Annotated in this window: 51 protein-coding genes and 1 other RNA gene (1 of these 52 running past the window's edge); 30 read left to right on the forward strand and 22 right to left on the reverse strand. The window is 36.7% G+C overall.

The window, feature by feature from the left end:
• From ACQKNZ_RS01165 to ACQKNZ_RS01205, 9 genes are all read left to right on the forward strand, one after another.
• On the forward strand, positions 1–228 hold the 3' portion of the coding sequence (locus tag ACQKNZ_RS01165; protein WP_144538463.1) for a DsrE/DsrF/DrsH-like family protein. Its footprint begins 249 nt before the window's first position; 228 of the gene's 477 nt are visible here — the last part of the coding sequence; the start codon falls outside the window, past its left edge; its stop codon occupies positions 226–228.
• Between the two features lie 11 nt (positions 229–239).
• Positions 240–581 (forward strand): rhodanese-like domain-containing protein, encoded by a 342-nt coding sequence (locus ACQKNZ_RS01170; protein WP_144538464.1) that lies wholly within the window; start codon positions 240–242, stop codon positions 579–581.
• Positions 582–596: 15 nt separating this feature from the next.
• Positions 597–893: a rhodanese-like domain-containing protein gene (locus tag ACQKNZ_RS01175; protein WP_144538465.1), complete on the forward strand. Its 297-nt coding sequence runs from the start codon at positions 597–599 to the stop codon at positions 891–893.
• A 51-nt stretch (positions 894–944) separates the two neighbouring features.
• Positions 945–1,508, forward strand: a complete 564-nt coding sequence (locus tag ACQKNZ_RS01180) for a sulfurtransferase TusA family protein (protein WP_144538466.1) — start codon at positions 945–947, stop codon at positions 1,506–1,508.
• 11 nt (positions 1,509–1,519) lie between these two features.
• Positions 1,520–1,915: a DsrE/DsrF/DrsH-like family protein gene (locus ACQKNZ_RS01185; RefSeq protein ID WP_144538467.1), complete on the forward strand. Its 396-nt coding sequence runs from the start codon at positions 1,520–1,522 to the stop codon at positions 1,913–1,915.
• A gap of 58 nt (positions 1,916–1,973) precedes the next feature.
• The gene (locus ACQKNZ_RS01190; RefSeq protein WP_427657599.1) at positions 1,974–3,101 is read left to right on the forward strand and encodes an MBL fold metallo-hydrolase; all 1,128 of its coding nucleotides are present in this window, start codon (positions 1,974–1,976) and stop codon (positions 3,099–3,101) included.
• Positions 3,102–3,143: 42 nt separating this feature from the next.
• Positions 3,144–3,371: a sulfurtransferase TusA family protein gene (locus tag ACQKNZ_RS01195; protein ID WP_144538469.1), complete on the forward strand. Its 228-nt coding sequence runs from the start codon at positions 3,144–3,146 to the stop codon at positions 3,369–3,371.
• A gap of 100 nt (positions 3,372–3,471) precedes the next feature.
• A complete protein-coding gene (locus tag ACQKNZ_RS01200) occupies positions 3,472–4,248 on the forward strand; it encodes a sulfite exporter TauE/SafE family protein (protein WP_144538470.1) in 777 nt (258 codons plus the stop codon).
• Positions 4,249–4,758: 510 nt separating this feature from the next.
• The gene (locus ACQKNZ_RS01205; protein WP_340862420.1) at positions 4,759–5,988 is read left to right on the forward strand and encodes a sugar ABC transporter substrate-binding protein; all 1,230 of its coding nucleotides are present in this window, start codon (positions 4,759–4,761) and stop codon (positions 5,986–5,988) included.
• A gap of 22 nt (positions 5,989–6,010) precedes the next feature.
• On the opposite strand, the gene ACQKNZ_RS01210 is transcribed toward ACQKNZ_RS01205, so the two are convergent.
• Positions 6,011–6,673 (reverse strand): YesL family protein, encoded by a 663-nt coding sequence (locus ACQKNZ_RS01210; RefSeq protein ID WP_427657602.1) that lies wholly within the window; start codon positions 6,671–6,673, stop codon positions 6,011–6,013.
• 661 nt (positions 6,674–7,334) lie between these two features.
• On the opposite strand from ACQKNZ_RS01210, the gene ACQKNZ_RS01215 reads away from it, so the two are divergent.
• From ACQKNZ_RS01215 to ACQKNZ_RS01275, 13 genes are all read left to right on the forward strand, one after another.
• Positions 7,335–8,612 carry an ABC transporter substrate-binding protein gene (locus ACQKNZ_RS01215; protein ID WP_427657604.1) on the forward strand — a complete coding sequence of 426 codons (1,278 nt, stop codon included), beginning with the start codon at positions 7,335–7,337 and terminating at the stop codon, positions 8,610–8,612.
• A gap of 118 nt (positions 8,613–8,730) precedes the next feature.
• The gene (locus ACQKNZ_RS01220) at positions 8,731–9,627 is read left to right on the forward strand and encodes a carbohydrate ABC transporter permease (RefSeq protein WP_427658884.1); all 897 of its coding nucleotides are present in this window, start codon (positions 8,731–8,733) and stop codon (positions 9,625–9,627) included.
• Between the two features lie 17 nt (positions 9,628–9,644).
• The gene (locus ACQKNZ_RS01225) at positions 9,645–10,448 is read left to right on the forward strand and encodes a carbohydrate ABC transporter permease (protein ID WP_144538474.1); all 804 of its coding nucleotides are present in this window, start codon (positions 9,645–9,647) and stop codon (positions 10,446–10,448) included.
• A 42-nt stretch (positions 10,449–10,490) separates the two neighbouring features.
• Complete coding sequence (locus ACQKNZ_RS01230; protein ID WP_340862422.1) at positions 10,491–11,492, forward strand: zinc-binding alcohol dehydrogenase; 1,002 nt, start codon at positions 10,491–10,493, stop codon at positions 11,490–11,492.
• 32 nt (positions 11,493–11,524) lie between these two features.
• Positions 11,525–12,577, forward strand: a complete 1,053-nt coding sequence (locus tag ACQKNZ_RS01235; RefSeq protein ID WP_144538476.1) for a Gfo/Idh/MocA family protein — start codon at positions 11,525–11,527, stop codon at positions 12,575–12,577.
• 35 nt (positions 12,578–12,612) lie between these two features.
• Positions 12,613–13,587 carry an acetylxylan esterase gene (locus tag ACQKNZ_RS01240; protein ID WP_144538477.1) on the forward strand — a complete coding sequence of 325 codons (975 nt, stop codon included), beginning with the start codon at positions 12,613–12,615 and terminating at the stop codon, positions 13,585–13,587.
• Between the two features lie 18 nt (positions 13,588–13,605).
• Positions 13,606–14,448 (forward strand): sugar phosphate isomerase/epimerase family protein, encoded by an 843-nt coding sequence (locus ACQKNZ_RS01245; protein ID WP_340862423.1) that lies wholly within the window; start codon positions 13,606–13,608, stop codon positions 14,446–14,448.
• A gap of 14 nt (positions 14,449–14,462) precedes the next feature.
• The gene (locus ACQKNZ_RS01250; protein ID WP_144538479.1) at positions 14,463–15,149 is read left to right on the forward strand and encodes a hypothetical protein; all 687 of its coding nucleotides are present in this window, start codon (positions 14,463–14,465) and stop codon (positions 15,147–15,149) included.
• Positions 15,146–16,120: a Gfo/Idh/MocA family oxidoreductase gene (locus ACQKNZ_RS01255; RefSeq protein WP_340862424.1), complete on the forward strand. Its 975-nt coding sequence runs from the start codon at positions 15,146–15,148 to the stop codon at positions 16,118–16,120. The genes ACQKNZ_RS01250 and ACQKNZ_RS01255 overlap by 4 nt, the downstream gene beginning before the upstream one ends.
• Positions 16,121–16,223: 103 nt before the next feature.
• Positions 16,224–17,885 (forward strand): alpha-glucuronidase family glycosyl hydrolase, encoded by a 1,662-nt coding sequence (locus ACQKNZ_RS01260; RefSeq protein WP_427657608.1) that lies wholly within the window; start codon positions 16,224–16,226, stop codon positions 17,883–17,885.
• Between the two features lie 17 nt (positions 17,886–17,902).
• Positions 17,903–19,495: an FAD-dependent oxidoreductase gene (locus tag ACQKNZ_RS01265; protein ID WP_340862426.1), complete on the forward strand. Its 1,593-nt coding sequence runs from the start codon at positions 17,903–17,905 to the stop codon at positions 19,493–19,495.
• An 18-nt stretch (positions 19,496–19,513) separates the two neighbouring features.
• Entirely contained in the window at positions 19,514–20,473 is a 960-nt protein-coding gene (locus ACQKNZ_RS01270) for a GNAT family N-acetyltransferase (protein WP_427657610.1), read from the forward strand.
• Between the two features lie 145 nt (positions 20,474–20,618).
• Complete coding sequence (locus tag ACQKNZ_RS01275; RefSeq protein WP_427657612.1) at positions 20,619–23,699, forward strand: hypothetical protein; 3,081 nt, start codon at positions 20,619–20,621, stop codon at positions 23,697–23,699.
• A 345-nt stretch (positions 23,700–24,044) separates the two neighbouring features.
• Here ACQKNZ_RS01275 and ACQKNZ_RS01280 read toward each other — a convergent pair whose 3' ends face one another.
• From ACQKNZ_RS01280 to ACQKNZ_RS01335, 12 genes are all read right to left on the reverse strand, one after another.
• Positions 24,045–25,142, reverse strand: coding sequence for an ABC transporter ATP-binding protein (locus ACQKNZ_RS01280; RefSeq protein ID WP_144538485.1), 1,098 nt, complete (start codon positions 25,140–25,142; stop codon positions 24,045–24,047).
• Positions 25,143–25,251: 109 nt separating this feature from the next.
• Positions 25,252–26,148 (reverse strand): PucR family transcriptional regulator, encoded by an 897-nt coding sequence (locus ACQKNZ_RS01285; protein WP_427657614.1) that lies wholly within the window; start codon positions 26,146–26,148, stop codon positions 25,252–25,254.
• Positions 26,149–26,510: 362 nt separating this feature from the next.
• Entirely contained in the window at positions 26,511–27,089 is a 579-nt protein-coding gene (locus ACQKNZ_RS01290) for a TerD family protein (protein WP_144538487.1), read from the reverse strand.
• A 40-nt stretch (positions 27,090–27,129) separates the two neighbouring features.
• Complete coding sequence (locus ACQKNZ_RS01295; protein ID WP_186318158.1) at positions 27,130–28,206, reverse strand: toxic anion resistance protein; 1,077 nt, start codon at positions 28,204–28,206, stop codon at positions 27,130–27,132.
• A gap of 18 nt (positions 28,207–28,224) precedes the next feature.
• Positions 28,225–29,838, reverse strand: coding sequence for a YceG family protein (locus ACQKNZ_RS01300; RefSeq protein WP_144538489.1), 1,614 nt, complete (start codon positions 29,836–29,838; stop codon positions 28,225–28,227).
• Positions 29,839–29,850: 12 nt separating this feature from the next.
• Positions 29,851–30,669, reverse strand: a complete 819-nt coding sequence (locus ACQKNZ_RS01305; protein ID WP_427657617.1) for a hypothetical protein — start codon at positions 30,667–30,669, stop codon at positions 29,851–29,853.
• Positions 30,666–31,775: a cysteine protease StiP family protein gene (locus tag ACQKNZ_RS01310; RefSeq protein WP_427657619.1), complete on the reverse strand. Its 1,110-nt coding sequence runs from the start codon at positions 31,773–31,775 to the stop codon at positions 30,666–30,668. Before ACQKNZ_RS01310 ends, ACQKNZ_RS01305 begins: the two co-directional genes overlap by 4 nt.
• Positions 31,768–33,135: a phosphoribosyltransferase family protein gene (locus tag ACQKNZ_RS01315; RefSeq protein ID WP_427657621.1), complete on the reverse strand. Its 1,368-nt coding sequence runs from the start codon at positions 33,133–33,135 to the stop codon at positions 31,768–31,770. The genes ACQKNZ_RS01310 and ACQKNZ_RS01315 overlap by 8 nt, the downstream gene beginning before the upstream one ends.
• Positions 33,086–34,183: an HpcH/HpaI aldolase/citrate lyase family protein gene (locus ACQKNZ_RS01320; RefSeq protein WP_427657623.1), complete on the reverse strand. Its 1,098-nt coding sequence runs from the start codon at positions 34,181–34,183 to the stop codon at positions 33,086–33,088. The genes ACQKNZ_RS01315 and ACQKNZ_RS01320 overlap by 50 nt, the downstream gene beginning before the upstream one ends.
• Positions 34,184–34,294: 111 nt before the next feature.
• Positions 34,295–34,870 (reverse strand): TerD family protein, encoded by a 576-nt coding sequence (locus ACQKNZ_RS01325; protein ID WP_340862431.1) that lies wholly within the window; start codon positions 34,868–34,870, stop codon positions 34,295–34,297.
• A gap of 16 nt (positions 34,871–34,886) precedes the next feature.
• Entirely contained in the window at positions 34,887–35,498 is a 612-nt protein-coding gene (locus ACQKNZ_RS01330; protein ID WP_144538493.1) for a TerD family protein, read from the reverse strand.
• Positions 35,499–35,709: 211 nt separating this feature from the next.
• Positions 35,710–36,879 (reverse strand): M20 family metallopeptidase, encoded by a 1,170-nt coding sequence (locus ACQKNZ_RS01335; protein ID WP_340862432.1) that lies wholly within the window; start codon positions 36,877–36,879, stop codon positions 35,710–35,712.
• A gap of 244 nt (positions 36,880–37,123) precedes the next feature.
• On the opposite strand from ACQKNZ_RS01335, the gene ACQKNZ_RS01340 reads away from it, so the two are divergent.
• The gene (locus ACQKNZ_RS01340; RefSeq protein ID WP_144538495.1) at positions 37,124–37,672 is read left to right on the forward strand and encodes a YhcN/YlaJ family sporulation lipoprotein; all 549 of its coding nucleotides are present in this window, start codon (positions 37,124–37,126) and stop codon (positions 37,670–37,672) included.
• Between the two features lie 43 nt (positions 37,673–37,715).
• Here the strand turns inward: ACQKNZ_RS01340 and ACQKNZ_RS01345 are convergent, their stop codons facing one another.
• Together ACQKNZ_RS01345 and ACQKNZ_RS01350 are read right to left on the reverse strand one after the other, a co-directional pair.
• On the reverse strand, positions 37,716–39,239 hold the full coding sequence (locus ACQKNZ_RS01345; protein ID WP_154312364.1) for a solute symporter family protein: 1,524 nt from the start codon (positions 39,237–39,239) through the stop codon (positions 37,716–37,718).
• A 2-nt stretch (positions 39,240–39,241) separates the two neighbouring features.
• Positions 39,242–39,574 carry a DUF485 domain-containing protein gene (locus ACQKNZ_RS01350; RefSeq protein WP_154312363.1) on the reverse strand — a complete coding sequence of 111 codons (333 nt, stop codon included), beginning with the start codon at positions 39,572–39,574 and terminating at the stop codon, positions 39,242–39,244.
• Positions 39,575–40,023: 449 nt separating this feature from the next.
• On the opposite strand from ACQKNZ_RS01350, the gene ACQKNZ_RS01355 reads away from it, so the two are divergent.
• Entirely contained in the window at positions 40,024–43,863 is a 3,840-nt protein-coding gene (locus ACQKNZ_RS01355; RefSeq protein ID WP_427657626.1) for an AAA domain-containing protein, read from the forward strand.
• Complete coding sequence (locus tag ACQKNZ_RS01360; RefSeq protein WP_154311752.1) at positions 43,863–44,621, forward strand: hypothetical protein; 759 nt, start codon at positions 43,863–43,865, stop codon at positions 44,619–44,621. Before ACQKNZ_RS01355 ends, ACQKNZ_RS01360 begins: the two co-directional genes overlap by 1 nt.
• Positions 44,622–44,880: 259 nt before the next feature.
• Here the strand turns inward: ACQKNZ_RS01360 and ACQKNZ_RS01365 are convergent, their stop codons facing one another.
• Positions 44,881–45,684 (reverse strand): S1C family serine protease, encoded by an 804-nt coding sequence (locus ACQKNZ_RS01365; protein WP_427657628.1) that lies wholly within the window; start codon positions 45,682–45,684, stop codon positions 44,881–44,883.
• Positions 45,685–45,815: 131 nt separating this feature from the next.
• Between ACQKNZ_RS01365 and ssrS the strand changes: the two genes are divergently transcribed.
• From ssrS to ACQKNZ_RS01385, 4 genes are all read left to right on the forward strand, one after another.
• Positions 45,816–46,011, forward strand: a non-coding RNA gene (ssrS, locus tag ACQKNZ_RS01370) — 6S RNA.
• A gap of 449 nt (positions 46,012–46,460) precedes the next feature.
• The gene (locus ACQKNZ_RS01375) at positions 46,461–47,234 is read left to right on the forward strand and encodes a LysM peptidoglycan-binding domain-containing protein (protein WP_427657630.1); all 774 of its coding nucleotides are present in this window, start codon (positions 46,461–46,463) and stop codon (positions 47,232–47,234) included.
• A gap of 423 nt (positions 47,235–47,657) precedes the next feature.
• Positions 47,658–48,422 (forward strand): YqjF family protein, encoded by a 765-nt coding sequence (locus ACQKNZ_RS01380; RefSeq protein ID WP_427657632.1) that lies wholly within the window; start codon positions 47,658–47,660, stop codon positions 48,420–48,422.
• A gap of 789 nt (positions 48,423–49,211) precedes the next feature.
• Entirely contained in the window at positions 49,212–53,615 is a 4,404-nt protein-coding gene (locus tag ACQKNZ_RS01385) for a S8 family serine peptidase (protein WP_427658886.1), read from the forward strand.
• A gap of 203 nt (positions 53,616–53,818) precedes the next feature.
• Here ACQKNZ_RS01385 and ACQKNZ_RS01390 read toward each other — a convergent pair whose 3' ends face one another.
• On the reverse strand, positions 53,819–54,121 hold the full coding sequence (locus tag ACQKNZ_RS01390; RefSeq protein ID WP_144538501.1) for a YunC family protein: 303 nt from the start codon (positions 54,119–54,121) through the stop codon (positions 53,819–53,821).
• 805 nt (positions 54,122–54,926) lie between these two features.
• On the opposite strand from ACQKNZ_RS01390, the gene ACQKNZ_RS01395 reads away from it, so the two are divergent.
• Positions 54,927–55,124 carry an alpha/beta-type small acid-soluble spore protein gene (locus tag ACQKNZ_RS01395; protein ID WP_144538502.1) on the forward strand — a complete coding sequence of 66 codons (198 nt, stop codon included), beginning with the start codon at positions 54,927–54,929 and terminating at the stop codon, positions 55,122–55,124.
• 117 nt (positions 55,125–55,241) lie between these two features.
• Here the strand turns inward: ACQKNZ_RS01395 and ACQKNZ_RS01400 are convergent, their stop codons facing one another.
• From ACQKNZ_RS01400 to ACQKNZ_RS01420, 5 genes are all read right to left on the reverse strand, one after another.
• The gene (locus ACQKNZ_RS01400) at positions 55,242–55,532 is read right to left on the reverse strand and encodes a DUF2653 family protein (RefSeq protein WP_144538503.1); all 291 of its coding nucleotides are present in this window, start codon (positions 55,530–55,532) and stop codon (positions 55,242–55,244) included.
• The gene (locus ACQKNZ_RS01405) at positions 55,520–55,966 is read right to left on the reverse strand and encodes a hypothetical protein (RefSeq protein ID WP_144538504.1); all 447 of its coding nucleotides are present in this window, start codon (positions 55,964–55,966) and stop codon (positions 55,520–55,522) included. The genes ACQKNZ_RS01400 and ACQKNZ_RS01405 overlap by 13 nt, the downstream gene beginning before the upstream one ends.
• 107 nt (positions 55,967–56,073) lie before the next feature.
• Complete coding sequence (locus ACQKNZ_RS01410; RefSeq protein WP_144538505.1) at positions 56,074–56,202, reverse strand: sporulation histidine kinase inhibitor Sda; 129 nt, start codon at positions 56,200–56,202, stop codon at positions 56,074–56,076.
• A gap of 487 nt (positions 56,203–56,689) precedes the next feature.
• Positions 56,690–56,848, reverse strand: coding sequence for a hypothetical protein (locus ACQKNZ_RS01415; RefSeq protein ID WP_154311746.1), 159 nt, complete (start codon positions 56,846–56,848; stop codon positions 56,690–56,692).
• Positions 56,849–57,305: 457 nt separating this feature from the next.
• Entirely contained in the window at positions 57,306–57,641 is a 336-nt protein-coding gene (locus tag ACQKNZ_RS01420; protein ID WP_340862438.1) for a L,D-transpeptidase, read from the reverse strand.
• Positions 57,642–57,671 lie beyond the last annotated feature (30 nt).

The following is a 57,671-nucleotide window of genomic DNA, read 5'->3' on the forward strand; positions in this document are numbered from 1 at the left end:
GGTATGGGACCTAAAATGATTAAGCATGTCATGAAAAAGCATAATGCACTTTCTTTAACTCAGTTAATAGAGATGGCACAGGAGCAAGATATAAAATTAGTTTCTTGTACTATGACGATGGATTTGCTGGGCTTACAACAAGAAGAATTACTCGATGGTGTTCAGTATGCGGGAGTAGCAGCGTACTTGGCTGACGCTGAAGATGGCACTGTAAATCTATTTATATAGGAGAGAGACAAATGGAATGGATATTTGTTGCATTAGTAGTAGTATTTTTTGCATGGAAGATGTTGCCTGCAAAGGGTATTAAAAATATTACTACTACAGAGCTGAAAAATATATTAAATGACAAAGATAAATTCTTCATAGATGTGAGGACTCCAGCTGAATATAAAGGGAGAAACATTCGACAGTTTAAAAATATCCCATTGGGATCTAAATTGGATGAGCTACCGAAGGATAAAGAGATTGTAGTGATTTGTCAAAGTGGTATGCGTAGTAGTAATGCGTGTAAACAATTAAAAAAAATAGGCTATGATCGTGTCACAAATGTCCGTGGTGGCATGAGTGCATGGAGATAAGAGGAGGAAGTTTAAATGAAAGAGATAACAGCAAAAGAATTAGAACAAAAACTAGTAAAGGGTGAGAAAGTAAATTTAATTGACGTGCGAGAAGTAGATGAAGTGGAGCAAGGAGCAATACCAGGGATTATTCACATCCCACTAGGTCTGTTAGAATTTCGTATGAATGAGCTCTCGAAAAAAGATTCCTACGTTATTGTATGCCGATCTGGAGGTAGAAGTGGACGTGCCACACAGTTTTTAGATAGCCAAGGCTATGATGTTACAAATATGACTGGTGGAATGTTAGCTTGGGAAGGTGAAATAAACTAAAAAAATTTTTTCTAAAATATAATACCCTATTAGGTATGGAGGAGAGTATAAATGAGTTTAAAAGCAGATGTTCAATTAGATGCAAAAGGTTTGGCTTGTCCAATGCCTATAGTAAAGACAAAAAAGGTCATGGCTGGTTTAGAAGATGGTCAAATTTTAGAAGTTTCAGCTACGGACAAGGGCTCTAAGGCAGATCTTGCCGCGTGGTCTAAAACAGTGGGGCATCAATACATTGGAACAATTGAAGATGGGGATGTACTAAAGCATTACATTCGTAAATGTTCAAATGAGGCTATGGAAGAAAATCAGCATCAAGAAATCATTGCCTTGGATGAACTAATAGCAAAAGTGGCAGATGGAGGAACAATTTTAGATGTTCGCGAGACTGCTGAGTTTGCTTTTGGACACATAGATGGAGCTAAGTCTATTCCAATGGGCGAGTTAGAAGAAAGAATGGATGAACTTGATAAAGACTTGCCGGTTTATGTGATATGTAGAACAGGCAAGCGAAGCGATCTTGCAGCACAAACACTAGTGCAAAATGGATTTGCAAAAGTTTGGAATGTCATACCAGGTATGACAGAGTGGAGCGGAAGCGTTAAAAAAACAATTTAGGAGGAAAAATGATGACAAACAAAGTAGCAATCATAGCAAGTAATGGTGGACTTTTTGATGCATATAAAGTGTTCAATATAGCAACAGCTGCAGCAGCAACAGAAAAAGAGGTAGCAATATTTTTTACGTTCGAAGGGTTGAATTTAATCCATAAACAAGGAATGCAGGCATTACCAATGCCTGAAGGCAGAGAGAGCCTAGCGGAAGGGTTTAAAAACGCGAATATACCTAATATTCCTCAACTGGTGGAAATGTCGCAGGAATTAGGGGTTAAATTTATTGCTTGTCAAATGACTATGGATGTAATGGGATTAACAAAGGAGGATTTTGTTAATGGTATCGAAGTGGGAGGAGCAGTGACGTTTCTAGAATTTGCAAAAGACGCGTCTCCGACATTGACTTTCTAACCGTACAAAATGCTTAAAAATTTTTAACGAAAATAATACCTATGGGGGTAATTTGGACATGACAGTAACTAAATGGACAGCAGATATAATTGCAAAAAAAGTAATTAATAATGAAAATCTATTCATTTTAGATGTACGTAACACGGATGCATTTGCTGATTGGAAAATAGAAGGACATAAATTTAAATACTTAAATATACCTTATTTTGAATTACTGGATGGTGTAGAAGAAATTCTACCTCAAATACCTGCTGACAAAGATATTTTAGTCGTATGTGCGAAGGAAGGGTCGTCCATTATGGTAGCAGAAATGCTTTCAGATGCAGGACGTGACGCTGCTTATCTACAAGGTGGGATGAAGGCATGGAGTGAATACCTCGAGCCAATTAAAGTGGGTGACCTACAGGATGGAGGCGAACTATACCAATTTGTTCGTTTAGGAAAAGGCTGCTTATCTTATATGGTTATCTCTAATGGGGAAGCGGCAATTATAGATGCTACTCGCATGGCTGATGTATTTATCAATTTCGCAGCAAGTAAAAAAGCAAAGATTACACATATTTTTGATACGCATTTACATGCAGACCATATTTCTGGTGGCCGTCAAATTGCTGCGCAGACAGGTGCTACTTATTACTTGCCACCAAAGGACGCAGTAGAAGTCGTATTTGACTACACACCGTTAGTAGATGATGAAAAAGTGGAAATTGGTCATACAACTATTGCTATCCAAGCAATTTATTCACCAGGGCATACAATAGGATCTACTTCTTTTATTGTAGATAACAAGTTTTTATTAACAGGTGATATCTTATTTATTGATTCCATAGGACGCCCAGATTTAGCTGGTCTGGCAGAAGACTGGGTTGGAGATTTAAGAGAAACATTGTATACACGCTATCGCGAGCTTTCTGATGATTTAATCGTTCTACCAGCTCACTTCATGATAATTGATGAATTAAATGTAGATGGAACTGTTGCGAAAAGATTAGGAGATTTGTTTTTAGAAAACCATGGTTTAAATATTGAGGATGAAAATAAATTCCGTAGCATTGTTACTGATAATCTTCCTCCACAACCTAATGCCTATCAAGAAATCCGTCAAGTCAATATGGGGAAAATAACGCCGACCTCAGAAGAACAAACAGAAATGGAAATAGGTCCAAACCGTTGTGCTGTACGCTAATTAGTCTAAAGAAAAACTATTTACTAAAAGGAGAAATGAAAAATGAATTCAACAAAAGTATTAGATGCAAAAGGTTTAGCTTGTCCAATGCCGATCGTTCGTACTAAAAAGGCAATGGATACAATTGAGTCCGGTGAAATATTAGAAGTACATGTAACCGATAAAGGAGCTTTGGCAGATATTCCTGCCTGGGCTTCATCTGGAGGTCACACTATTTTAGAGCAATTAGAGGAAGCTGGAGTTCTAAAGTTTTGGATTCAAAAAGCATAAGTGGATAGGGGGACCCTAGAGTGGTCCCCTTTTTTCATAAATAAGGAAACAAAAGCTGTTTTCAAAGTTTGTCTGTCTTTTCTTAAAAGGAGGAATAAATATGGATATACCTTGGATCATTACAATTTTTCTTATAGGATTTGTCGGTTCATATGTGTCTGGTATGCTAGGCATTGGGGGATCAATCATTAAATACCCGATGCTATTATATATACCAGTCATGTTCGGATTTACAGCATTTACATCACATGAGGTATCAGGGATTAGCGCAGTACAGGTGCTCTTTGCCTCTATAGCGGGTGTATGGGCTTACCGTAAAGGTGGATATTTAAATAAGTCACTTATTATTTATATGGGTGGAGCTATTTTAATAGGTAGTTTTGTAGGTAGCTTCGGTTCAAAGGGATTAACCGAGGAGACAGTTAACATTGTGTATGGCATTTTAGCGTTAATAGCGGCAGTCATGATGTTTGTACCAAAAAAACAGGTGGATGATAAGCCTTTAAATGAAGTCACCTTTAACAAGTTTTTAGCAGCTATTTTAGCTTTTATAGTAGGAATTGGATCGGGAATTGTAGGGGCAGCAGGTGGATTTCTGTTAGTGCCAATTATGCTAGTAGTATTAAAAATACCAACACGAATGACAATTGCTACAAGCTTAGCAATTACTTTTATATCTTCTATTGGTGCGACAATAGGTAAAGTATCAACGGGACAGGTTGAATATTATCCTGCAGTTATTATGATTGTAGCTAGTTTAATAGCAGCACCACTTGGAGCCAAAGCAGGCAAGAGTATGAATACGAAAGTTTTACAGTTCATACTTGCATTACTCATTTTAGGAACTGCCATTAAAATTTGGTTGGATATTTTATAGGATTATAAAGAAGTATCATTATTAATGATGTTGCAAACTATAGACAAATTCAAAGAAATTTGAAACTGTCTATAGTCTTTTTTCGTTTCAGGCGCTACGCTTTCTACGTGGATGGTTACACCCTTCTCCCTCCATGCAGAGACAGATGATAAACGATTTGTTTAAGAGCGATTGTTAGACTCGGAAAAGGCCATTGATACCCTCGATGTGAAACTCTTGGGTTATTTTTCCACGCTCTTAATTCATTCACAATAATGTCGTTTTATTTAATATGGGGAATTACAGACCATTTCTAGACATTGTTTCTTTCTAGTCAATCATATACTATTAGGTCACTATTTGATTTAGAATCTGTAATTTTTGTTAATATATACCTTAGTGTAATTTGTATTATTGCTTACTATCCTTGAGAACAGTCGGATGAAAATGAAAGGAGGAATTTGAGAAGGTTGGTTTTTATGAAAATAAAAAAATGTAATCTGAATACAAATAGTTAGGAGGGAAAGTGAAATGAAAAAGTTATTTTCTTTGTTTCTATTCTGTACTTTATTACTAGTTGCTTGTAATGATGATTCTGAAACGTCTGGTTCTAATGACAAAGGGGAAATAACCGTTTGGGCTCATCCATACACTGACAATCAAGAAAAAGAAGGAGAAATGTGGAAAGAGTTAATTGCTTCATATGAGGAGACTTCCGGTGTGAAAGTTAATTTTGAACAAATCCCTTGGGCTAATCGCGATCAAAAAATTTTGACTGCTCTTGCTGCCAATAATGGACCCGATGTGTTTTACGCCATTCCCGATCAGATGCCTCAATATGCTGAAGCAGGGATGCTCGTAGATCTAAGCCCTTATTTGGAAGACAATGATATGGACGATTTTGTAGAAAGCTCTTTAATCCCTACTAAATGGAAGGGGAAAATGTACGGTGTACCAATTCTTCAATCTGTCGAGACCTTTATGTACAATGTGGATGTAGTGAAAGCGATTGGAGAAGACCCTTCAAAGCTTCCTACCACTTGGGAAGAGTTTGAAAAATGGGCTGCTAAAGCTAAAGAAAAAGGTTATTATGCCTCTAGCTTTCAAGGCGGAGGTTCAATGAATGGGACACTTTACCCTTATCTATGGCAAGCAGGCGGTGAAATTCTTACAGAAGATAACAAAGTGTTGATTAATAACGAAAACGGAGTAGAGGCATTTGAATTTATCAATAAAATATATAACAACGGTTACATTCCAAAGGACTCTATTACTGCTTTAGATCATGATGCATTATGGGATAGCGGTAAGCTGCTGTCTATTCAAGGGGCAGGGAAATCAGTTAGTAGAATGCTAGAAAAAGAGACGTTTGACTTTGTGATAGCACCGCCATTAAAAAATAAAAAACAGGCTACTTATGGTACTACTGGGATGTTTGTTGTGCCAGTTAATTCAGATAATAAAGATGCTGCTGCAGAGTTTATAAAGGTAATCACCAATGCAGAAAATCAAAGGAAGTTTAATAGAGAAACCCAATTCATTCCTACTAGAGAATCGGCAAAGGATATTTACGATGATCAAAAATATTTAGCACAATTGGCATCTTACACTCAATTTACACAGTCAGGGGTCATTCATCCGGAAGGGCGAAACATTATGCCTTTAATACAAGCGGAACTACAAACAATGTTAGAAGGCAAGAAAACTCCTAAAGAAGCTGCAGATGCAGCAGCCAAGGCAATTGAAGAAAAATTAAAATAAAGAAAAAGAGAGCTTAATCTTATTAATAGATTGAGCTCTCTTTAGTTAGAGAAGGGACTTCCTCAAACTTAGTACTATCATTCAAAGAGATAGAATCTGCGTTTCTGTTCTTTTCTTGTCTTTTCTCGATTCTTCTGAAGGCTCTAAAGCTCAACAAGGTTATGACGTAGGCAAGTAGGCTTCCAGAGAAAAGCGGGATTGCCCCAGGCAAAAATGTAAGAAAAAAATACATAGTAACTGTGCTTGCTAAAATGCCTAAAAGCTCTAATGGAGAGGTAATAGCTATGAGTAAGGATTGCTTTATGTACTCAAAGTACTTTAAGTCAAAATGAACATAAACAGGAAAGAAAAACGATAAAATAAGAATACTAGAGAGAAGAATAAAAAATAGAATTGGTATTAAAAAAGTAAATTGGCCATCATTTAACAGAATAAATTGAAAGTCAAAAACTAGAAAATAACCCACGAGAACAAAAATTAAGGCGTAGCCATTTGCCTTCCAAAAATCCTTTTTAAAAAATCTCCAATACGTAGGGAAAATTTTAATCGATTCATAGTTCTCTTTGTTTAGCAGTTTTCTAATAGTACTAAACAAAGCGATAGTAGAAGGAAATAAACCAAAAGCCCCTAACCCTACAATGCTAAAAAAAATCCATAAAAAATTTAAATAGATCAGTGAAAGCATCCTATAGGCGATGTTATTAAAGCTATCCCAATTCAGAATATATCACGCCTTTCAATTCTCAAATTTAAAAGTTTAATATTAAATTGAGTTAATTTCGTAAATAGTTCTTTACCAATTAAACACGAAGATTCCTAATATATTGATTGTAGCGACAGGTGCGGCGACTCCTGCGGGATGAGTGAAACAGATAAGCCATCGCAAACGATGCGTAACCGACGGTGAAGGCTTATATCATAGTTCGATTGTTCGTGTTTTTTAAAAAAACAGGAATTATGAAATTGATTTAATTTTACTAAATAAAACATTTTATCAATTAAAGACTATTTATAGACATTGTCTCTTTATTACTAATCATATAAGATTAATTAAAAGTTAATTAATAATTTAGTAATTTCAGTATATTAAAAGGCGATTAAAAAGTAAATATTTAAAAAAATTTATAATTTTGCTATGACAGCGCTTACTATTTTACGGAATAAGAAGTAGAACTTTTTATTGAGTATTTTTCTAGTTAAGTGATTAGCTCCATTTGCTAGAGACAAAGGCGCTGGCTACGTTCCTTATTAAAAAGATTGGCTTATTTGAAGGGAGGTAGTCTTTTAAAAACAGCTAGTTGTCAGCTCTAAGAGAAAACCGTTATAAATGGGAAGGGGTAAATGAAATGAAAAAGCTGTGCTTCTTTTTATTGTTATTAATATTTAGTGCTCTAATGGTAGCTTGTAGTGAGGAAGATGCTTCGGATGCGGGTGAAAAGATAGAAACTTCTGGAAAAGCAGGAAATAAAGAAGATGGTTTCTCAGGGGAAATAACAGTTTGGGCACACCCTTTTACAGGTGACCAGGAAGTAGAAGGTAAGATGTGGAAGGAAATAATTAGTTCTTATGAAGAAACTACTGGAGTGAAAGTGAACTTTGAACAAATACCTTGGGCGAATCGTGATCAAAAAGTGCTGACTGCTTTAGCAGCTAATAATGGGCCAGATGTATTCTATGCTATTCCTGACCAAATGCCGCAATATGCCGAAGCGGGGATGTTATTGGATCTTAATCCATATTTAAAAGATAATGACATGGAAGATTTTGTGGAGAGTGCATTAGTTTCAACTACTTGGAAGGATAAGGTATATGGATTACCAATTCTTCAGGAAGCATATACATTCCTATATAACGTGGACATCATTAAAGAAATTGGAGAAGACCCATCAAAGCTTCCAGCAACTTGGGCAGAATTTGAAAAATGGGCTGAAAAAGCAAAAGAAAAAGGATATTATGCATCTAGCTTCCAAGGCGGTGGTTCTATGAATGGAACGTTGTATCCATATCTATGGCAAGCAGGTGGAGAAGTGCTTACAGCTGACAATGAAGTAATGATTAACAGCGATGCTGGAGTAGAAGCCTTCGAATTTATCAACAAAATGTATAAAAATGAGTGGATTCCAAAGGATTCTATTACTGCATTAGAGCACGACGCTTTATGGGATAGCAGTAAAATGCTTTCTGTTCAAGGATCTGGGGCATCAATTAGCCGTATGTTAAGTAAAGATACATTTGAATTTGTTATTGCACCTCCATTAAAGAACAAAAAACAAGTTACTTATGGAACTACTGGTATGTTCGTAGTACCTATTAACTCAGAAAATCCAGATGCAGCAGCTGAATTTGTAAAAATTATGACGAGTGCAGAAAACCAACGTAAATTTAATCAGTTTACTCAGTACATTCCAACACGTGAATCTGCAAAGGATATCTTTGGAGAACAGAAGTATCTTGCGCAGCTAGCAACTTATACTGAGTTTGCAATGCCGGGGGTTATACATCCAGAGGGACGTAACATCATGCCGTTAATCCAAGCGGAGCTTCAAACAATGATGGAAGGCAAGAAAACTCCAAAAGAGGCAGCGGATGCGGCAGCTGAAGCGATTAAAGGAAAAGTAAAATAAATCTAATAGAGAGTTTGATCTAAAACAGATCAAGCTCTCTATTGATTAATTTACATAAGAAAGGGTGTTTACACTGGTAAATACATTAGGTAAGCCTTTAGTGTCCAAGAAAAGCGGGATGACTCTTCGGGCAAGATTAAAAAGACAATGGGATCTTAATGCGATCGTCTATATTTTTCTTATCCCCATATTAATACATTTTGCTATTTTCCAAGTGTATCCATTTCTTTTGAGCTTCTATTTGACTTTTATGGATTGGAAGGTAATTGGAGATCCAGAATTTGTAGGTCTTAAACATTGGGAATATTTTTTAAGCGATAAGCTCGCATGGAAAGCCATATGGAACACAGTAAAATTCTCCGTATATTATATAGTACCAACAATGGCTGTAGGACTGATACTTGCTTTAATTATTAATTCAGGAGTAAAGATGGCCGGATTTTTTAAAGGGATATTTTTCTTGCCGGTTGTTACCTCTTTTGTAATTATTGCCGGTATATGGGGTTGGTTATTTAGAGGAACAGAAGAAGGGATGATTAACTATCTAATAGGCTTAATAGGCATTGAGCCTCAATTATTTTTATCTGATTCTAGCCAGGCTTTACCAGTGTTAGCAGCACTAAGCGTTTTTAAAGTAGCAGGCAGCACAATGATTTATTATTTTGCAGGACTTCAATCAATAGATAAGGGTTTATATGAAGCTGCCAAAATGGATGGGGCATCCACTACTAAAATCTTTTGGAAGGTAACTTTTCCTTTATTGAAGCCTATACACTTTTATGTTGCCATTACGACAACCATTGGCTCTTTCCAAATCTTTGACTCTGCCTACCTATTAACAGGTGGCGGTCCAAATTATGCAACGACGACGATTGTTTATTACTTATACAATCAAGGCTTTACTAGCTTAAATTTAAGCTACGCAGCAGTACTTTCCTATGTGTTATTCTTCATCATCCTAATGATCTCTCTTTTACAAAGAAGGTTCTTAGGGAAAGAATCTAATCTCTATTAGAAGGGAGATGAAAAACTATGAAAAAGGTTATTTCCTACATTGCTTTGTTATTGTTAGGGTTTTGTTTTCTCATGCCCTTTATCATTATGATTTTAGGCTCCTTTAAAAATGTAGAGTATGCCCAGCTAGATCCACTTTTTTGGATACCGGATGAACCAACTCTAAAAAACTATTTATATATTATGAGGGACGGTCTATTTGTCAGATGGATTTTCAACTCCATAGTTATCACAGTTATCCCGGTAGCTAGTCAGATGATTTTCTGTGCAATTTTAGGATATATTTTTGCGAAGAAAAAATTCTTCGGGAGAGAATTTATATTTTGGGTATTTATGGGGGTTATTATGATTCCTCAGCAATTGCTAATCATTCCAAAATATATTATGTTCTCCGATTTTGGATGGATCAACACCTATTGGGCACTCATTGTTCCTGAGCTTTGGGGAATCATGGGAGTATTCCTAGTAAGACAGTTTTTACAGGGAATACCAAATGATTTAGAAGAGGCTGCCTATATAGACGGAGCAAATGATTTACAAATATTCTTTAAAGTTATTTTGCCACTTTCTATTCCAGTAGTGGCTACTGTAGGAACATTTGCCTTTATATCAAACTGGAACGATTTATTTCAACCACTAATTTATTTAACGCAGGAAAAAATGTTCCCAGTAACACTAGGATTGGCGTCCATGCTAGGGAAGGAAGGTAACTTTGGAATAGAAATGGCTGGTTCAGCAGTTTCCTTTATACCAACCTTTCTTATTTTCCTGTTTTTTCAACGATATTTCACAGAAGGAATACAAATGTCAGGTTTGAAATAATGAAGCCTAACTGAATAGGTTTTGAAGTAAGGAGTGAGTGAAGTGAAGTCAGTTATTGCTAAAGATCAAAAGGTTTTTATAGAGGACAGACCCAAAATGGATATTATGCCTTCCTTTCTTTTGATTAAGACGTTGTACAGTGCGATTTCTCCAGGAACGGAGCTAAGCTTAATAACAGCAAGCAATGAAAGAGAGATTTCCTTAGGCTATAGCGCAGTTGGTATTGTGGAGGAATGCGGTGATGGTATAACCGGCTTTCAAAAAGGAGATATAGTCGCTTGCTATGGAGCACCTTACGTAGGACATTCCGAGTATCTATGTGTGCCAATGACCTTATGTGCGAAAGTGCCACAGGGGATGGATCCAAAAGAAGCATCTCTAGCTGGAATTGGAGCAATCGCTATTCATGCACTTCGAGTAGCTAAATTAGCCTTTGGAGAAATAGTAGTGATTGTTGGTCTTGGATTGTTAGGGCAAATGATTGCAAAGATTGCTCATGCTGCAGCTTACGATGTTATTGCTTTCGATACACAAGCAGAGCGAGGAGCTATGTTAACAGAAGAGTCAGGAATTACTTCCTTTTCTAAGCTAGACGAGATGGAAGAAGAGATTAAAAAGCACACTGCCAACAGAGGAACAGATGCTGTACTGCTTTGTACAGGCGGCAAGAGAACTACACTTACAGGACAAAGCTTAGAGTGGATACGCGGTCAAGGAAAAATAGTTATTGTAGGTGATGTCGAGCCGAATTTCCCTAGGGAATTAATGTTTGGAAAAGAGGCTCAAATTCTTATATCCAGGGCAGGGGGGCCAGGGAGATATGATCCTGTCTATGAGAAGCAAGCGGTGGACTATCCTTATGGATATGTAAGGTGGACAGAGGGAAGAAATGTAGCGGAATATTTAAGACTAGTAAAAGAAAAGCGTATTAAGATTGATTCATTTATAACAGAAGAAGTGAACATAGATCAGGCGCCAGCTGCATATAAAGATTTGATTAATAAGAAATCGAAAACGTTGACGAAGCTTATTAGTTTTCGATAAGTAGATTTTTATAAACTGAGAGGAGAGTTTTAATGTTAAAGGTTGGTGTAATTGGTGGAGGGTCAATTTCGCAATTTCATATTACCCCTTATATCCTACATAAACAGGTAGAACTAATAGCATTATGTGATCAAAATGAACAAAGGCTTACGGAGTGTGGACACCAATATGGGGTCACTCATTTGTATTCTAACTATAAAGAGTTATTAGCCAACAAAGATGTGGATGCTGTAAGTATTTGTACATGGAATAATACTCATGCTGAAATAGCTATTGCAGCAATGGAAGCTGGAAAACATGTGTTAGTTGAGAAACCATTATGTATGACGGTAGAAGAGGCTTTAGCAGTGGAAGCAGCAGCAGAAAAATCTGGAAAGGTTTTACTAGTCGGCTTTGTTAGAAGACATGGTGATAACACGAATCTCTTAAAAGAATTTATAGATCAAGATTATTTAGGAGAAATTTATTATGCAAAGGCTTCTTGTTTAAGAAGGTTAGGCAATCCAGGTGGCTGGTTTAGTGATAAGTCTAAATCTGGGGGAGGAGCTCTCATGGATTTGGGTGTTCATATGATTGATATATGCTGGTATATGATGGGGAAACCACGTCCGATTTCAGTTAGCGGCAATACCTACTCGAAATTAGGTAACCGCAGTAATATTAAGAATCTTTCCTTTTACAAGGCTGCTGATTATGATTCCTCTTTAAATAATGTAGAAGATTTAGCAAATGCATTGATTCGTTTTGAAAACGGTGCTTCCTTAGCTGTAGATGTGAGTTTTACGCTTCAGGCAAAGGAGGATCAACTGAGCGTGAAATTGTATGGAAACAAAGGTGGAGCTGAAATAGAACCAGAGCTGGTTATTGTAACAGAGCAGAACGATACGATTTTGAATATACTTCCTCAGGTTGACAATAAAAGCTTTGACTTCGCTGGATCCTTTACAAATGAAATTAATCATTTTGTAGAATGTTGCTTGGAAGGCAAATCTCCTGTTGCTCCTGTTGAAGACGGGGTAGAAGTAATGAAAATGTTAAATGCTATCTATGAGTCGGCTCAAACTGGTAAAGAAGTTTATTTGTGAGCATTTGGTTCAATTAGAGAAAGGGCTTGATAAATATGGGTAGACAAATCGCAGATTTCCCATTAAACCAACTTAAAGTATATCAACCAAAGCTTATTCACAAGCCGTCAGATTTTGGTGAATTTTGGGTCGAACAACAGCAACAAATAAATAGCTTACAGCCGAAGGTCTCAATCGATTGGAAGGAGTATGTGATTCCTACAATGGAGGTCGCGGATTTGTTGTTTGTAAGCTGGGATGGTACACCGTTAAAAGGGTGGGCCATAAAACCAAAGGGAGTAGATCAGTGTCCTGTAATGCTGAGTATTCATGGTTACACAGGTAGCCGCGGATTACCTTTGGATTACGTAAAGTGGGTTTCTATGGGCATTGCAGTTTATGCATTTGATGTCCGCGCACAAGGTAGTTCTCCGGACTATGCTAAATATAACAATGGGGGTAGGACACTGGGCTGGATGTTGAATGGTATTCATGAGCCTGAAAATTATTATTATACGAACGTGTATAAGGATCTTTTATTTCAGCTCAATTGGATAAGGTCGTCTGAAACTCCAATTGAGCCAACGAGGATTGGACTTCTTGGAAGTTCCCAAGGAGGAGGATTAGCTCTAGGTCTTGCAGGATTGGATCAAGGGGTAGAGCTAGTTGTTGCAGATTATCCATTCCTAGCAAACTTTGAGCGAGCAATAGAGATTTCTCAAGCAGGTCCTTATCTGGAGTTTGTGAATTATTTTAAGTATACAGATCCGCAATATGAAACCTATGAATCAGTAATGCAAACACTAGGCTATATAGATTGTGTCCACTTTTGTGATTCTATTATTTGCCCGACCTTAATATCTATTGGACTGGAGGATCCTGTTACCCCTCCCTCTACTGTCTTTGCAGCCTATAATCATTTACGAACATCAAATAAGGAAATTGAAATCTATCCTCAATACGCACATGAGGTAAATCCCTTTCATGAAGAAAAGAAACTAGAGTTTGTAAGAAAGAATTGGTTGGAGTGATAGATAGGGGGTCAGATGATGAAAATCAGTATAAGTATGTATAGTTTAGCTTCTACTCTTCGGCGAGAGAGTTGGAGAGTAACAGAATTTATTGAGTATGCAAAAACGATTTCCTTGGACGGGGTAGAGCTGTTAGATATTTACTGGCAAAACCCAGCAAATAAAGATGAAGAAATTAAGGAAATTGTCGAGAATTTACAACGAAACAATCTAGAAGTTTCAGCTTATGATATTACAAATAATTTCGTTCATCAAAAAAAGATTGAGCGAAAAGCTGAGGTCGAGAAGGTAATTGAGGGCATTCGTGTGGCCAAAGAATTGAATGCTAATACTGTTCGTGTTTTCTGTGGGGATATTAGAGAGGGTCTTATCTATGAAGAATGTTTTGATTGGATAATTGAAGGTTTAAAAGAAAGTGCAAAGATAGCAGAACAAGAAAAGATAGTCTTAGCTGTTGAGAACCATGGATTACTAGCAGGAAAAAGTCTACAGATTCATGAAATTCTTAGAGCAGTCAACAGTCCGTATGTGAAGTCAACCTTTGATACAGGTAACTTCTTATTAGTCCATGAAGAGCCTACGAAAGCATTTGATCGACTTAAGCAAGAAATTGCTCATGTTCATTTTAAGGATTTTAGAGAGAAGCACACTCATGAAAGCGTAAAAGGATTCCGTTCTACAGAAGGAAAAGAGTTAATTGGAGTTATCCCAGGAGATGGGAAAGTCGATCTTGCCTATATAGTAGAGGGGTTAAAAAAATATGGTTACCAGGATTGGCTCTCAATCGAGTATGAAGGTTTTGAGGATGCAAAAATGGCTAACGAGGAAGCTGTACGCCGTCTGAGAAAGCTGTTGAAATGAAGGAGTGAAACATTATGAGTGTTATTTTGAGTAGCTTTAACAATATAGAATTAGCGCAAGCAGATAAACTTCATTCTGTTGAACAACTAGTGATGATTAATAGTACAAAAAGTTCTTTTGTGATGGATGCGACAGAGTCAAATTTAACAGCCCTAGAAAAAAGAGGACATGAGTTTTATATTCCGTCAGACTTACTTAAGCATGTGAATGAGGATAGTAATGCTAAAGTATATTTTGACTTAGAGTGTCATCCATTTTATCAAAAGATAAAAGAAGTTATAGAAAAAGGTATTACATCAAACGGTGTGTTTCGTTTTCGAAGAATATCCAAAGGGAATAACCCTCAGCTTATAGCAGATGACCTTTACGTCCTGTCCTTATTATTTGGTGAACCTAAAGAGAAACACATAAAAAAGAGTAAGCTTGAGACTGTAATAAGTCATATTATTCTGATGATACGTTTTGAAAGTGGAGTCATGGCCCATGTGGAATTTACGTTTGCTAATGTTAATCGTATTGAATTGGAATGGAGTGGCATCAAACAGATAGTTGAATTTGATAGTGATGAGTTAAGGGGGCAATTACTCCCGCTACAATACTCTGCTAACGATTTAGTCTCCTCTGCTAAAAAGATAGATGCTGTGCTTATTGACAAAGTACGATATTATAAGAATTTCGTAGCTGGGGGTGCACTTATATGAAGGTAGGTATGATGAGTTTTGCTCATATGCATGCAAACAGTTATGCTGATGCACTAACAAAAATTAAAGATGTGCAGATTGTTGCTGTTTTTGATGATTTGGTGGAGAGAGGGCAAAAGGCAGCTGCTTTGTTTAATACAGAATATTATATGGATCAGGAATTATTTCTTTCCATAGAGATGGATGCAGTTATCATTTGTAGTGAAAATTTTCGCCATAAAGAGATGGTGATAAGTGCCGCAAAAGCAAAAAAGCATATTTTATGTGAAAAGCCTATCGCCATTAACATAGAAGATGCAAAGGAAATGATACAAGTTTGCCAAGAACAAGCCGTCATTCTGCAAGTAGCGTACCCAGTTAGATTTAGTTCTCCGATTCTGCATTTAAAAGGGATGATTGAAAAGGGAGAGTTAGGAGATATTATTTCTTTTCGTACGACTAACAGAGGACAAAACCCTGGTGGCTGGTTTATAGAGGAAGAAAAGGCTGGAGGGGGAGCAGTGCTTGATCATACTGTACATATGGTGGATATTATGCGTTGGTATTTAAAAGAGGAAATTACGGAAGTGTCTTCTATAGTTGACTCTTATTTTCATCATATTGAAATAGATGATGCTGGTTTACTGACGTTAGAGTTTGCAAACGGAGTAATAGCCTCTCATGATCCAAGTTGGTCAAGATTCTCGGAGTATCCTGCTTGGGGTGATGCAACAATAGAAGTTATTGGTACCAAACAAATTGTTAAGGTAGATGCCTTTAAAGAGCATTTCCGTATGTTTATTAGTGGAGAAAAGTCTCTTGAGCATGTTTTTTATGGAAATGACATGGACTTTGGATTAATACAGGACTTCGTTCAATGTGTTAAAGAGGGAAGAGAGCCATCGGTTACTGGCTATGATGGTTTAAAATCACTAGAGGTTGCCTTGGCCGCATATGAATCCAGCAAATTAAAACAACCAATAAAATTATAGAGTTTCAAAGGCGCATGTTTTCATCAACTAAGAGAAAATCATGTGCCTTTTACTGTAACTAAGAAGAAATATATTAACTATAAAGGGTAGTGAAGAGATGTGTTTGATTACTTATTTTGACGAACAAGAAACAATTCTATTTGCAGTAGGAGAGTTAAGGAGATTGTTAAGGAAGGCAGGTATAGAAAGTACCCTTCAATATAATGAAAAATTGAAAGAGAGCGCCCAAGATGAAAAACGAATTCTGTTAGTCACTAGAAAACAATATGAAGCTTTACTAAATGTGGACAAAGTAGCTATAAATTTAAAACTAGATGGCTTTGCCATAGTAAAACAAGGCTCAAATACATGGATTATTGGGGAGGAACCACGCTCTGTCTTGTATGGAATTTACAAGTACTGTGAAATATACATGGGATACAGATGGATTCATTTGAATCAAGAAGAATTAGTCCATGCATCGTTGAAAGAGGAAGTGGTACTTTCTATATTTGAACCGTCCTTTCAAAGAAGGGGAAATATTATTGAAACGATTGATGATCCAATGTTTATTAACTCATTAATTGATTGGGGAGTAAAAAATGGTCATAATGAATATTTTTTTACTTTCTTTTTATGGGAAAAAGTAAAAGCTTATGTCGCACCTACGTTACAAAAAAGAGGTGTGAAGGTGACGTTAGGTGGTCATTCCCTGCAATTTTTATTAAACGAGATAGAAATTAAGAGTGATAAACAAGAAAATCTTCAATTTATTACAAAAGACAAGGCAATACAGGAGCAGGTCATTCAAAAAATAGTAGACATTTGTAAAGAGAATGAAGTCATCTCAAGAATATCCTTGTGGCCAGAGGATGTTGGTATTGGTGAGAAAAACGGTAGAGACTTCATGTCCAGTTATATTTTGTTTACTGAAAATTTAAATAAATTATTAAAGAGTAGTGGCCAGTCAGTAGAGGTAGAGCATATAGTCTATAATGCTGGACTTTCGTGGAATATGCTAGAACGTGGTAATGACACTAATGTCTCGTCTGATGTTGATATTCTATTTGCGTACTGGGGTAGAAACTACGCCGATAGTATAAAATCTCAAGAGATTAATCAGCAAAGAGCTACCCATGCATTAAAGGATTGGAACGCACAAGTCATACAGAACGGTAGAAATCTAACCGTTTTAGAATATTATAGTGACCATTTCATGCTAAGCGAGTTATTCCCACCCCTAGCAAGAAGAATTGATGAAGACCTAAAGGATTATCAGCAGCAAAACATAACAGGAATGTTAAATCTGATTGTACCACCACATTTGAAAGAACATTCCTCGGAAATGGACAAAAGATATCCATGGAAGTGGGTCCAACATTTCAATAATTATATATATACGAAGCTTGCTTGGGGCGAGGAATTAGAACGAGCGTTAGACTTATATTTCCAAAGCTATCAGGATTCGAAGAAGTTCAAGCGGACGTTTCTATTGTTAGAAGAAATCATTGCACCTTACACTCAATGGAACATTCCGTTATTCCCGGCTAGAGTAGTAGACCCCGAGAAGGTTACAAATATCGTAGAGGTTCAGGAGATTTTAAACTATTTACAAAAGATAGGTCAGTTTTTTGACGAGTGGGATTTTACTGAGGTAGAGACGCTACTACCTATTTATTCAAAGGATAATAACCAATCATATAATTCTGAGGAAATGTCCAAATTCTACTTCTATTATGTAAAAACTATTGCAGAGAAAACTCTACAGGAATGGCTCGATAAATAAAAGATGGAGGTAAGATAATGGATTTTAAATCACTATACTATTACAAGCCAACATTGCCGAAATTAGACTTTAAAATAATAGAAAAGGATTTAATTGTATACGGTGGAACTCCAGCAGGTTTAACTGCCGCTGTCCAGGCACGACGAAATGGTCTGACTGTTGCAGTGGTAGAATTCAGTCGAAATATCGGTGGGATGACTGCTAGTGGGTTAGGTGCTACTGATCTTGGCGCAGAAAGTGCCATTGGTGGGATCGCTAAAGAGTTTTATGATGAGATAGCTAGATACTATAACAAAGAAAAGCAATGGAGATTCGAACCTAAGGCTGCTCAATCTATATTTGACTCATGGATGGATAAGTACGATATTCCCGTGTTTCTTAATGAGCATTTACAAAAAGTCATTAAAGAGGATGAAAAAATAATTGACATAGTAATGGAGAGTAATAATCGTTTTAAAGGAAAAATCTTTATGGATTGTAGCTATGAAGGCGATTTACTAGCTCAATCTGGTGTGTCCTTTTTTGTAGGGAGAGAATCTAATGCCACCTATAAAGAAATCTACAATGGCGTACAGTTTGGAGCACCACACCATAAATTTGAGAAGTGGATTGATCCATATGTGATAGAGGGTCAGAAGGAAAGTGGAATATTACCAGGTATAAGCGAGGACAGTAAAGAGTCTCTAGGATACCAGGGACAGGGGGATCATCGGATTCAAGCTTACAACTTTCGAATTTGTTTAACGAATAACCCTAAAAATCGCATTCCTTTTCCAAAACCCCCTAAATATGAGCCTCAACGTTATGAGCTATTATTACGTTATATTAAGTCTGGCGTATGGGACGCTATGAAACTTCATACTCCACTTCCAAATGATAAGTCAGATTTGAATAACCATGGGGCAATCTCGACTGACAATATAGGAAACAATTATGAATGGCCGGAGGGTAGCTACGAAAAACGGGAGGAAATTTTTCAAAATCACGTAAACTATGATCTTGGAATGCTCTATTTTCTATCTAATGATGAAAGAGTTCCACATTCAATTCGTGAGGAGGTAGCATCTTGGGGGCTTCCAAAGGATGAATTTAAAGAAACGGGACATTGGCCACATCAGCTATATATTAGAGAAGCAAGGAGAATGATCTCAGATTATGTTATGACAGACCATAACTGTCTTGGACAATCCCTTGTTAAAGACCCTGTTGGATTAGCATCCTTCCATATGGATTCACATAACTGTAGACGTGTAGTGATTGATGGTAGGTGTGTCAATGAGGGGGATGTGCAGGTCCCAATTTCTCCTTTTGAGATTTCCTATCGATCAATACGCCCTAAGTCAGAAGAGTGTGTTAATCTGCTCGTTCCAGTTTGCCTATCAAGCTCACATATCGCATATGGCTCAATCCGCATGGAGCCCGTTTTCATGATCCTTGGACAATCCGCAAGTGTTGCAGCAAATTTAGCTATCAAAAATAATACATCCGTCCAAGATATAGATTATCAGGAACTAAAACAAGAGCTGAAGAAAGTAAACCAGGTTGTTGAGTGGAGTAGCGACATGGAAGATGACCCTATTAAACGTATGCAAGAGACATTCGGACAGTAGTAGAAAGGGTGACGTGAAATGAAAGTAATACCTTGGGAAGCTAGTAGGCTAGAGGAAATGGTAGAGCTCTGGAACAAAGAGTTAGGAGAAGAATATCCAATGCGTCAGAAGCTTTTTAACCAAAACAGTTTGGAAGACAAGAATGTTCTAGAAGATGGTTGCGCCATGGCGGTAGATGAACAAAACAACTTAATAGGATTTATTATAGCTAAAAAGTGGCAAGAGCAAGTAGATATAAAAATGGATTCAAAAAGGGGATGGATTCAAGTCCTCTTGGTTGATAAAAATTATCGAAATAAAGGAGTAGGAACAAAGTTACTTGGTAAGGCGGAAGAAACACTAAGAGATAATGGCATAGAAGAAATTCAACTGGGCGGAGATCCTTTTCATTATTTCTCTGGAGTCCCTCTTCAATATGAAGAGACGCAACAATGGGCGGAAAAGAAGGGCTATTTGAAAAGAATCGACACATATGACCTGATTAATCACCTTAGTAAGAACTATTCCATGCCAGAAGACAATACAGTTTCCTATTCAATTCTACAAGCGGAGGAAAAGGAAGAGTTTCTAACCTTTTTAAACAAGTCTTTTCCTGGTAGATGGGAATATGAGGCGATAAAATATTTTGAATCGAAGGGGAGTGGCAGAGAGTTTGTAGTTCTCAAAAAGAATGGAGGTATCATTGGTTTTTGTCGAATCAATGATGATGCATCACCAACTATTGCTCAGAATGTTTACTGGAGCCCCTCCTTTACAACTAAGGTCGGAGGAATTGGACCACTTGGAGTAGATTCTAGTGAACAAAAGCAAGGATATGGATTAGGAATTGTACAGGCTGCGATAGTGATTTTACAGGAAAGAAAAATCGAAACTATTATTATTGATTGGACGATACTAGTAGATTTCTATAAAAAACTAGACTTCGATATTTGGAAGACTTACGGAATTTATTTGAAGGATTTAACTAGCGAGAAATGAAATATGCTCGAAGTTTCATTTGTTATCCATTCCATGTTCCCGAATCTAACTACTGATCATAAGCAGGATTAATTTATTCGTGATAGTATGCGCAAGAATCCTAGAATACTAGTGTTAAAAACTATAAATATGGGAGGAAGAATAAATGAAAAAGCTCTTGAAAATTATGATAACTACAGTGATTTGCACCAGTGTAGCACTAGGGAACTTTGCACCTCTATCCATATCTCATGCGGAGGAAGTGCCCATTGAGGTACGAAACGCCGGATTTGAAGAGGCAAATAATGACCCGTCTACTATACCGGGCTGGTCAATGGAAAATAACAGTAGTACTCCAGCAACTATTATCAACACCATTTCTCACACAGGGCTTCACAGCCTACATTTTAAAGACGAATCAGACAAAGCAGGTAGTAGGATATTTAGTGACAGAGTATCAGTCATTCCAGGTAAATCCTATACTGCAAAGGTCATGACGAATGTGGTAAAGCAAACCCATAATATTGTGTATGAGGTGCACTATTACGACAAAGATAATAGAAAGCTCACAAACAATGTCAAAACAGAGTTATTCGGAAACTTACCTAAAAACAAATGGGCAGAACTAAAAGTCTTCACGGAGGTTCCTATGAATGCGGCATATGCAAGATTAGCTTTCTACTCAGGAGGAATTAGCTTAACAGAAGCTTACTTTGACGACGTATCTTGGGAGCAAGCAGCGGAAGATATTCCTTTAGAAAGAGAATATGCTTCTCCAGTAGATTTAGGTGAAATGGTTAACGTGCAGCTAGGACAAGCAGCAGTCATTCAAAAAAACAGTCTTGGAGAAAATGAGGTATATTATCATTCTAACGGCCTTCCGGGCACCTTTTCTGTTTTAAATGCGGAGACAGGAGAGCTTAAATTTTCTAAAGTAATAGAAGGAACAGAAGCCTTATGGGCAATCACTGTCGGTTCCGATCAAAATGTGTATTTTGCAGGGACCGGGGATGGTAAGCTTTATCGATATTTACCCGAAGAGAAGAAAGTAGAAGAATTAGGGGTCAATCCATCTGATGACTGGGTATGGGATTTAGAAGGGACAACGGACGGGAAGATTTATGGATCTACCTATCCCCATGCAGGTGTATTTGAATACGACATAGAAAGCGGTGTTTTCCATAACTTTGGTAGTGCGAAGGAAGGACAGCAATATGCCAGAGGTATTGGAGTAGATGACGAATCCATTTATGTTGGAGTAGGTACTAAAAAGCATTTGATAAAAATTGATAGATTAACAGGGGAAAAAGAAGAAATTATAATTGATGGTCACTCAGGTCTGGATGGAATGATAGAAAACATTTTTATCGTAAATGATAAGCTTTTTGTTTCTGCTGGATCGGTAACTATGTTAGTTCTAGATATAGAGACGCACGAAGTGATTAATCAGTTTAGTTACAGCAATATGATTTCAGAACCTTCTCCACACGATAATAATTTAATTTACTTTAAGTTTGAAAAGAAATTGTATCAGTACGATTCTAGTAAAAATGAAACAAAAGAAATTGAAGGTATTCCTTTATTGCCTGACACAGTCCGAGTAAAAGATATGGCATGGATAACTTTAAGCAATGGAGAGACGGTTCTTGCAATGATTACGCAGTATGGCGAATATATGTTATATGAGCCGGTTAATAATGAGATAACGTTTATTGACATGAATATTGCCTCTCAATCCGTAGAGATTCAGGCGCTAGAAGCTGGACAAGACGGCAAACTATATATGGGTGGCTACCAACGTGGACTAAGTATATACAACCCATTTACGAATGAAAGAGAAGTCAAGATACCTTCCTTTGCCCAACCAGAAGGTATCGGCTTTCTAAACAACAAAGTATATTATGGAACTTATGTAGGGGCTATGATGTATAGCTATGATCCAAGTAAGGACATAGATTTAAATAGTAATCCTAAACTTGAATATGATATAACGGACCATCAAGATAGACCATTTACGATGACATCCGGAGATAATAAGCTATTTGTCGGTACGGTACCAGATTACGGTGTATTAGGTGGAGTTTTAGCCATATTTGATGAAAATACTGGTAAATGGTCACAATATAGAAATGTAGTAGAAGATCAAAGTATTATTGGATTAGCCTATAAGGACGGGAAACTATATGGTAGCACGTCCATTTGGGGTGGGCTAGGCTTGGACCCAAAAGCAAAAGAGGCTAAGATATTTGTTTGGGATGTAGCTACTTCACAAAAAATAGCAGAATTTACACCTACTATTCCTGGAATAGACGAAACTCCGAGAATGATTGGAGAAATCTCTATTGGGTCAGATGGTAACCTATGGGGCATAGTAGATGGGACGATATTTGCGATAGATCCAGAAACGCTGGAAGTTGTTAAGAGCAAAACCATTCATCCAAGCTTATATAATAGCAGTAAATGGCTACCTTACCGAATAGAATGGGCACCAGATGGAATGCTCTATACTACACTTTCCCGAAAGTTAGTTGCTATTGATCCAGAAACTCTGTCACATAAAGTTATCGTAGATCGCTTTATAAATAATATGGCGGTAGGGATGAACGGAAGCATTTATTACGCACTAGGCAACAAGCTGCAAATGATTGCAGTACCCGAAACAGATGCAACGCTAAAATCTATTCTAATTGGTGGAAAAGCTATTTCTGATTTCTCACCAGGAAAGAGCCGATATAGCTTACCGGAACTAGAAAGATCAAGCTTACAAGCTATAGGAAATCAAACAGAAGCTAAGGTAAATATTATTGATGAGGGAAAAGTTTCTACTATTACAGTCATTGCTACAGATGGTAAGTCAAAGAAAGTATATAGTATCCATTGGGAGCAGCAAGCAGAGAATCCGGAATATGCAATGGACGTGAGTGTAAAATTCCAGGATGAGAAAGGAAAGGAAATACACAAGCTAACAAAGGAAAAAAAGATTACTGCTGCCGTAGAGGTTGTTAACACTAGAAATAAAAATCAAGATATATTAGTGCTAATGGAATTAATAGATGAAAACGGAAAAGTAGTTGATCAAGACCAAAGCTCAAGAACAATCCCAAAAGGTAAAACGATGAAAATGTCCACAAAGCTTAAGTTGCCTAAAAACATTAAAGGCTATCAAGTAAAAGTAACTGCGTGGGAAGGGAAGAAGATAAAGGAGAATATGGTGCCGTTATCGGAAGAGTTTATCATTAAGGAATAAAGCCTCAAGGACATACACTAGGGGTAGAAAATAAAAAGTATAAGAAAATGCTGGGGCATGTGTTTGAAAGAGGAGGCGGCGACTCTTGGGGGAGCAGCGCGAGCATAAAAGCCTAAGCAGGAGCAAAGCGACGAGGAGATAGATGCCGTGCTCCCGGAAAGCGTCCGATGTAACAGAAAACAACTATAGGTAATTTGAATAGAAGCCCCGAAAACTTTTCCAGGTCGTAAAGTTTTCGAGGCTCTTTATTTTGAGTAGAGTTTTTTATAGATAATTGTTGTATAAGGTTAAGGGTCTACCTATTATAAAAGCCCACACCCCTTTAATGGGCTGTGGGCAAAGATTTTATCGAATACGACTTTCCGTTTCCTTGTCAAAGAAGTGTGCCTTTGACATATCAAATGTAAGTTGGATGTGTTGCCCAGTTTCTAAAAGTGAATCTGCATTGATACGAGCAACGTACTGCTGTTCTCCTAGAGTAGAATAAACCATGAACTCTGCTCCAGTTAACTCGCATACATCTACATGTGCATTTACAACAGATTCTGGTGTGCGAGTAAGATCCTCTGGATCAGCAGAAATATGTTCAGGGCGGATACCGAATATAACGTCCTTCCCATTGTAGCCTTGCCCATTTAACAGGGAAGCCTTTTCTGGAGATAACTTAATCTTATGCTCACCAGCAATAAAATAACCATCTTTTACGTGCCCTTGGAAGAAGTTCATAGCAGGTGACCCGATGAAGCCTCCAACAAATACATTTTCAGGATTTTCATAAACGTCTTTTGGCGTTCCCACCTGTTGAATGAGACCGTCCTTCATAACTACTAAACGAGAAGCCATCGTCATTGCTTCCGTTTGGTCATGCGTAACGTAGACAGTAGTTGTTTTAAGACGGTGATGAAGCTTAATAATTTCAGCACGCATTTGGACACGTAATTTAGCATCTAGATTAGATAAAGGCTCATCCATTAGGAAGAGCTTTGCGTCACGAACAATTGCACGACCAAGTGCAACACGCTGGCGCTGTCCGCCTGATAATGCTTTTGGTTTTCTGTTTAAAAGAGGCTCAAGTCCCAAAATATCTGCTGCATTTTTCACTCGCTTGTCGATATCTGCTTTTGGAAATTTTCTTAGCTTTAATCCGAAGGCCATATTATCATAAACAGACATATGTGGATAAAGAGCGTAGTTTTGGAAAACCATTGCGATGTCACGGTCTTTAGGTGCAACATTATTCATTAGCTTACCCTCAATACGAAGCTCACCTTTAGAGATTTCTTCAAGTCCAGCAATCATACGAAGAGTTGTAGATTTACCACAGCCTGATGGACCAACAAGAACGATAAATTCCTTGTCCTGAACATGTAAATTAAAGTCTGAAACTGCAGTTGAAGTGTCATCGTAAATTTTAAAGATATTTTCAAGAACCATTTTTTCCATTAGTAATCCCCCTAAAATTGTTTTTACCTTTCTTTAAGATTACCAATAGGAAATAATGGTTGATATGGATGATATGCACAAGATTTAATAAAATATATTGTGCATGTTGTTATTCATAGTTTACGAGCAAGCTTGCGCAATATACAATAAGTGCCCCGTCAAAGTCACGGACTGATATACCTGTGATTTCTTGAAATTTAGATAGTCTATAATGAAGGGTGTTTCGGTGAATATGTAATTTTTTTGAAGTAATAGAGGCGTTAAAGCCATTTTCAAAAAAAGCCTGTACGGTTTGCAGTAACTCCGTATCGAATTCAATAGGGATGAGCACCTCTTGTTGAATGATTTGTCTTAAGCTCTCGGACATTTCTTTTATTAAGATAGTCGGGAATATATTTTCAAGCGTATAAATTCTTCCGGGATAGTAATTTACGATACCGTTAGAGAACCATTCTCTTTCCAAAGTGTAACGTGAAGGGGTTTGTTCGTTTACAGTATTAAACTTTCCTACAAAGAGGTCTGCTTTTATGAAGAAATCACTTTCTAGAGCAAAGATAAAGGATGCAAGATCCTCTGTAGATTGAACATAAGTAGACTTTTGCTCAATAAGCAAGGCATTATCGTTGGAGATGAAAACCAGCTGCACAGCATCTTCAAAAAACAATTGGACTGCCTTAGTTAAATCTTCATTTAGAAAGTCACTATTCTTTATGACAAGTTGGATAATACGAAGTTCAGTACCAGCTTCAATAGGGAGTTCACCAGATCCATGAAGGAAACGAATCCATTTTTCGGAAAGTGAATAATTAGTAGGAAATGTTAAATCGACTACTGTGTAGAAAGAAGAGAGTAGTGCATAATCCCGAGAAGATACTTCATCCTTATTGATTTGTATCCACTGATTATTAGGGGCATCATGAAAAGTAAGGAAATTGTTATCTTTATTATTAGGGTATTCCGAAAATAATTGATAGGAAGGGAAAATTACTGATAATTCTTTACGCATGTTTTAAACTCCTTTCTTTTGAATACCTCTATTGTCCACAACATAGAAGAGGAATAAAGTATTAACTGGTTTAAACTAAAGTTTTCAATTTTAGAATTTTCATCTTAATCTCATTTTATCAAACTAAGGAATAATAAGAAAATTACAAATGCCTATATATATCCCTACAAATAAGAAAAGAAAATCACATAATATTATTCGATCCATATTAGGTAATCCAAAAATAAAAAGGGCTTTAAACAAAAATCTCCCAAGTTTCAAATGAACTCGAGAGATTTCTTATATTATTCAGATGACTGGAGCGCTTATTTTGTGTTGATTCTAGACCAATCTTTCAAGGTGCGATGTATTTATTACATAGGTTAGTTGAGACCAAACTCTGTAATTAAAGAGGCTAATCCGCCGTGAAAACCGCTCCCAATTGCATTAAACTTCCATTCATTACCGTGTCTGTATATCTCCCCAACCACGAGAGCAGTTTCAATTGAAAAGTCTTCTCCCAAATCATATCGAACTATTTCTTCGTGCGTCTCGTCGTTTACAATTCGAATAAAGGCATTTGAAACCTGGCCAAAGTTCTGACTTCTCGTGTCTGCGTCATGGATGGTAACAGTGAAGACTACCCTATGCACAGCGCTTGGCACTTGTCGTAGGTTAACTAACAATTGTTCGTCGTCGCCATCACCATCACCTGTTCGATTATCCCCAGTATGAACAACTGAGCCGTCCTCGCTTTGAAGATTATTATAGAAGATGAAACTTTTATCACTTAGTGCTTTCCCATTTTGATCAACTAAGAAAGCAGAGGCATCTAAGTCAAAGTCATGACCACCACTATAGCGATTAGTATCCCAACCCAATCCAACCATGATTTTTGTTAATCCAGGATTCGTTTTTGTAAGATCAATCTTTTGTCCTTTAGATAGGTTAATAACTGACATTCAAATTCCTCCTTAAAATTAGATAGTATTAGACAATTAGTTATTTTCTCTGACCATCTTCATATTTCTTTTGTAGTTCCTCTAGTCGAAGACGACCTTGTTCCCTCATTTTGCGATTTTCTTCCTCAATTGCTTTTGTTTCGTTCATCCCACGCATAATCGTATCCCACGTTTGCTCAATAGTTTCAATTTTAATGCTAGATTGACCAGACAGCTTAGCAATTTCTACACTCTGCTTAGAAATATCATTCGCATTTCTTAGCAGCATTTCGTTTGTGCGACGATCTAATTCACTCATGGATTGGGCGACCAGATTTTGTCTCTTTGCGGAAATAGCATTTATCAACCCGGTTTTAAATATAGGAATCGTTGTGACAAAGGCAGAGTTAATCTTTCCTATAAGCTTAGTGTTGCCACGTTGTAGCATTCTAATTTGAGGAGCAGACTGATATGCAACCTGTTTGGCCATTTCTAAGTCATAAATTCTTTGATCCAGCAATTCAATAGCGTTTTGCAGGGAGTTCAATTCCATTAAAACAAGCTGATCTCCTTTTTCCGCCTTTTCCTGCAGGGTAGGGAGTTGCTGACGTAATTGGTTAACCTTTAATTCCCCTGCAACAATATATTTCTCTAGCTCCATAAAATAGTTAAAGTTTTTATCATAGAGGTCTTCTAACGTTTGGGTAGACGTTTTCATCTCTTTTTCATATTTCGTAATTTCAATGTAGACTTTGTCTATTTCTTTTCCCATTGTTTGATATTTGTTGAAGAGCTTTTCGATTAGCTTTTCACCCTTTTTGAATACTTTGGTTAAGAGTGATGGCTTTTCTACAAAGTCTTTTTTATCGAACTTATCCATAATTTTACCTAGCTGTTTTAAAAGCTCGCTGGATTCTTCCATACTACTAGATTTTATTGTGTTTAAAATACGGCCCGTAAAAGCAGATATTTCATTGGCAGGTTCGCGACCAAACTCTAATAACTCCACCTGATTTTTAGGGTCAATTTTCGCCACCAATTGTAAAACCTGAGGGTCTCTCTTCAATTGTGTTTTAAGTTCATTGCTTTCCTCTAAAAGTTGTTCTTTCTGTTCCAATTCTAATTTTTGTAGTTCCAAATTACTTCAGCCCCTATATCATCTAAATTTTTTGAAAATTTTACTTACAACATTTTGTTCCTTATAAGGTTCATTGAAGGATCTATCATCCATCCAGTGCAAATCAAACATTCCTTCCTGGACCCACTTTTCGATATCCAAATGTCCTTGAGGATTTACTAAGATAATATCTAAACCAAGATAATGCATCATACATAAAGCGTTTGCATCTGCTCTACTCAACTCCGGTCCTTTTTCTTCGTTATATAAGAAGATAGTAGGGACAAATTGAGGATAATCGAATGTCTGAAACAAACGAATTACAAAATTAGGTAAATACATGGATTGAGAAAATGCATATAGCTGCAGTTCCTCAAATGATTCATTACCTTGGGGGATAAGAATTGGATCACGAACATGCTTAGCTATGGCTTCACCGATGGCTGTTTGTGTACCAGTTGGCAATTTACCATAAGACCACCAGTTAGAAGTTTTCATAATCTCTGGATTTAATGTTCCATCTGAACTTAAAGCATTGCGGTAATGGAACAAGGGATTTGTTTTCTGTTCCTTAGTGAATGGAAATTGACGAATTACATGGGTATCTTCTCGAGAGGTTAAGGAATGAACGTTGTTCCAAAAACGCTTTCGATTGCGGTCAATTCCCATGTATTTTGCAAAGACGACAGGAATAGTTACTAGCTGATTACTTACCTGAAAGTGAGGTCTAATCATGGCGCGCTCTTTGGCTATTAAAAATGCCTCATCCTCGGTAGTTTTTAGCCTCACGGAATTTATTGAATGTGATTTAAACTGAAAGGGCTTATATAGGCCGGAGTCATCGTGATGTAAGAGTTCATTTATCTCTTGAGTAGCCTTAAAGGCAACTGTACCAGCAATTTTAGGCATTTCACTTGGAAATTCACTTGGCTTACTTGCGATTTTTGGGAATTTAAAGGAATGCTCCTCATCTATTCCAAACATTTGCTTAGGCCAGGATTCATCACAGGGATTGAATATTACTATATGAAATCCATAAGCTGCTAAATATTTCAGAAACCATCTCTCGCTAGGGGTGGCATCACCGTACCAAAGGAAACCGGGTAGACCGGTTTTAAAATCTAGTTTTTCTAGAACAGGTTCGACATGATTGAATATCCATTTAATCATGTCAATCGTTATCCGTCGGTATTCATGATGCTGAGTCCCTTCGACGTAGTTGGATTGGAGCTGTTTTAATAAATCTATTAAGACAATTCTTATACGTCTGTTTAAATCATTATCATTGAGCCTTGGTAGCAAGAAATGACCTTCCAAAAATGCAACCATTCGATTAGGGGAAAGTCCTTTTTCTTGTCGATGGATTTCAAAAAGCTGATTAATAGCACGTAGTTTATCAGATGAAATTTCTTTATTAAGAGAATTAGTAAGATTAATCAGCTTACCATCAGAATCATTGATCTGTGTATGCAGAATAGTAAAATATTCATCTTCATCTAAAGAGACACCAATAAATTGGCATAATAACTGGGGATACATCAGGCTATCTTGATCGATTGTAACTATACTTGGATCCTCTAAAGAGTTCTTTAGCCATTTCCCAATGTTAGATGAATCCCACGACTGCATCCTTATTGGATTTAACTTCACCATGGGTTTTACCTCCTATTCATACATATTATAACAAATTTCATACACTTTTTTAATTATTTCTTCACCTGCCAACACACCAGTGTGATCGGTTATTTGAACGTGAGAGGGAAGGGTCCTATTATTTAAAATAACCTCCCCATGCTGTGGGATAAAGCCATAATCAGCACCCAAAACCATATCTAAATCTAACAAGGAATCGCCTGCTGCAATTACAATTTCTGCCTCTAAACGATCTGTCACAAACTCCAGTGCAAGCGATTTATTAATACAATTAGGCATTACGTATAATTTTCTCCCTTGTTTAGACAAGGTGAATCCTTGTTTGAAAAATAGTTGGGAAAGGTCTTCAAAATCCTCAACAGTAAACCTGTCTTCATCGATAATCATATATACAAACCAGTTCTCTGCCTGTAAGGAGTTCAAGATGGAACCTCTTTGGATATAAGGTTCTATTTGTGAAAGAACGTGAGGAATTGATGTACAGTCTGCCTCAAGCTCCTCCTTTACTTTATCCGACCACTCAGGGATCGGCCTTCCGTTCTCTAATATTACGGCTCCATTGGAGACAATAGAATATGTCGGTTTTTCCTGTGGATTATATAATCCAAATAAACGTTCATATTGTTTATTGGTTCGAGTAGTAACCGGTAAAAATTCAATCGAGGAGGAAAGTTCCTTGAAAATTTCCAGCCCCTCCTTGGTCATAAATGCAGCGGGATTATTCTCGCGCCATTCGACTATAGCTAAATCATGTTCACTTACTTCGTGTCCTCTAGATTTTTTACTATATATAAGTGTACGGTCTAAATCGCTTGCAAATAGAATAGTCATATTAGTTCCTCCGATTCTATAAGACCGATAGCACGATAATAAAGGTCAGGAATTATTTCGATAGGTATATTTTTTTCTTGGCATAAGCTTAAAATATGCTTAACAGCTTCATCACTTTCATCTCTTAATAGAATTTTGTATGGCTTTCTTCTTAATAACGTTCTGGTAGTTTCTCCAACGCTAGGCTTCACTTTGGTTAGGTCAGAGTTTTTGTAATATTTATGTGCTATTTCCTGAGCTACCTGCATGCCTAACCATGTTCTTTCATTCTTAATAGGGAATTCTTTTGACCGCGCTAAGATAGCTTTCTCTTGAGCCAAAAAGTGTGCAGAGATTTGATTTACGAAAGCATTTGATACATCTTCCTCCTCAAGATCAGCATAATACTTGGCCCCATGGTAATCTTCTGGCGACTGAAAAGAGTTATTTAAAATAGTTCTACTGATTAAACCAGATACTGTGGAATTTAAAAAAGCATTCGGTATAAGAATATCCTCTCTTGTACTATATAGAGTTGCACATCCCCCTGGATCGGAAAGGACTGCAAGGTCATCATTTAGATGTAGACCCTGCTGATTCAATTTTTGAATAGACTTGGTCAATTCTTTTTGAATAGCACCTTTTCCAGTCCAACCATCTACAAATTGTAAGTGATAATTAGGATATAACTCACGAATTGTTTTAATAGCATTTTCGTCAATCCCTTTTCCTCTTAAAATGGACACACTAAAATGTGGCCAGTCTAAGTCTAAAAATGACCGGGCATATCTTCTCATTAAAATCCCTACTGGGCTTCCGGCACGCGCCAAAGAAACAATGACGACGTGATCCGTTTTGGCATATTTATGGACGCGTCTGGTGACAATGCCTACTAATTGAGCTACATAGCTGGAAAGTTGAAGCATAGCCTGATTGTATAAACGAAGATACTCTTCGGATGGGCGATGTTCTATAGGTAAAGACTCAGAATAATGATGTCCTAAAGAAAATGCCTTTTCTCGAGTGTCTACATTGGATTCAATCTGAATTTTGGACATATCCTTTAAGAGGAAGGTTATATCTTCAGGCGAGTAGCTTGTTTTTACTAAATCGGCAGTTTTAAGCATCATTTATTCCACCTCTTTTAGTTGGAGCTGTAAGGGATAACCATGTAACGGGACCCTTGCTTTGTAAGTAGTTCAGTAAGGGAGACCAGGTATCCTTGTTTTTAACAGACTCGGCCACCACTAAGATTTGTTCAAATTCATGCTCTGTAAGGTTATATAAGTATTGTTCAATATTGTTAGAGTCAGGCAATATAAATTTACACTTGTTTTTAATAGGATAGTTTTCTTTATTTTTTGCAAAAATCGGGCTACGAGTCGTTGTTTGTATCTTAGTGTGTTTACCTAATGAGAGAGCAATACGACATGGAATATAAATATTTTCTCCTAAACCTATAACAAGCGTTGGCTTATTCCTATCAAGTTTCAGCGTATCAAGCAATTTATGTATCCAATCATCCATCGCTGCATGATTTTCACTCGTAAGACCAAATCTACCAGTAAAATTGCTATAAATAGCATGCTCGCTAAAATAAGGAGTGGTATACTGAGAGGAAAAGTCATCTTCTAAAGGTAAATCGAAGTCTTCTCTACTTTGTAGGTAAGGTATGATATCCTCATGGATTATCTCTGTATTATGCAATGTGAATTGACCGGAGAGAATTGAAATTATTTCCGCATGAATCCCGTGCTTATTCATTAGGCTGTGAAAATTGTTTTTATTCTCAAGACTTCTCCAATCCAGAATAGATAAAATTTTAAATTGTTTTTTTGGGAACTTTTTATTTAAGGATATTATTAAGTTGGAAAGTGTGAGGCCAGAGGTTATCTCGTCATCAATCAGCACAATCGTCTCTGCTTCTTTTAACGAATTCTCAGAAGCGTATACTCGGTGAGAGGTAGCATGTGAGTGCTCTTCTTCAAAAACAAAAGAAGGGGTGAGATTGACGATATCTTCTCGCGTAGTATGAATATACTGCGCCTCCTCAAAATGATTAAAAACAGCATGACCTAATCCGGTAGCAGTTTCTGCGAAACCTATAAAGACCGTATTTGTCGGTAATCTAACTTTATATTTTAAAGAGCTTAGGCTAAGTTCACGGTCAGGCTTCCCTGAATCAATCATATGAATAATATCCATTAACTGAGGATGAGAAGATAAACCTTCGTTCTCCATTAACATAGAAGCAAGAACTGTTCCCGTACCTAGTGAAAGGGAAGGGTCTACTGCCAAGTGCTTCCCGAGAAGGCGACTAATAAATAGAAATTGCCTCTTTTTATTTATTCTTACTCCCATTTCAAAAAGTTGCTCAGGTGAAAGGTTATACGGATTATTTTGAATCTCAATGGTTAGCTTTAAATTTCCATGTAAATTATAAGTTCTTGATGTAGCCGATAAAGTCGTGTGTGGTAACATTTTCATTTAGCACCCCATATATCTCTGCTTGCGCTAGTATTTTTATAGCCCAACTATAATGAGGCTTTACCTCATTCATTTTATTTTTAGTAGGGCTTCTTAAAACTCCATTAGTTACATATCGATTTCCTGCAATCATGCTAGCATCGTCAAAAGTTTCTTTAGAAACAGGATACACAGCGTTAACGATGTTTATTTGGTTTGGATGAATGCATGTTTTACCATAGAAACCATTCAAAAGGTCCAATTGCACCTCTTCAAATAAAATCTTCTCGCTTTTAGTATCAAAGTATTCAAATACTGGACCAGAAATTATAAAGTTATTATCATATCTGTTGAAAGTATTTAGAATTTCTGTCAAACAATCTACGATCAACTGTAGTTGGTAAACAGTTCGATTGTAAGGGCGTCTAAGGCTAAAGAGGCTAGAAAAATCTGTTGCTCCAACTCTAATCGTTAAGATTAGACGTTCATAATGCAGGAATATTGCATATAGCTTTTGGAGCTCCTCTTGTCGAGATTCTTTATAAATAATTTCTTTTGTTTCGATAATAGGTAGACCGTATAGCGAAAAGGATTTTTCTTTATTTAAAGATTCCAGGCATGAAAAGAAATCTGAAGCATTATTAGAATTACATTTAGGAAAGACAATACCAGTAATGAGTCCAAGACTGTTTCCTAACTCTCGAGAAAGCCTAAGTAACTGTTCTGTATTCCGAATTCTTAAAAATAGTAGGGGTAGGTTATTCTGTAAGCTTGAATGTTCCTCGATTGCTTCTGCCAACGTGCGTAACTGTTCCACTACATTATTTTCTGCTTCTATTAAATCGTTGTCTGAAATAGAATCCTCTAAACAAATAATTCCGCTAGTGAGATTTTCAAAAGAGTTCTCAACGAACTTTAAGGAGAAATTACTCATAAGGCCAGGGATATATAAAGTAGCTCCTAGTGCAATCCCCAATTTTAGCTTATCCGTCGTTTTCGAAAATTCGTTAGGGGGTATATGAAAAAAATTATTAATCTCATTTTCACTCAAACCCTTAAAATGTCTCATGGTAATCACTCCTTAAATGAAGAAGGGGCTATAGGTCACCCAAATTCTATGAAATTTACTATTTGTAAAAAAAAAGCAAGGAAAAAGACCCTCGCTTTAGAAAAGATTTAACTAGTTTAAGCCAAAGTCAGAAACTAAAGCTCCTAACCCTCCTTGATAGCCGCTTCCAATTGCATTAAATTTCCATTCGTTATTGTGGCGATATAATTCACCTACAACGACAGCTGTTTCAATAGAGAAATCTTCTCCCAGGTCGTAACGGATAAGTTCTTCCTGAGTGTCCGCATTGACAATTCGTACATATGAATTATTTACTTGACCAAAATTTTGTCCTCTAGTGTCTGCATCATGAATAGTAATGCTAAATGCAATTTTTTCAATTGAGCTTGAGACCTTTGTCAGTTCAATGTTAACTTGCTCGTCATCGCCGTCGCCTTCACCAGTTCGATTATCTCCAGTATGAACTACTGCCCCATTACTACCTGAAGTATTATTATAAAAAATAAAATCAGCTTCAGAGTTACATTTTCCACTACCGTTTAATAGGAAGACGGATGAGTCTAAGTCGAAATCGTTGCGACCGTCATATTTGTTAGTATCCCATCCTAGTCCAACAATAATATTTGTTAAGCCTGGATTAGTTTTGGTTAAGTCTACCTTTTGTCCTTTTGATAAATTAATAGCCATATTTATTTAACACTCCTTAAAAATATTTGTTTGCAATAGATGTAATATCAGAGTCGGTTGTTCCTTCTCCAATTGCAGAGAATTTCCACTCTTCTCCAGCGCGATACAGTTCACCTAGGAAAAGTGAAGTTTTTCCAGAATAATTGTCTGATAGATTATAGTGCACCAGTTCTTGTTTTGTATCGTTGTCTACTAAACGAATAAATGCATTTTTAATCAAGCCAAAGTCTTGTTTACGTTGTTTTGCTTGATAAATATTAACGACAAACAATAGCTTATGAACGGAACTTGGAACCGTTTTAAGGTTTACGTTGATAATTTCATCGTCTCCATCCCCAGCTCCGGTACGGTTGTCACCGGTATGTACGACGCTTCCATTATTAGAACTTTTGTTTCCGAAATATATTAATTGTTGTTTAGACGAGAGCTTATTATTTTCATTTAAAAGCAGAACAGAAGCATCGCAGTCTATTGCAGCACCACTAGAACCTCCACCAAAAAGACCTCCTAAAAACCCACCACTCTTTTGACTGACAGGATCCCAGCCGAGTCCTACCATTACACTCTTTAAGGAAGATCTTCCTTTAGTAAGGTCGATCTTTTGTCCCTTTACTAGATTAATAGCCATTAATAAACAAACCTCCCTAATTTCTGAATTTAATTAATTTTACGTAATTAACGTTGGAAAAGTTTCATTAAATGGTAATTTTTTTAACATTACCCATTCTTTTATATTTTAACGTTTTGTATCGAAAATTGGAAATTTTAAAATTATTGAGCCGATCTGCTAAAAATTTATTTAAAAAAACTTTGCTTTAGGCAAAGTTTTTTACTTACATTTATTGTTCCTGGTAGCTAATAGCTGCTAGCCCCAAAGTTTTAGCTGCTGTTAGCATGGCCTTCTCGTTAAAGTCAAACTTTGGACTATGATGAGGATATACATCTCCATTAGGCATCGCTCCAGTAAAGAAAAATGTTCCTGGGATCTGTTCAAGGTAGTATCCATAATCTTCGCCAATCATTAAAAGATCAGATTCTACTACTTCTTTAACATCAGGAATCTGTCTAGCTATTAAGGAAAGATATTCTGTTTCTTCTTTATGGTTAATAACTGGAGGGTAACCTCTTTCGTATGTGAGCGTATAAGTGCAGTCAGCTGTCATACAAGTGCCTTCCAACACACGTCGTAACTCATTTTCCATTAAGTCTCTTACAATAGGTGTAAATGTTCTTATGGTCCCACTCAATTTTACGGAATCGGCTATAATGTTAAATGCATTGTCGGCCACAAATGAACCGACAGAAAGGACAGCAGACTCCGTGGGATTAACTCTTCTAGAGACTATTTGCTGTAAATTTACTACTAGCTGAGAAGCAACTAGGATGGCGTCTTTCGTATCATGCGGATTAGCACCGTGACCACCGCGACCTTGAATTTTAATGATAAAACGATCAGCTGCAGCCATGACAGGACCAGAACGGTAGGCGACCGTACCAAGAGGTGTTTGAGACCACAAATGTGTACCAAAAATCACATCTACATTTTTTAAACAACCAGCCTCAATCATTGGCTTCGCTCCACCTGGAGCATATTCCTCCGCATGTTGATGTATAAATACATATTCTCCGCTAAGTTCTTCCTTTATCTCATTGAGTGTACGGGCAAGTATAAGTAAAGCAGCAGTGTGTCCATCATGACCACAGGCATGCATTACACCTGGAACGGTAGATTTGTATGGAACATCCTTTTCATCTTGAATAGGTAGAGCATCAAAGTCGGCCCGTAGAGCAATAGTCTTTCCAGGCTTTGAGCCTTTAACTCTTGCCACGACACCATTTCCACCGATATTGGCATCGAAAGGTATACCAAGCTGTAAATAAAATTCTTGAATATATTTAGCAGTTTGTACTTCTTGAAAGGATACCTCAGGATGCATATGTAAATACCTTCTAATCGTTACCATGTCGTCGTAGCTAGCTTCTAAGCTTTCCAATAGAACAGTATTCATAACAACACCTCTTTTATATTTTTTTTTGCATAGTAAATAGATAAGTAATAACGCTGCTAAAAGAAAATTTTAACTATATTATCAGTTTAGAAAAGGTTAGAATTCTTCATCTCTAAAAATTATAACAGATTATAACTTGTATATTTTAAATTATTTAAATAATCTATTTTTTGTTTGGGTGTATATTGTGTAGATTAATTCACATCCTACAACTGTAATAATTTATTGAAAAGGAGAAAATAAAATGATTAAAAAAATGAAAATATTAATTGCTATTCTTATAATCGGTTTTCTAACAGCCTGTGGAAATGATGATAAGAAGGATGACACAACAACCGATACAACGACAACAGATACAAACAAAGATGAGAATATGGATCCAAATGCAACTGTTGACACTGGTAATGACGGAGATATTGGAGATGAAAAAGGAAAAGATGTTTCCACTAATGGTGACCAAAAAGTTGATGTAGCAGATGATGTGGCAGCAAAAGTTGCGGAACTGGATGAAGTGGATGCAGCTCACGTATTAGTGACGGACACAAATGCGTATGTTGCAGTAAGGCTAAAGGACGGAGTGAAAGAGAGCGAGGATATAAAAACTCGTATTTCTGATAAAGCCAAAGAAGGTAAAGGTAATTTAACCTTTGAAAACGTATACGTTTCTTTAGATCCTGATTTTGTTGGTAAAATGGAAGAGTACGGAACAAAGATCAGAGAAGGTGAACCAGTAGAAGGGTTCTTTGATGAATTCCGTGATACAGTTGATCGTATATTTCCTGACGCACGTTAAGACAATAAAGAAAGGCGAAGAGTTTTATCTCTTCGCCTTTTCATTATTTTAAACCAATATTTGCTTTGACATCCACCTCAGCATATTTTTTCTGATCTGCCCTGGCACCAATCAAGGCACCTACAAATCCACCTAAAAAGCCGGCTGGTACTGAAATAATTGCGGGGTTAGTCAATGAGAAAAGAGCAGTGCCATTGAAAAGATGTGTGCCGTCTGTTCCCCATAGGTTTGGACTCAATGAAACTAATACTAAAGCAGTTACCAGACCTGTAATAATCGCAGTCATAGCACCAGTAGTGTTAAATTTTTTCCAATAGATGGTGTAGATGATAACAGGTAAATTAGCACTCGCCGCAATACAGAAAGCAAGAGAAACTAGAAATGCTACGTTCATCGTCTGCGCACCTAAAGCTAGTATGATAGAAAGTACAGAAACTCCAACAGATGCAAGACGAGCGGCTTTCATTTGCTCTTTTTCTGTTGCTTTACCTTTTTTGATAATTTGTCCATAAATATCATGAGCAAATGCAGATGCCCCTGATAAAACAAGGCCTGCTACAACAGCAAGAATGGTTGCGAAGGCTACTGCAGACACGAAGGACATGAGAAAGTCTCCGCCAAGTGCTTTTGCTAGTAATGGCGCTGCCATGTTTCCTGCCGAGTTTGCTGCCATAATGTCACTAGCACCTACAAAATACGCAGCCCCGAAGCCTAAGAAAATAGTAAGCACATAGAAGATACCTACAATCCAAGTGGCATATACAACAGAAGAGCGAGCTGTCTTTGCATCTTTTACAGTGAAGAAGCGCATAAGGATATGCGGCAAGCCTGCAGTACCTAAAACTAAAGCAATCATCATAGAAATGGTATCCAAGCCATTCGTATATTTGACACCAGGATTTAAGTAATTTTCACCTTGTGCTGTAACCGTTTTCATTTCGGTGAACATTCCAAATATATTAAAGTTGAACTCCAATAATACTAAAAATGAAATGACAACCGTCCCAATCATTAACAGAACTGCTTTGATAATTTGTACCCAACTCGTAGCTGCCATTCCACCCCAAAGAACATAGATTGTCATCATAGTACCTACGATTAATACAGCAACCCAATAGTCAATGCCTAGTAATAATTGTATAAGTGCCCCTGCACCAACAAGCTGTGCAATCATATAAAACAAAACAATCGTAATTGTACTTATCGCTGCGGCCCCTCGAACTTTCTTTTGGTTGAAGCGTGCTGTAATCATATCTGCAAGCGTGTAGCGTCCAAGGTTTCGAAGTGGCTCGGCAACAATATAAAGAACTACTAAGTATGCTACTAAGTAACCTATACTGTAGAAGAAACCGTCAAATCCAAAGAGAGCAATAGCACCAGCGATCCCAAGAAACGATGCTGCGGAGAGGTAATCTCCAGCAATGGCTATACCGTTTTGCCAGCCAGTCAATCCTCCACCTGCCGTGTAAAATTCACTTGCAGAGTTTGTTCTTTTGGAGGCAATATATGTTACAAATAAGGTTAAAGCTACAATTCCTACAAAAAATATTAGACCAACTCCACTCATATTCATACATAGTCACCAGCCTTTTCTTTCTCAATTATTGCTTCAGCATCTTTATCAAATCCATTAGCTTTGCTCACGTAAATCATACATAAAGCCCAAGTCATTATGAACTGAGCGAAGGCAAACACCCAAACCCATGTAATATCTCCAATGGCTGGCTTATTCAATATCGTTGTATAAGAAGTCAGAATGGGTAAAGAAATATAAAATAGCAGAAAGAAAGCGGCGATTGGAATAATAAAGTTTCTTTTTTTCTTCTTTAAAGCTTTAAAATCCGGGCTTTGTGCGATAGCTTCATAGTTGTAAAGTGGTGGCTCAGTTCCACTTTTCTTCATTTTTTTAGAGTTTTTTTGAGGACTAGCAGGGTCTAATACACTTCCAGCTTTTTTTGGCATTTTCCTTCCTCCTATAACTTTATTAGTTTTCCGAATATTAAGTTAGAAAACTGTATATTTAATGATAGGGAAAATTAATCCAAATATCAATAAAAAATTCACAAAATTTACATTTTTCTAAAAATATATTTATATAATATTTAAAGCTTTAAATTTATTTGTTGGTCTAAAATTAGTTTCTTAATTCCACCTTTTCTAGGAAAGAATTGAACCTTAGGTTATTGAGCATGGCGGTGTATTTGTTAGTGATTTATTTAAAATAATTTTTTACTAAAATGTTTATTTCTAAATATCACCAAATCAAATTGTTAAATGATAATTTAAGATTTCCTTAAAAAATGCTAACATATATAAGTTGGACTAAAAAAATTAACCAAGGAGGTCTGTTCATGAGTAATGCTTCAACCCTAGAAAAAACAATGCGCTGCAACCTGATGATAACGAATAATGCTCGCAAAGGAATCCAGGAATGGTCAACTGATGAACATGACTTTTTTAATATACAAAGAGAGTTTCGTGTTTATATTGAGAAACGTCCAGTTAACAATCAAGGAAATATATCTATTGCATTATATTTTGACAACATAGAGAATGTCGCACTGACAGAAAAACTTGGTGGCAAAGTAGCTGTAATGGACTGTGTGCTACAGAATAATGGGTTTTTGGCAACTGGATTCCATTTAAGAGGTGCTCGAGTTCCTATCCAAACGAATAGAAGACTACCGGTAAGCCTTACATTTGTCACCGAAAAAAATAATGGTGCAGGACTTCCTATACAACTACATACAAGAATAAGGGAGCTGCCTGTAGCAGAAGAACGCTCCGAATATGTTAAAAAGCGGATCTCGAGCTGGGAAGGCTATTTAAAAATACAGGAACGAAACGCCGATATTGCCGATATTACTGCTAGTTTTTCTAGAATTCAGTTTAATGAAGACTTTAGTAGAGTTTCTTTAATGGGCAGTGAAGTGAATGGGGACGAATGGAACAAAATAAAAGGTCTAAGTATTAGCTTTAAAGGTTATCAAAATGATATAGGTGATGTTCTAAAGGCAGACCGTGGCAAGAATATAATTGAGATAGAGCTAAGGCCGAAATATAGAGAAATGGCAAGAAAAAATAGTTTACACCCTAAGTTCAAGGAAGTGGTCTTTAGTAACTTTGCGACTTTAAGTCAAATACGTAGACTGCGAAAGGGTTTTGAAGACCTGCAAAATGGTTTGGCAGCAAATGCTAATCTTGAAAAAATTCTGTTTGAGGACCGCCCTACTATTAGGATTACAAATAAACAAAAGGAACTTGAATTTCATAACCGCCTAAATGAGTTTCAACAGGAAGCAGTTGTTGGGGCAATGTCAGCAGAGGATCTTTACGTGATACAAGGTCCTCCAGGGACGGGTAAAACAACAGTTATCTCCGAAATATGTCAGCAAAATGCTAAAGCAGGGCTTCGCACACTTGTAGCATCACAGTCCAACTTAGCAGTAGACAATGCTCTGAGTAGACTGCTTTCCAATAAAGAGATACGTATCTTGCGTTTTGGCCGAACGGAAAGTATAGAAGAGGAAGGGAAAAGATTTATAGAAGAAAATGTTGGCCAGTATTGGAAAGAGCAAACGCTAGCCACACTGAAGGCTGAACTAGAGAAACAAGCTTCTAAAGAGGGAACTCTAAAGCAACAGCTAGCCGACATTTATTCAGAAGAGAAAAGTATTAAAGAAGAGCAGCTACGCTTAGAGGAGGCTATCGAAAGAAAAGTCATAGCACAGGCTGAGCACGATGAACGTAATAATGAAATAAGAAAGCTAAAAAAAGCATTGGTATTGTTAAAAAAGGAACGAGAGGAAATAGAGGCTTCCTTGCTACCTCTTCGTACTCGCTCGGAACAGCTGGCTGAAGAAATAGAAAAAATGGATAAATTCGTAGAAGAAAATCCAACTGCCCAAGAGGTAACTGAGCAAATAGGTCAGCTGACAAAAGAAATAGAAAATACACATGAAAAAATACTGTTTAAAGAGACAATGGATTCCTTACAAAGAACAAAAAAAGAAATAGAAGAAACGAGAGAACAATATCACCTGCTCCATAAGAAATTGGGTGCTTTAGAAACTTTTAGGAAAGAAATTGAGACAATTCGTAAGGTTGATGAATTGAAAGAGAGGATGGAGCGTTGTGAAATTACACCTTCATCTCTTGTAAAACGACAGATGGAAGAACTAGATGTGTTGATTGAGAATATTAAATCTTCTGCGGATTGGCAAGATTTATATGCTCGTTTGCAATCAGCAATCGAGTTTATCGAAAAACTGTTAAGAAAGTATAAGTTCCCTGTTGAAAATGTAAAAAATAATATGGGAAGAAGTGGAATCGTATTTGATTCAACCTATACAGTGAAAGAGATTCATCAATTTATGAACCGACTGAAGCATATTATGACATCAGATGAGGATGAGCTTACTACTGAAAAATTAGCTATTTTACTTGAGGGCTTGTACGTTCGAGAAAAATACGTATTGAAGCAGCAAGCAAATGTACAATTTTCGAAAAACAATTCTATTTCTAAGTATCAAGCTATTAAAACACAAGTAGGTAGCGAATTGGACAATGCATTAATCACTCTACAAAAACAGACAAATACATTAATCGATATGGGATCAACTCAAAAGAATCGTCTTGCAATGTTAGAACAAAAAATTCAACAAACTTATGAAGATATAGAGATGTATGAAAATATTCCAATGTTAGCCATATTGAGTTCTAGCTTATCAGACATGGAGAAGAAGCGAGAAACACTTACCAGTACATTCGAAAAGATTTCATCCTATATGGAACAACTTGTTCATAAAAAGAGTGACTGGGAGAACATAAACACTCAAGTTATAGAGAAGGAAACAATTCTCCAAGAAAAAGAATTAGAAAGCAAGAAAGTGAATGCACAGGGCTTGGAGCAAGAAAGACATTTAAAGGCTTTGGATGAAATTATTCTACAAAATCCAGAAACGGCTTTAAAAAAATCTAAAGAAAAGATAGTAGAACTAGTCCAAGAGGCAGGAAAGCTTAAACAGCAATTGGATAGTCTGCCGGTTACACAAGCTCTTCAAGATGAATGGTACTCCTTGCTACAGGATGCGAATGACCATGATTTAGAGGAAATCCGTAAATTATATGTCCGTCATGCAAATGTAATTGGTACAACTTGTGTAGCTTCGGCTCGTAAGGAATTCATGGAAAACTACCCAACCTTCGATGTAGTGATTATTGACGAGGTTTCGAAAGCGACCCCACCGGAATTGCTACTGCCTATGCTCAAGGGCAAGAAGATTATTCTAGTTGGCGACCATCATCAGTTACCTCCACTTGTTGGGGAGGATACATTGGATGAGACCCTTCAGGCTATTTTGGAAGAGAGCGACAGCTTGGAAGAAAAAGAGGAACTGAAAAAGCTGTTGAAGGAGTCTCTATTCGAACGATTGTTCAAAAACCTGCCTAAAAGCAATAAAACCATGCTTGCCATTCAATATCGAATGCATGAGAGTATTATGGAAACCATTACTCCATTCTATGAAGAAGAAAATTACCGATTACAATGCGGTCTATCTGATTCAGATGCAATGCGCGATCATTTGCTGGATTCAAATATAGTTAAAAGAAAAGACCATCTTCTTTGGGTGGACATGCCTAATGAGAAGCGATACTTTGAAGAACGTATGAAAAACGGTAAGAGTCGCTTCAATCAGGCGGAGCTCGATTCCATTAGAAAAATTCTTATTGATTTGAATAAAGCAACAGAAACCGCTAAGACAGAGGGAAAAATGGAGCAACATGAAAAGAAAAGCATAGGAGTCATTAGTTTTTATGGGGAACAGGTAAAAAGAATTGATCGTCTCATCCAACAGGAATTGAACTTAAAGCATTTAAATTTTAGAACAGGAACAGTCGATAAATTTCAAGGAATGGAAATGGACGTCATCATATTGAGTATGGTACGAAACAACCAAGATAAGAGTGGAGATATCGGGTTTGCCAACGATTACCGACGACTAAATGTAGCTTTATCAAGGGCTAGAGAGCTGTTAATCCTAGTCGGTAGTGTAGAAATGTTCACGAAACGGGCTAAACAAAAAAGCTCTAGAGAAATGTACGGCCGTCTGAAAAGAATTGTAAAAGAGAAGGAAGGCTTCCGTAATCCTGAAATGATCGATCAAGGGAGCCAAATAGGAGTTAAATGATGCAATCATTACAAAATCGTTTGAAGCAGGAAATTCAACAGAATTCAAAACTAAAAATAATGGAATCTTTTCTATGGTGTGTTCCAATTCATACAATTGAGGTTGAGTACAAACGTATTAAGCGTACGAAGATGGATGTCCTGATGAAAATAATGCTGATTTCCTTTCAAAAGACAGACATCACATCTTCTATGCAGCTTAGTGAGCTATTACTTGTAGAGAATTTATTCATCGATGATTTAATAGATGTTATGAAGAAATCAGGTTTGATAGAGAAGGAAGAGGATTCTATTTCTTTAACGAGCAAGGGAATCCAGCAGCTGGAAGAGGGGATCTTTGAAGAAGAGCAGGAACCTGGCACACAAAATATCCTGTATAGTCCTAGCCACGAAGCCTTTTTAAAAGGAGAGATTAAGCCTGCTTCTGAGGGCGAGGAGTTGCTTGAAGTATATAGATATGCGAAAGAAGAAAAAAAGAAACTACTATTAGAAGATAGGTTGTTATTAGAAGCGGTTGAAGAATCTAAAGTTGAAGTGACAGAAGGAGACGCTCCGCTGATTATCATTTCCGAGATTATTACATCTTCTGAATTGTATATTGATGACATCCCATGCTTAGAATACATCGTTTATAACGAAAGTGATGACCTATTCTTTGCAAGAGTATGGAACACGCTTACGGATCGGTGGGATGAAGTTCTAGAAGAACAGTTAAATGAAAAAGAACGATTGAACTGGAGAAAAAAATATTTGAACTAAAGAGTGAAGCTCACCTTATGTGGTGGGCTTCTCTTTTTGAATCAATTTCATAATTTCTATTTATGTAAAAACGAACAATAGAAAAATAATTAATGGTATCTATATATTTACAATGAATAAAGTATAATCGATTTCCACTTTAGGTGGACACCTTCCTCCGCGTGGGGAGCGATAAGCCATCATCGTCACATTCGCGTCGTTTGCCTATGGTTAGGGATGGGATTTGCGAGATTAACTCACATAAAAATATTTTTTTACTTTATTTAGTTACCTTGTAATACTCATCAATAGGTATAAAAAGTCCGACTTTTCCATGCTCCTCGTGATTTAATGTAGCAAAAACTACACCAATTACTAGGCCATTTTCATTGAATACAGGACTTCCGCTATTACCTCTATAAACTGGTGCCTTCATCATCATGACCGGCACTTCCCAGTCAACTAATTGATAAGGTTCAATAAGCATTCCTTCATTTGCAATACTTGTAAATCGAAGAGGGTTTCCAATGAATGTAATATGATCGTCTTTCTTAGCCGACATACTATCTGCCAAGTCTAAATATGGAAGACCAACTTCGTCAGGGATTTGTAAAACTGCTAAATCGATTTCAGGGAAAGTTTGGATAACTTCTGCTTTAAAACGGCCTGCCTCAGGGAAGCCAACTGTCACATTTTTATTTCCTTCTACTACATGATTATTTGTAATAATTTTTCCCTCACTTGAAACAGAAAAACCAGTACCTTTACTGTCATCTGTTAAAACAACTACAACAGCCTTTTTATCTGCTGAAACTTCATCTTGAGCTGAAAGGCGCGCAGATGTTTTTAAAAATTCAATTGCAGGAATGGAGTATATTTGAAAAATAAGACCAAAAGTATTCACGAATAATACAGCAGCCATTACGTAAAAGATCCATTTTGGAAAAGGACGCTTTCGAGTTGGATTATTTTTTTCTCTCGCAGCCTTTTGAAGAGCTTCGGCTTGAGCCTCTAAAACCAAGAGCTGCAATTCTTCATCATCTATGTCCTCTTCCCATTCTTCTCTTTTGCGATCATAAGGCATCTTTATTCACTTCCTCGCAACCAAGTATGTATTACCATTATACATAAATGTTAACTAAGCACATTTACTTAATTGGCAAGACTAGAAATTATTTCACTTGAAATTAAGGGAAAATGGGTTTATTATATGACTATAAGCTGCATTGTTCGTATGAATATTAAGTTTTAACCTTTATGCTGTAACAGGGAGTTTTATATAGAGCCGGAATGACAAGCTTCGTTCTCTTTTTAGACAATGAAGACATGCATAGAAGGTTTCTGCGAACACCCACTTTGAGGAGTGGTGGTTTAAAACTTTCATATAAGATACGGCAAAGGCGGCTTTTACCATTAAAGTATAGTTTCAATAAAACTTTCTAGCCAAGCATCTTCCCTTTTAAGGGAAGGTGCTTTTTTGTATAGAAAAGTTTTTTAGGATTTTCTCATAAATCATATGGCATAACCCCATTTGCTTGTCGGGGCAGACATAGGTGCTTGCGCTTTTCTTATTGTCAGCGCCTTGTCCCTCGAGGTCAAATGGGAAAAAGCTGTGGTGGCTGAGGAACTGCCTCCTCGCTGTTCCCCATTTGCTTGTCGGGGCAGACATCAGGCGCTTGCGCATTTCTTCATAAAATCATTTTTAGAAATTTTTAGAAAGATTTCATGTAAGAAACCATTTGTAATACTCCTTTGGGTTCTGTCATGTATTTATTATCTCTTTAACACTATTCTGAAATAGCTTTGACATCTTTAAGTGTTATGCTAGGAGTCGTTAGTGAAAAGGAGGAAATTCATTTTATGAAAAAACACATTGTAGCACTAACAGCTATAGCAGCACTATCAGTAGGGACAGCAGGACAAGCTTTTGCATCAAGTGTCCATACGGTAGAAAAAGGCGATACACTTTGGTCCATTTCACAAGATAATAATGTTAGTGTGGAAAATTTACAAGCATGGAACGATCTCGATACAACACTTATATACCCAGCTCAACAATTAAAATTAGGGGAATCCACTGATACTTATACAGTTGTTTCAGGGGACACTATTTCTGGAATTGCCAGCAAGCATGGTATGAGTGTGACTGAACTAATGACTAGTAACCAGCTAATAGACGATTTAATATATCCTGGAGACAAATTAGTTGTTAGTGCAGGCAAAGTACAATCACAGGTAAGTGCAGCTCAAAGTCCTGCAAGCAGCAACTCAAACACTACTAATTCAAGTAAACCAGCGGCTTCAACGTCTACTAGTTCAAGTAAACCAGTGGCGTCAACCTCTGAAAAAGAGATTACTGTAACTTCTACTGCATATACTGCTTCCTGTAAAGGGTGTTCCGGAATTACTTCCACTGGAATCGATTTAAATGCCAATCCAAATCAAAAGGTTATTTCAGTTGATCCTTCTGTTATTCCTTTAGGTTCAAAAGTTTGGGTCGAAGGTTATGGAGAGGCTATTGCTGGGGACACTGGTGGAGCTATTAAAGGAAATACAATTGATATATATATGCCTTCCTATGAAGATGCTATTAATTGGGGACGCAAGACAGTTACAGTAAAAATATTAAAATAAAACTTTTCTGATTAATAAAAAGGCCTATAGTCGTTATGGATAAAAAAATGGATGTTATAGGCAGTCACTAATGAAAAAATCGTTATATCATTCATAATTTTTACATTGAAAATCTCAATATTTTTTTATCTTTAATATTTTGGTTTCTATGTAAATAACTAGCGGTTTAAAAATTCACCTAGAGGTGTATAATACCGATATGAGAAACAGTTAATCACTGAAGAAGATCTCCCTTCGTTTTTCTCATCTGGTTTCCATAAGTGAAATCGGGCCCCACTGTTGAAGAAGTGGGGCTATTTTTTTGCGTAAATTTATTTTAAAAAAATAGCATTTTATTCTTAATAATACATAGAAAAATGGAAATTTGTATAACCATTTATATATTGGGTATATATTAATTAAAAAGAAAAGAGGATAGAAGACATGGGAAATTTCTTGAGCGATAAATCAGCTCAATGGGATGAAAGTCATCGTCTTTGGCCTATGCCCGATATACCTTGGATAATAACACAAACTTGGAATAATCTTTTGTTTGCTCATTATCCAGTAGATTTAAAAGTCCTCCAAAGCTTAATACCTGATGAATTAACATTAGATACTTATAATGGAACAGGTTGGGTGGGTATTGTAGCTTTTCGTATTACCGGGAGTAGAGTGAGAGGTGTTCCACCTTTACCAGGACTGGCGAACTTTCCTGAAATTAATGTGAGAACTTATGTAACTATTGATGAAAAACCTGGTGTTTACTTCTTAAGTATGGATGCTAGCAATATTCTTGTGGTAGGAGGGGCAAGGACGTTATACCATCTACCTTATGTAACTTCAGAGATGAAAGTGGATTACAATCATCCTTTTATTAAGTATAAAAGTAACAGATTAGACAAAAGTGGAGCGGCATTAAATTGTAGCTACAGACCAATTTCAGATCCTTATAATGCTCCAGCGAGTTCATTTGAAAAATGGATGGCTGAACGCTATTGCTTATATACAGTCAATAAGAGGGGAGAATTACGTCGCTGTGATATTCTGCATCAGCCCTGGTTACTTCAGAAAGCAGAAGCAAATATTAGCTTAAACACAATGCTTTCATCTCAAGGTATTCCAGTCGAGTCCGATAAACCTATTTTACATTTCTCTAAAAAGAAGAAGGTACGTATGTGGCCGTTAGTAAATCCGTTTGAAAGGTAGAATAATATTAGAAGTGCGTTAGATTCAAGGGAGATTCCTTGTATTTAACGCTTTTTGATTTTTCTAAGAGAAATATTATTTGTCAGATTTTCTGAAAGATAGAACCTCTTCTTAAAATTATGGAATGGAGAATCCTGTTGAAATGGTAGCTATAATAAAACATTTTAAGAATTACAGGTATTTAGAACTTCTTAATAAATAGTGCTTAATAATCGTTGTACTTTTTTATGAAACTGTAAAGCTATGTTCTAAAAGGGTTTCCTTTGAACAGTTAAGTAGTTCTTTTTTCCTTTAAGTGAAATTACCGCTTAAAATATTTTAAATATTTAGAATAGTATAGTAGTATTTAATTATTTTTTAGTTAATAGAGATTTTATGTAAATTTTCAATAAAAGGGTAATTCTTACATATCAAAGGATTAGTACAGCCTGCATTGAAAATTCAAAGAAATAAAAAAGTTCTTTATACCTAAGTAAATTAAGTTGAAATTAGTCTTAATCAATCAAATTAGAAAAAATGTACTAATTCGTGTCAAATTTCGACAATATATTTATATTTACTGCTTTATAGTTTTAATTACATCAAGAGCTTTCGTAGACACCATGGAATTCTGCCTAAATTAATTAGGAAGGGGGGAAAGGGTGTTTTTGTGTTTTTAGAAAAGTATAGACACTTGTTCGGGCAGGGAAAGACATGAAGTAAAAATCAGAGGAGGAATGGAAGTTGAGTAGTAGAAAAAATAGTCGAACTAAACGTACTAAAGCCGTTAGTATCGCAGCATCTATACTTATGACATTTTCACTGATCGCTCCAAACGTGGCTAGTGCAGAGGCTAATAGCAAACTGCACCAATCTATGAGAGAGTCGAGTCCAAGTAATATATCTGTTCAGGACAAACTGAGTAGTAGATTGCTAGAAAGCTTTAAACAGGATGAAAAAGTAACCTTTTTGATTAAATTTAAAGAAAAGGCTGATACGGCAGGAGTGGCAGCGGAAGCTAGGGAAAATGCCGAAGGTAAAAACCTATCCGCTCATAATACGAAGCTTGTTCAGCGGTCAGCGGTTGTTTCAGAGTTAAAGTCCACTTCTATGGAATCTCAAGAAACTGTGATGGATTTTCTTGAGAAGGAAGTTGAAAAAGGAAACGCTAGTGACTTAGAATCCTATTACATCGTTAATGGTATGTCCGTAACGACAACGAAAGAAATTGCCGAAAAAATAGCTACTTTTCCTGAGGTAGAGAAAATACTTCCAAATGAAACCCGACAGTTATTTACCACTAAAACAGAAAATGCGGTAATGCCTAAGGCAGAAATTGCAAATGTAGAGTGGAGTATTGAACGGGTCAAGGCTCCAGAGGTTTGGGAAATGGGTATTGATGGCGCAGGTACTGTTGTTGCTAGTATTGATACTGGAGTTCAATGGGATCATCCAGCTCTAAAAGAAAAGTACCGTGGCTATAACAAAGCAACTGGACAAGTGTCCCATGACTTTAACTGGTTTGATGCAACCTCAGCAGCTCGTGCTACACCGTATGATGACCTAGAACATGGTACGCATGTAACTGGAACAATGGTAGGTAGCGAACCAAATGGCTTAAACCAAATTGGGGTTGCCCCAGGTGCTAAGTACATTGCTGTTAAAGCGTTTACCTCATCTGGTGGGTCTGACGCGGACCTTTTAGAAGCAGCACAATGGATTTTAGCCCCAACTGATGCTAATGGAAATACACGTGTAGATTTAGCTCCGGATGTGGTAAATAACTCTTGGGGTGGCGGACCAGGACTTGACGAGTGGTACCGAGACGTTGTAAATAACTGGCGTGCTGCAGAAATTTTCCCTGAGTTTTCTGCGGGTAATACTACTCTTACAAATCCAGGAGGAGCAGGCTCTGTAGCAGCACCTGCTAACTATCCTGAGTCTTTTGCTACTGGAGCAATCGACATTAATAATAAAGTTGCAAATTTCTCTCTTCGTGGTCCATCTCCATACGCAGAGATTAAACCTGATATCTCTGCACCTGGTGTGAACATTCGTTCATCCATTCCAGGTGGTGGCTATGAAGGTGGTTGGAATGGAACATCTATGTCAGGACCAGCGGTATCTGGTGTAGCTGCATTGCTTAAACAAGTTAATGCAAACCTGACTGTAGATGAAATGGAAGAAATTTTATTAAATACAGCTATTCCATTAACTGATACCCAATATACGGCAGTTCCAAACCATGGCTATGGCTATGGATTAGTTGATGCTGAAGCAGCTGTTTCCTCGATCCTTACAGGTCTCGGAACTTTAAAAGGACAAGTAACTCAAGAAGGCGATGACAACGAAGCGCCAGTACTTGAACATTCTGCTCCTACTGAAACTTATGAAGGAATGAGTTTAACATTAACTGCTAATGTTACAGATAATATTAGTGTTTCTTCTGTAGTTTTAAATTACCAAGATGCTAATGGTGCATGGCAAGAAATTGAAGCTGGTCGCACATCTGGAGACTATAAGTCTGGAGTATACTCAGTAGTGATTCCTGGAGATTTAATCACAGGTACTGCCTTCAAATATACTTGGACTGTAACTGATTTTGGAAATAACGAAGTAACTAGTGATGAATATACTGTACAAGTAAAACCAGGGATTACTGTTGGTTACTCAGAAAATTTTGAATCACAACCAACTGGATGGTATTCTTTTGGAAACCAAGATAGCTGGGAATGGGGAGTACCAACATCTGGCCCTGGAAATGCTGCATCTGGTGAAAAAGTATATGCTACTAATCTAGATGGTCTTTATGCAAACAGTATGAATGCCACGCTTGTAGCACCGCCAATCGATTTACCTGAAGGAAACTCTTATCTTCAGTTCAAGCATTGGCATAACTTTGAACAAGCATCTTCTGGAAGAGCTTGGGATTATGGCCATGTATTTGTTTCTACTGACCAAGTAAACTGGGAACAATTATTAATGGTTACGGGAATTTCCACTGCTTGGGAAGATGCGGAAGTTGATTTATCTGCATATGCTGGTCAACGTATCTATATCGGATTTAATGCATTTTCAGATGGAAGTGTACAAAGAGACGGTTGGTACATTGATGATGTCGCTTTAACTGATGTATCTCAAACAGGTAAAGTATCAAAAGGCAATGCTGGAAACAAAGGTAATGCAGGAAATGCAGGAAATAAAGGAGAAAGTCAAAAAGATATTGATGTTAAAAAAGAACCAGTAGATCCTAAAAAGATCAAACCAGTCCTACCTGAAGTAAAAGATGCTCCACCAATAGTCGAAGATGTAGCTGTACCAACATTGCTACCTCTTGGTGCTCAAGTAAGTGTTCTTGAATCGGGTCGCTCTGTTTATACGGATCCGGCAAATGGTTCATACTCAATGACTCATGGAGCTGGAACATTTACAGCGAAAGCTGAAGCTTACGGCTTCACATCTGAGCAAAAATCAGTTGTGATTGAAGCAGATGGAACTGCAACAGCTAACTTCACTTTAGACGAAGTAGAGCAAAATACTGTTAGTGGTACTATTACAGATTCTGCTACAGGCGAAGGTATCGCTGGAGCAACTATATTGCTTGTAGAGGATGCTAATATTACTCCTGTAGTAACGGATGAGAATGGTAACTACTCTATCACTGCTTATGTAGGAGACTACACACTTAAAGTTATTGCTCGTGGATATCATGGTCAAGAACTTCCTGTAAGTATTGACGGTGAGCCGATTACGAAAGATATCGCATTAGAGCCTTTCTACACTTACCCAGGTGGGGAAATTGGTTATGATGACGGAACAGCAGAAAATGCTAGAGCATTTAATGCAGCTGGAAATGCATGGGCTGTAAAAATGTCACTTCCTGAAGGAAAAGAAAGTGGTATTGTAACAGATGGTGTGTTTAAATTCTGGACTACTGAATGGCCTGTACCGGGTGGAACTGCATTTGCAGTGGAAGTTTGGGATGCAAGTGGAGCTGATGGTACACCAGGTAAAATGCTAGCTGGTCCTGTAGACGCGACAGCACTTCGAAATGGTGAATGGACTGTTGTTGACCTAACAGAACACAACATCGTAGTAACTGGAGATTTCTATATGGTTTATCGTCAAACGACTGCAAACCCAAATTCTCCAGGCTTAGGAACGGATGAAAATGGTACAAATGCTGGCAGAAGCTATCAAGGAGTTTCAGGTGCATGGTCGCCTTCACCTACCGCAGAGGGTAACTACATGATCCGAGCTCGTGTAAGCTACGAGGTAGTTGGCCCAGTTATCACTTCTCCTCAAGAAGGTTTAGTGACTAATGAAGAAGAGATTACAATAGAGGGATCTGCATCACCAACTACAACAATCGAGTTGAAGCAAAATGGTGAAGTAGTAGAATCTACAGAAGTTGGAACTGATGGTAAGTTTGCTATTGATGCAGTATTAACAGAAGGTGAAAATGAATTTACAGTTGTCTCTAATTTGGATGATCGTGAAACTGGGGAGTCTGCTCCTGTAACTGTTATTTTAGATACTCAAAAGCCTGAACTAACTATTACTAAACCAGTTGATGGCGAGAAAACAAATCGTGAGAGTGTTACTGTTGAAGGTACAATTGCAGATGCTAACTTAGAGTATGTTCATGTAAATGGACAGGCTGCAACAGTAACTAATGGTAAGTTCTCTAAACGTGTCCTTTTAGAGGAAGGATTAAATGAAATCACTGTAGAAGCGAAGGACAGAGCAGGAAACATAGAAACAAAAACAATTAAAGTTACTGCTGACTCCATAGCTCCAGAAATTTCTAATCTGAAACCAGCGACTGATTTAAACCTTAAAACTGGACGTAGTGTTAAAATTGAATTTGACAGTGAACCAGGATTAAAATCTACATTTGTTATTCATATGCCACTTACAAATGTGGGTAATGTACAAAATGCTACAGAGCTTCCAATGATGGAAACTGGAAATGGACATTATGTAGGTTATTGGACAGTACCAGCTGATACTGTAGCTAATGGAGCGGTAATTGAGGTTATTACAGTTGATGGCTTTGCGAATGAAACACGTCAAAAAGCAGCAGGTAAACTGTATATTAACGTAGATGCACCGACTTCACAGCCGTCAGTGGAAAAACCTGCTGATGTAGAGGAGCCAGCAAAAGAAAACGCAGATAAGAAAGAAGAAATTGATAACTTATTAACAAAATAATTCGGCAAAATTTAAAAGAGTGTCAGTAAGGAATTTCCTTGCTGACACTTTTTCTATTGCGATACACCAAAAAATGAATGAAATTTATAAAAGGCGTCGACTTCCTTAGGATATGGAAGTGATAAATTCTGTTCAATTTTTATTTGAAAGAAAAAGTGATTCATTTTGCCGGTCCTACTAATTACTCGGAGTCATTCTCCTTTCTAGACCATTCTTAATAATGCATCCTTTCCTACCATTCCAGTAGTGATTCCCATTTCTATTGCTTCTAATGTAACTGATTCTAATGGAGCGTTTAAAAGCTGGTCAATTGTTTTAACTCCAACTGCGCGACCTGCAATAATTTGACGATCCTTCAATTTTTCATTGAGCAATCCTATGTCTAGTGCCCCACACATAATATAACCTTTGTCATTGGACACGGTAAGTAAGTTAGTTTTAGGAAGTTCAACTGAGACAGCTATAAAAGTATTGCCCTCTATTTCTATTGGTTGTACTTTAATCATGTTAATACCCACTCCTTTTAACGTTTCCCTACAAGTTATGAAATAGGGCGACAAAGCGTGCATTATTACTAAATAAGAATGCAAAATATGCTTTTACACCTCATATACTTCTTATAGTAGGGGAAAGTTAAAAACGTAATGCTTTGTTATATTAGCTACAAAAACCTTTAAAAACTGTTGTTTTCTTTAACTTCTACCTGATAGTGGGGGATTTATGGGCCGAGCAGGAAATTCATGGTGTAAGAATCTAAAGGGTACTAAGAGTGAATTAAGAATAGTTTAGAAACAGATAGGTAGCTTGCGAATTAGTGCCTTTAAATAAAAAACATTCTTAAATCAGATTGAATAATTTAATTACTTTAATTTCATAAATAGCACTTTACCAGTTAAATACGTACATTTCATACTTGTTGATAGTAGCGTCAGGTGGCGACTCCGGAGGGATGAGTGAGCAGGAAAGCCATCACAACAGGAGTGTATGCACGGTGATGGCTTATCGATCACCCCACGGAAAGCCTCCGTCTAGAGTGGAAATCAATTATTATATTCTTAAAAAAGCATCTGTATATCATTGTTCTTATCTTGATAATTCGTACTTTTTCATAAAAACAGGAATTATTAAATTGAATCACTTCTATAAAAAGCTTAACCAAAGATAAATAAATAATGCTTGATTAAAGCTGTTCTTTAAAAAAGAAAAAATTTCTGTTTCGGTGGTTTATAAAATAACAATAATTTCCTCTTGTTTTCGTTGGTATAAATAAAGTCAAATGGCACAATCTAATCTCACAAGGAGGTGAGAAAAATGTCAAACAACAACAATAAACTACTTGTACCAGGTGTTAAACAAGCTCTTGATCAAATGAAATATGAAATCGCTCAAGAATTCGGTGTGCAACTTGGAGGAGAATCTACAGCGCGTGCTAACGGTTCCGTTGGCGGAGAAATTACTAAGCGTTTAGTAGCTCAAGCTCAAGGACAAATGAACGGATCACAAAAATAATTAAACTTTACGGCCGATGGCTATTTTAGCCATCGGTTTTTAATGTGCAATGAAAAACATAAGTATTAGGAAAAATAAGCCAAGAAAAAAACCGAAGAAAGATTCTTCGGTTTTTTCTTAGCTTACTATAGCGATAATTCCCTCTTCTTCATCAAAAACAAGCTCGATTCCTGTAGTAATAGGATCTAAATTTAAAAATTCTCTCATTGTTTGGCGAAGAGATTCGATAATGTCTAATGTGCTTAAGTTATGTTGCTGATTATTTATATAAGCTTCTGCGGAAAAACCAACCTCATCATCAAAGATTAGTTCTACTTCAACCTCTTCAGGAGTAGTATTAAATTTACGACCAAAATGGACGCAAATAGCATTAATAATATTTTGTTCTGGTATAACTAGTTTCTCCATGTGTGTGGATCCTCTTTTTTCTTCTTGTCTTTAAACATGTTGAAGATTTTAAGTGCAAGCACAATAATAACAATGATTGCCACTGCATTTATTAAGAAGCCTAATACAGATCCTAGGATACCCATATTAGCAAATAGACTACCAAAAAGTAATCCAGCTAAACCACCAACAAAAAGACCCTTCATTAGTCCCCCAGCAGAAAATCCTCCTTTAGGAGTAGTGTTGTTAGTAGTTTTGTTTGTTGCTGTTGTATCATCTTTTTTATCCTTTTGAATATTTGAATTAGTGTTATTAGAGTTGTTATTTGAGTTAAATCCTTTTTTTCCGGATTTATACTTTTTTGCTTCAGCAGTAATATCATCTTGGAAGACGAAGCTACCGACAGATGAAAAGACAAGTGTGATGGTAAGTAAAGCGACGAGCAATTTTTTCAATGTATTAACCTCCGTTGAATAGTAATAGCTGATATAGTATGGGTCTACTGTATTACCTTATACTATATACGAAGGAATGGAAAGAAAGTTTCACTTTTAGATAAAAACTATAAATCAACCTTGAGTGAGCGACGTTGAATTTCGCTTTCTAATAGAGCTAAAAAGTCGGGGCAAAGTTCTAGTTCCTTAGCAGTAAAATATGATTCTAATAATAAATCATCTGACATTTTACTCATGTTTTTTCCTCCTGTTAGTTAAATAGTAATATATGAGAAAAGTTTTTCTTATTAAATAATTATTATAATAGATACTTTACCAAATAATCTCAGATAGAACAATCGTTCTTTTTATCCACAGTAATGTATGGATAAGTTGTGTATAAACTGTTTATAATAATTTCAAATGCTTACTCTTCTAGTGTGAGTTCTGTGTGTAATTTTATCCACAGTAAGAAAAAAAGGCGGATTTTGTCGAAACATTTTAATGTAAAAACATTTTTTTTACTTCTAATTGAAAAAAATGAAACATATTATATGTTTTAAATATTTTTCAAGTATATTCAATAACTTTTTGTTCTTTTTATTCATTTAATCCTGTGGATAAACAAAATATTTCCTTTTATTAAATACCCATAAAGAATAAACTTAAACCAATTAATTGAATTTTTTTAAAAAAATATTCTCTATCCATATCCATTATCTCTTCGTCTGTTTTCTCTACCTTTTATTTATCCACTTCTTGTTCCATATTTTGTTCCTCTACGTTGATATCTTCAGGACCTTCATCGTTTTTATTGGTTGAATCATTGTCACACGCACCAAGCAGGCCTAATGAAATCAATGAAAAAGCGCCGATTTTTGCGCGTTTATTTTTAGCAAACATATATATTACCTCCGAAATTTTTTCTTAATTAACAAACGTCATCCCTAAAATGAGTTTTCTTATTTACTTACCTCTCTTTTCAAGAGGTAAACTTAAAAAGGAGTAATAGGTAAAAAATACATACAGTGTTGTGATCTATGGTTTATCCAAAAAATTTAGGAAGCATTACAACTGAAAAAGTTAATTTAACAAAGATATGTAGACAATCATAGAGGAACAAGAAGTCATATGCTAATATGAATCGCTAAAACGAACTGGAATAGGGTAAAAGGGTTGAAAGTCAAAAGTAGGGAAGAAACTCACAAAATATATTTAGAAATTGGACGAAGTGGAAAGTGTAGGATCATTTGTGCAGGGGAACTTAATTAGCATAGTGAATTGGAAGATATAATTTTATTAATATAAGACTTACACTTCGTCTGTAATTAGTAACATATAGCGAGTTACATAGAAATTTTCATTTATGAATGTATACATTTGTTTGAATGGGGACCATAGAAGAAAGTTCTATAACATCATCGTTGTACATCCTTATACAACCTAACGAAACCTCTTTACCAATGGAGCTAGGGTCGTTAGTTCCATGAATGCCATAATGGGGCTTTGAGAGACCCATCCACAACTCTCCATAAGGACCTCCAGGGTCAATTTCTTTATTAATAATTATATAATTGCCTGTAGGGGTAGGAGTTAAAATTTTTCCAACTGCAATGGGGTATGTTTTAAGTAATTTGCTTGCATCATAAAGCTTTAGCTGACGCTTACTAACAGACACATCAATCCAAAGTGTCAAAGAACCACTCTCCTAAAATGTTATTCATCT

Origin of the sequence: Psychrobacillus sp. NPDC093200, from assembly GCF_050280345.1 — a bacterium.
Lineage (GTDB): Bacteria > Bacillota > Bacilli > Bacillales_A > Planococcaceae > Psychrobacillus > Psychrobacillus faecigallinarum.

Excerpts from the sequence above, each read along its gene's own strand:
- ACQKNZ_RS01335 (WP_340862432.1), bottom strand. The coding sequence starts at position 36,879 with ATGAATACTGTTCTATTGGAAAGCTTAGAAGCTAGCTACGACGACATG.
- ACQKNZ_RS01325 (WP_340862431.1), bottom strand. The coding sequence starts at position 34,870 with ATGGCTATTAATTTATCAAAAGGACAAAAGGTAGACTTAACCAAAACT.
- ACQKNZ_RS01285 (WP_427657614.1), bottom strand. The coding sequence starts at position 26,148 with ATGCGTAAAGAATTATCAGTAATTTTCCCTTCCTATCAATTATTTTCG.
- ACQKNZ_RS01265 (WP_340862426.1), top strand. The coding sequence starts at position 17,903 with ATGGATTTTAAATCACTATACTATTACAAGCCAACATTGCCGAAATTA.
- ACQKNZ_RS01200 (WP_144538470.1), top strand. The coding sequence starts at position 3,472 with ATGGATATACCTTGGATCATTACAATTTTTCTTATAGGATTTGTCGGT.
- ACQKNZ_RS01390 (WP_144538501.1), bottom strand. The coding sequence starts at position 54,121 with ATGATTAAAGTACAACCAATAGAAATAGAGGGCAATACTTTTATAGCT.
- ACQKNZ_RS01220 (WP_427658884.1), top strand. The coding sequence starts at position 8,731 with ATGACTCTTCGGGCAAGATTAAAAAGACAATGGGATCTTAATGCGATC.
- ACQKNZ_RS01345 (WP_154312364.1), bottom strand. The coding sequence starts at position 39,239 with ATGAGTGGAGTTGGTCTAATATTTTTTGTAGGAATTGTAGCTTTAACC.
- ACQKNZ_RS01395 (WP_144538502.1), top strand. The coding sequence starts at position 54,927 with ATGTCAAACAACAACAATAAACTACTTGTACCAGGTGTTAAACAAGCT.
- ACQKNZ_RS01380 (WP_427657632.1), top strand. The coding sequence starts at position 47,658 with ATGGGAAATTTCTTGAGCGATAAATCAGCTCAATGGGATGAAAGTCAT.
- ACQKNZ_RS01330 (WP_144538493.1), bottom strand. The coding sequence starts at position 35,498 with ATGGCTATTAATCTAGTAAAGGGACAAAAGATCGACCTTACTAAAGGA.
- ACQKNZ_RS01355 (WP_427657626.1), top strand. The coding sequence starts at position 40,024 with ATGAGTAATGCTTCAACCCTAGAAAAAACAATGCGCTGCAACCTGATG.
- ACQKNZ_RS01365 (WP_427657628.1), bottom strand. The coding sequence starts at position 45,684 with ATGCCTTATGATCGCAAAAGAGAAGAATGGGAAGAGGACATAGATGAT.
- ACQKNZ_RS01240 (WP_144538477.1), top strand. The coding sequence starts at position 12,613 with ATGGGTAGACAAATCGCAGATTTCCCATTAAACCAACTTAAAGTATAT.
- ACQKNZ_RS01340 (WP_144538495.1), top strand. The coding sequence starts at position 37,124 with ATGATTAAAAAAATGAAAATATTAATTGCTATTCTTATAATCGGTTTT.
- ACQKNZ_RS01310 (WP_427657619.1), bottom strand. The coding sequence starts at position 31,775 with ATGCTTAAAACTGCCGATTTAGTAAAAACAAGCTACTCGCCTGAAGAT.
- ACQKNZ_RS01280 (WP_144538485.1), bottom strand. The coding sequence starts at position 25,142 with ATGGAAAAAATGGTTCTTGAAAATATCTTTAAAATTTACGATGACACT.
- ACQKNZ_RS01175 (WP_144538465.1), top strand. The coding sequence starts at position 597 with ATGAAAGAGATAACAGCAAAAGAATTAGAACAAAAACTAGTAAAGGGT.
- ACQKNZ_RS01190 (WP_427657599.1), top strand. The coding sequence starts at position 1,974 with ATGACAGTAACTAAATGGACAGCAGATATAATTGCAAAAAAAGTAATT.
- ACQKNZ_RS01235 (WP_144538476.1), top strand. The coding sequence starts at position 11,525 with ATGTTAAAGGTTGGTGTAATTGGTGGAGGGTCAATTTCGCAATTTCAT.
- ACQKNZ_RS01415 (WP_154311746.1), bottom strand. The coding sequence starts at position 56,848 with ATGTTTGCTAAAAATAAACGCGCAAAAATCGGCGCTTTTTCATTGATT.
- ACQKNZ_RS01305 (WP_427657617.1), bottom strand. The coding sequence starts at position 30,669 with ATGACTATTCTATTTGCAAGCGATTTAGACCGTACACTTATATATAGT.
- ACQKNZ_RS01385 (WP_427658886.1), top strand. The coding sequence starts at position 49,212 with ATGACATTTTCACTGATCGCTCCAAACGTGGCTAGTGCAGAGGCTAAT.
- ACQKNZ_RS01400 (WP_144538503.1), bottom strand. The coding sequence starts at position 55,532 with ATGGAGAAACTAGTTATACCAGAACAAAATATTATTAATGCTATTTGC.
- ACQKNZ_RS01315 (WP_427657621.1), bottom strand. The coding sequence starts at position 33,135 with ATGAAAATGTTACCACACACGACTTTATCGGCTACATCAAGAACTTAT.
- ACQKNZ_RS01185 (WP_144538467.1), top strand. The coding sequence starts at position 1,520 with ATGACAAACAAAGTAGCAATCATAGCAAGTAATGGTGGACTTTTTGAT.
- ACQKNZ_RS01375 (WP_427657630.1), top strand. The coding sequence starts at position 46,461 with ATGAAAAAACACATTGTAGCACTAACAGCTATAGCAGCACTATCAGTA.
- ACQKNZ_RS01275 (WP_427657612.1), top strand. The coding sequence starts at position 20,619 with ATGAAAAAGCTCTTGAAAATTATGATAACTACAGTGATTTGCACCAGT.
- ACQKNZ_RS01245 (WP_340862423.1), top strand. The coding sequence starts at position 13,606 with ATGAAAATCAGTATAAGTATGTATAGTTTAGCTTCTACTCTTCGGCGA.
- ACQKNZ_RS01410 (WP_144538505.1), bottom strand. The coding sequence starts at position 56,202 with ATGAGTAAAATGTCAGATGATTTATTATTAGAATCATATTTTACTGCT.
- ACQKNZ_RS01300 (WP_144538489.1), bottom strand. The coding sequence starts at position 29,838 with ATGGTGAAGTTAAATCCAATAAGGATGCAGTCGTGGGATTCATCTAAC.
- ACQKNZ_RS01170 (WP_144538464.1), top strand. The coding sequence starts at position 240 with ATGGAATGGATATTTGTTGCATTAGTAGTAGTATTTTTTGCATGGAAG.
- ACQKNZ_RS01205 (WP_340862420.1), top strand. The coding sequence starts at position 4,759 with ATGAAAAAGTTATTTTCTTTGTTTCTATTCTGTACTTTATTACTAGTT.
- ACQKNZ_RS01225 (WP_144538474.1), top strand. The coding sequence starts at position 9,645 with ATGAAAAAGGTTATTTCCTACATTGCTTTGTTATTGTTAGGGTTTTGT.
- ACQKNZ_RS01250 (WP_144538479.1), top strand. The coding sequence starts at position 14,463 with ATGAGTGTTATTTTGAGTAGCTTTAACAATATAGAATTAGCGCAAGCA.
- ACQKNZ_RS01255 (WP_340862424.1), top strand. The coding sequence starts at position 15,146 with ATGAAGGTAGGTATGATGAGTTTTGCTCATATGCATGCAAACAGTTAT.
- ACQKNZ_RS01195 (WP_144538469.1), top strand. The coding sequence starts at position 3,144 with ATGAATTCAACAAAAGTATTAGATGCAAAAGGTTTAGCTTGTCCAATG.
- ACQKNZ_RS01350 (WP_154312363.1), bottom strand. The coding sequence starts at position 39,574 with ATGAAGAAAAGTGGAACTGAGCCACCACTTTACAACTATGAAGCTATC.
- ACQKNZ_RS01320 (WP_427657623.1), bottom strand. The coding sequence starts at position 34,183 with ATGAGACATTTTAAGGGTTTGAGTGAAAATGAGATTAATAATTTTTTT.
- ACQKNZ_RS01360 (WP_154311752.1), top strand. The coding sequence starts at position 43,863 with ATGCAATCATTACAAAATCGTTTGAAGCAGGAAATTCAACAGAATTCA.
- ACQKNZ_RS01210 (WP_427657602.1), bottom strand. The coding sequence starts at position 6,673 with ATGCTTTCACTGATCTATTTAAATTTTTTATGGATTTTTTTTAGCATT.
- ACQKNZ_RS01290 (WP_144538487.1), bottom strand. The coding sequence starts at position 27,089 with ATGTCAGTTATTAACCTATCTAAAGGACAAAAGATTGATCTTACAAAA.
- ACQKNZ_RS01270 (WP_427657610.1), top strand. The coding sequence starts at position 19,514 with ATGAAAGTAATACCTTGGGAAGCTAGTAGGCTAGAGGAAATGGTAGAG.
- ACQKNZ_RS01215 (WP_427657604.1), top strand. The coding sequence starts at position 7,335 with ATGAAAAAGCTGTGCTTCTTTTTATTGTTATTAATATTTAGTGCTCTA.
- ACQKNZ_RS01180 (WP_144538466.1), top strand. The coding sequence starts at position 945 with ATGAGTTTAAAAGCAGATGTTCAATTAGATGCAAAAGGTTTGGCTTGT.